This is a genomic window from Methylobacterium sp. UNCCL125, assembly GCF_900116795.1.
GTDB lineage: Bacteria > Pseudomonadota > Alphaproteobacteria > Rhizobiales > Beijerinckiaceae > Methylobacterium > Methylobacterium fujisawaense.
Map to the genome: position 1 here is coordinate 1 of NZ_FPBW01000019.1, position 54,919 is coordinate 54,919.

Sequence of the window (54,919 nt, forward strand, 5' to 3'; positions counted from 1 at the left end):
TTCGTCGGCGGGGCGTATGTCGGCATCCGGCGGGACGCCTTCGCGGAGACCGGGGGCGCGGCGGCGCTGGCGAGCGTCGCGCGGGACTACGATCTGGGCGCGGCGACCGTGGGGGTGCGGGCGCAGACGGGCCTGGAGCTGGGGTTGGGTCTTCCGGTGACGCTGCGGGGTCTGGTCGGCTACCGGCGGGCGTTCGGCGACGTGGTGCCGACGGCCCTGCTGCGGTTCGGCACGGGCCCGGCCTTCCTGAGCGCGGGCGTGCCGATCGACCGGGACGCGCTGGTGGCGCAGGTCGGGCTCGATCTGGCGGTGGCGCCGAACGCGAGCCTGGGCGTGGCCTACACGGGCCAGACCGGCGCCCGCGCCCAGGATCAGGCCGTGAAGGGCACCTTCACCCTCCGGTTCTAGCGCGCGACGCCTGCGCGCCGACGAAATCCACGAAGGCGCGCAGGGGCGCCGGCAAGAGCCGCCGGCCCGGATAGTAGAGGAACGGGCCGGAGAAGACCTGCCACCAGGGTTCCAGCACCGGCTCCAGGGCGCCGCTCGCGAGCTGCGGGCGCAGCCAGTCCTCGAACAGGTGGACGATCCCGGTACCCGCGACCGCGGCTTCCACCGCGAGGTCGCTGGCGGCGACCCGCACGATCAGCGGCCCGGACGGGTCCACCCGGACGATGTCGCCGTCGCGCTCGAACTCCCAGGGCGCCGTCAGGGCGCCGCTCGGGAACCGGCCGAGCAGGCAGGCATGGGCGAGGAGGTCGCGCGGATGCTCCGGCCGGCCGCGCCGGTCGAGATAGGCCGGGGACGCGGCGGTGGCGAAGCGCTGCCGCCGCGGGCCGATCGGCACGGCGATCATGTCCTGCTCCAGCCGCTCGTCGTAGCGGATCCCGCCGTCGCAGCCCGCCGCCAGCACGTCGACGAACCCGTCCTCGACGACCACCTCCAGGCGGATCTCCGGGTAGGCCGCCAGGAAGGGCGGCACGAGGGCCGGCAGCACGAGGCGCGCCGCGCTCAGCGGCACGTTGAGCCGCAGCGTCCCGGCCGGCCGGTCGCGGAACCCGTTCACCACGTCGAGGGCGGATTCCACCTCGGCCAAAGCCGGGCCGAGCCGCTCCAGCAGGCGCATGCCCGCCTCGGTGGGCGCGACGCTGCGGGTGGTGCGGTTCAGGAGGCGCACGCCGAGCCCCGTCTCCAGCCGGCGCACCGCCTCGCTGAGGCGCGACGCACTCCCGCCCCCGGCGCGGGCGGCCTCGCGGAAGCCGCCGGCCCGCGCCACGGTCACGAAGGCGGCGAGGTCCGTGAGATCCTGGGTCATTGTTCGAAGATCCGCACAGCCCGTGCCGATTGTCACCGCTTATCTGTCGAATCGCTGGCGTCTACATCCGGGACGCGAACAGGAGATCCGTCATGACCGACATCGCGCAGGCCGGCACGTTCCAACTCGGCGACCGCAGGGTGAAGCGGCTCGGCTACGGGGCCATGCAACTCGCCGGGCCGGGCGTGTTCGGGCCGCCCAGGGACCGCGCCGCCGCCATCGCGGTGCTGCGCGCGGCCGTCGCCGCGGGCGTCGACCACATCGACACCAGCGACTTCTACGGGCCGCACGTCACCAACCAGATCATCCGCGAGGCGCTGCACCCCTACCCGGACGACCTCGTGATCGTCACCAAGGTCGGCGCGAAGCGCGGGGCCGACGCCTCGTGGAACCCGGCCTTCTCGGCCGCGGAGCTGACGCAGGCGGTCCACGACAACCTGCGCAACCTCGGCGTCGAGGCCCTCGACGTGGTCAACCTGCGCCTGATGTTCGACGTCCACGGGCCGGCGGAGGGCCCGGTCGAGGCGCCGCTTACCGTGCTGGCCGATCTCCAGCGCCAGGGGCTGATCCGCCGGATCGGCCTGAGCAACGCCACGCCGCGTCAGGTCGCGGACGGGCGCCGGATCACCGACATCGTCTGCGTGCAGAACCAGTACAATCTCGCGCATCGGGGCGACGACGCCTTCATCGACGCCCTCGCGGCTTCCGGCACCGCCTACGTGCCGTTCTTCCCGCTGGGCGGGTTCAGCCCGCTGCAATCGGGCACCCTGTCGGAGGTGGCCGCCGGGCTCGGCGCGACGCCGATGCAGGTAGCGCTAGCGTGGCTGCTCCGCCGGTCGCCCAACATCCTGCTGATCCCGGGGACGTCGTCCCTCGGCCATCTGCGCGAGAACCTCGCGGCGGCGGAGCTCAGCCTGCCGGAGGAGGCCATGGCGGCGCTCGACCGGATCGGGGCGGCGTGAGAGGCGCTCATCCGACCCCCGCCCTCATCCTGAGGTGCTGGAGCGAAGCGGAAGCCTCGAAGGAGCCCTCCCGATACCGCCGCGATCCCTGGAGCTCTCCTTCGCGGCCGCTGCGCGGCACCTCAGGCTGAGGGGTTTGGTGGGATAGCTCGGGCCCCTACTTCGCGGTCATGCCGGCCACCATCGGGCAGCCGCCCTCGCTCATCGGGCGGAAGGCCTGCTCGGCGGGGATCGTCTCCAGCACCTTGTAGAGGTCCCACGCGCCCTTCGACTCGGAGGGCGCCTTGGCCTCGAACAGGTACATCGGGTGGATCTTGCGCCCGTCCGGCCGGATCGTCCCCTTGCCGAACAGCGGGTCGTCGGTGGGCATCTCCTTCATCTTGGCCACCACGGCGGCGCCGTCCTTGGCCGAATGCAGGGCCGCCACCGCCTTCAGGTAGTGCAGCGTGCTGGCGTAGACGCCCGCCTGGTACGAGGTCGGCTTCTTGCCGGGCATGCGCTTCTCGAACCGCTCCGCGAAGGCGCGGGTGCCGTCGTTGAGGTCCCAGTAGAACGAGGCCGTGAAGTCGAGCCCCTGCGCCACCTCCAGGCCCAGCGAGTGGATGTCGGTGATGGCGATCAGCAGGGCGGCGATCTTCTGGCCGCCCTGGCGGATGCCGAACTCGTGCGCCTGCTTGATGGCGTTGGCGGCGTCGAGGCCGGCATCGGCGAGCCCGATCACCTGCGCCCCCGAGGCCTGGGCCTGGAGGAGGAACGAGGAGAAGTCCGGGTTCGGGAAGGGCGTGCGCACGCCGCCGACGACCGTGCCGCCGTTCTTCTCCACCACGGCCTTGGTGTCGCGCTCCAGGGCGAGGCCGAAGGCGTAGTCGGCGGTGATGAAGTACCAGGTCTTGCCGCCGCGCTTGAGCATCGCCTTGCCGGTGCCGTTGGCGAGCGCCGCCGTGTCGTAGGTCCAGTGCACGGTGTTGGGCGTGCAGGCCGGGCCGGTGAGGTCGGCGGTGCCGCCCCCCGAGTTGATGAAGGCCTTGTTCTTCTCCTTGGTGATCTGCGCGATGGCGAGCGCCACCGAGGAGGTCGGCACGTCGAACACCGCGTCGACGCCGTCGCGGTCGTACCATTGCCGGGTGACGGAGGCGCCGACATCGGGCTTGTTCTGGTGGTCGGCGGAGACGACCTCGACCTTCAGCCCCTGCGCCTCCGGCTTGAAGTCCTCGACCGCCATGCGGGCGGCCACCACCGAGCCCTCGCCGGTGGAATCGAAGTAGACGCCCGAGCGGTCGTTCAGGACGCCGATCTTCACCGGGACGAGGTCGGCCGCGAAGGCGGCGCCGGCGCCGAGCGCGCACAAGCTCCCGAGCAGTCGCGCGACGTGGTGGCGGACCGTCATGTCTCTCTCCCTGTTTGTCCGAACGCGGCGGCGTTGATCGCCGCTCGGTTCTTCTCAAGGGGCAGACTATCCGGGGGGGATCGCAGTCGATACGGCAACGCGTGAGGATGCGGGCGTTCCGTCAGGGGCCGCCTTCCCCGCCCGCGACGACGCTTCGGTGATCGCGGACGGGCATTCGCTTCTCCGAGGCGCCACCCCGTCTTCGCTGCGCACGTGATGACGGGTGAGCGGCGGCGACCGGACTCTCAACCGCCCCGCGGCGCCAGCCCGAAGATCGCCCGCGCCTGATCGGGCGTGGCCGGCGCACGGTCGATATGGGCCAGCAGGCTCACGGCCTTCTCCACCAGCGCGGCGTTGCTCGGCGCGAGGGTGCCGCGGGACAGGTACAGGTTATCCTCCAGCCCGACGCGGACGTTGCCGCCCATGCCGGCGGCGACCGCGAGGATCGGGAACTCCTCCCGGCCGATGCCGAAGGCCGACCAGACCGCGTCCTCCGGCAGCCGGGCGCGCATCGCCACCAGGGCTTCCGGTGTCGCCGGCGCTCCCCAGGGGATGCCGAGGCAGATCTGGAACAGCGGCGGCCGCGCCAGATGCCCCTCGGCGATCAGGTGCCGGGCCAGCTCGATCTGGCCGAGATCGAACACCTCGATCTCCGGCTTCACCCCCGCCGCCCGGATGTGACCCGCCATCGCCCGCAGGTGGCCGGGGGTGTTGAGGAACAGGTGCTCGCCGAAATTCATCGTGGCGACGTCGAGGGTGCAGATCTCGGGTGTGAGTGCCGCCACGTGCCGGGTGCGGGCTTCCGGGCTCACGAAGGTGGTGCCCGGGCCGGCGACGGCCGGATCGGGATCGCCGGGCACGAACCGGCCCCCCGCCCCCGTGGTCAGGTTGAGGATCACGCTGTCGTTCTGGTCGCGGATCCGTTCCACCACCTCGCGGTAATGGGCCAACTCCATGCTGGGCGCGGCGGTCTCGGGATCGCGGACGTGGATGTGGACCACCGCGGCCCCGGCGGCGGCGGCCTCGAGGGCCGACTGGGCGATGGCTTTCGGGCTCACCGGCACGGCCGGGTTCTTCTTCGGCGTGTCGAAGGAGCCCGTGAGGGCACAGGTGATGACGGTGGTGCTCGACATCTTCGTCCTCCCCGGGCTCAGATCGCCCCGCCGTCGACCGTGATCGTCTCGCCGGTGATGTAAGCCGCCCCCGCCGCGAGGAAGAAGATCGTCTCGGCGATGTCCTCCGGCCGGGCCATGCGGCCGAGCATCGTGCGCTCCACCGTCGAGGCCTTGCGCGCCTCCGACCACGGCTCGGTCCAGGGCGTGGCCACGAGGCCCGGCGCCACCGCGTTGACCCGCACGTCGGGCGCCAGCGCCCGGGCGAGGCTGCGGGTCAGGTTGATCAGCCCGGCCTTGCTGGCCGCGTAGGCCACCGAGGAGCCCCGCCGCCCGAGCCCGGCCACCGAGGCGGTGTTGACGATGGCGCCCCGGCTCGCCTTGAGGGTCGCGGCCGCGGCCCGGGCGCAGCGGAACGGCCCGAGGAGGTTGGTCGCCAGGATCGTGGCCCAAAAATCCTCACTCATCGCGTCGAGATCCTCGAAGGCGATGGGCGTGGTCGTGCCCGACGTCCCGGCATTGTTGACGAGCACGTCGAGGCCGCCGAGCCGGTCGATCCCGGCCGCCACCATCGCCTCGGCCTCGCCCGCCCGCGACACATCCCCGGGCAGCGCGAGCACCGAGAGCCCCGTCCCGGCAAGTCGCGCGGCCTCGGCGGGACCGCGGGGATCGTCGGGCAGGTGGTTCAGCGCCACCGCGGCGCCGTTGCGGGCGAAGATCTCCACCGTCGCCAGCCCGATGCCCGACGAGGCTCCGGTGACGAGGACGCGCCGTCCGGACAGGTCCGCTCCGATCATGATCCCTCCATCCGGCCGATCCCGGCCATCGCCGCCTTGAGCGCCAGGAGCTTGCGGTCGCGCTCGCGGAACAGCTCCGCGGGCGCCCGGCCGCCCCAGTCGAAATAGCCGCGCCCCGCCATCACCCCGGTCCGGCCCGCGGCGCAGAGGGCGTCGAGGGTCTCGGAGCGGGTGCGCGGCGGCGGCGGCGCGTAGCTGCCGTTGGCCAGCGCGCGCTGCGTCAGTTCCAGGCCGGTGAAGTCGGCCTTGGCGAGGTGGCCGAGGATCGGGATGCGCAAGGAGAGCCCGTGGATGATCGCCTCGTCGATGTCCCGCGGCGCGGCAACGTCCTCGTCGAGGAGCCGGAACACCTCGGCGCTGATCGCCTGCTGGATGCGGTTGGCGATGTAGCCGGGGATGAAGCGCTTCAGCACGATCGGGACCTGCCCGAGGCCGCGCACGAGGTCGGCCATGGCGGCGACCACCGCCGGATCCGTGCCGGGCCCCGGGACCACGTCGACGAGGTCGACGATGTAGGGCGGCGTGTACCAGTGCAGGATCAGCGCCCGCGCCTGCCGGGCATCCGGGATCAGCGGGAACACGTCGAGATAGCTGGTGTTGCTGGCGAGGATCGCGTCGGCCGGGCAGAGCCGGTCGAGCTCGGCGAACAGGGCGCGCTTGGCCTCCGGATTCTCGGTGATCGCCTCGATGACGAGGCCGGCGCCCGCCACCGCCGCGTCCAGCGCCGCCTCGACCCGGACGGCCCGTGCCAGTCGCCCGGCATCCCAGCCCGCGGGCGCGGCCCCTGCCTCCTGCAGGGTGGCCAGCGCCGATTCCATCAGGCCGGGCACCCGCGCGCGGGTCTCCGGTGACGTGTCGGTGATCCGCACGCCGTGGCCGCCGAGCGCCAGCACCAGGGCGATGCCGTGCCCCATCACGCCGCCGCCGACGATCGCGATCTCGCCCATGCCGCACGCTCCGTCCCTGTCCCGGGCTCCTCTGGCGGGAGTCCTCGGGTCTTCACGCGAATTCAGCCGCCGCGCTGGTCCCGGCGCATCATGAAGGCCAGCTTCTCGAAGAGGCTGACATCCTGCTCGTTCTTCAGGAGCGCCCCGTGCAGGGGCGGGATCAGCTTGCGGCCGTCCTGCTCGCGCAGGGTCTCGGGGGCGATGTCCTCGGAGACGAGGAGCTTCAGCCAGTCGAGCAGTTCCGAGGTCGAAGGCTTCTTCTTCAGGCCCGGCACCTCGCGCAAGGCCAGGAAGGTCCGCAGGGCCTCCTCGACGAGGCGGTGCTTGATGCCCGGATAGTGGACGTCGACGATGCGCAGCAGCGTCTCGGCGTCGGGGAACTTGATGTAGTGGAAGAAGCAGCGGCGCAGGAAGGCGTCCGGCAGCTCCTTCTCGTTGTTCGACGTGATGATCACGATCGGCCGGCGCACGGCTTTGACGGTCTCGCCGGTCTCGTAGACGTGGAACTCCATCCGGTCGAGTTCGGTGAGGAGGTCGTTGGGGAACTCGATATCGGCCTTGTCGATCTCGTCGATCAGCAGGACCGGGCGCTCGGGCGCGGTGAACGCCTCCCAGAGCTTGCCGCGCCGGATGTAGTTCCCGATCTCCGAGACCCGGGGATCGCCGAGCTGGGAGTCGCGCAGGCGCGAGACCGCGTCGTACTCGTAGAGACCCTGCTGCGCCTTGGTGGTCGACTTGATGTTCCAGACGATCAGCGGCGCGCCGAGTCCCCTGGCGATCTCCTCGGCCAGCACCGTCTTGCCGGTGCCGGGCTCGCCCTTCACCAGAAGCGGGCGTTCCAGCACCACGGCGGCGTTGACCGCCGCGGTGAGGTCGGGGGTCGCGACGTAGGTCTCGGTTCCGGAAAAGCGCATCGCGGTCTCGGAGAGAGGGGCTTGAGCCCAGGGGTAACGCGGCGCGCGGCCGGGCCGCAAGCGCGGCGCCGGATCCGACCCGCGTCCGCATCCTGAGACGCCCGCGTCAGCGGGCCCCGCAGGAAGGCTCCAGGGAACGCGCGGCCGGATGGAGGCCTCTTTCGAGACCTCCGCTTCGCTCCGGCACCTCAGGATGAGGGTGGAGATCCGAGCTCAACCTCGGGACCTGGTCAGCCCTTCTCGTGCCAGACGCAGTTCCGGGCCAGGATCTCGAGGTTCACGTCCGACTTCTGCGGCTGCGGCAGGGTCTTGCCGTCCATGGCGAGGTCGATCTTGATCTCGACCTGCCCCTTCGCCTCGGCCGTGCGGCGGGAGAAGTAGCAATATTGCTGGTAGGGCTGGTCGGCGCTGTCCTTGAAGTTCCAGCCGGTCACGATCTGCCCGTCGAGATAGGGCACCTGCTTGAACACCGTGAAGGTGGTGTTCACCGTCGCCTTCGAGGCCGGGGCCGCGTCGCTGCCGAGCTGCGCCTTGGTGGGGGTCGGCGACGCGGATGCCTTGGGCAGGCCTTCGAGCTTCAAGACGTTGTCGGTCAGCGTGACTTCGCCCTTGGTCTTCAGGGTCACGTCCGAGAGGGCGGCCTGCATGGCGGCGGCGATCTTCTCCGCCGCGGTGTCGAACTGGTTGAGCGTCGCCCAGCCATAGGCCGCCGCCCCGATGCCGATCCCGGCGAGGCACGCGAAGGCGCCGAAACCCAGCGCCCGGAACAGGAAGGCCCGGGCGGCGACGTAGCTCGAATCCGCCCGCAGGCGGGAATTCACCTGCTGGGCGAGGGCGATGTTCTCGGGGGTCCCGCTCGCGACGTAGTTCATGCGCCGGCTCCAGCGGCAGGGAGGGTCTGGCCCGGATGGGCCTGGTTGGGCAGCGCCTGCTGGCCTTGCGCCGGGCGGTTCATCGGGATCACTGCCCCCGAGGCGTTGGCGGCCCGCGGCAGGATCGGCTCAGGGTTCGAACGCAGGGCGTCGGCGATCGCGTCGAGCATGTACGGCGCCGCTTCCGGGTTCACGGCGGCGCCGAGGTCGTCCTCGTCCATGAAGGTCCGGCGGGTCGAGACCGCGCAGAGGGCCAGGATCGTCGACGCGAAGGCGGCGCAGACCGCGGGCAGGAATACGAAGATCCGCAGGAAGGCGTGGACCTGGCTCTCGGTCACGTCGATCGGGTCGACGCCGTAGACCATGGCGGTGAAGGAATGGAGCTGCGAGCGGTTGACCGCGTTGCGGTAGCCCTGCTCGGCATCGGCCACGCGCCGGTCGGCGGCGCCGGGATCGAGGGCGGCGCGGGCCTTGCGGGCCTCCTCCAGGTCCTTGATCATCCCGGCGCGGTCGGCGGACGCCTTGGCGACACCCTGCGACAGGGCGGCGACCCGCGGATCGGCCACGCATTTCAGGTTCTGGTACTTCCGGCCCTTGCTGTTGGTGCCGAAGACCCGCTCGCAGCGCTGGGCCGGCAGGCCGGCGAGCTGCTGGGCGTTGTCGGCGGAACGCTTCTCGATCTGGTCGAGCTCGGCCGTGTACTGGGCCACGCGTTCGTCCGCCGCCTTGATGCGGTCGCCGATCGTGGCACGGTCGGCCTGGGCGTCCTTCAGGGCCGTCTTGGTCCGGGCCGCCTCCATCAGGCGGGGATGGAACATCATCTCGCCGAGCTGCGACACCGACTTGGTGGTCACGCCCGCCGCGAAGATGATGCCCAGCACCGCCAGCCCGCGCACGAAATGCGAGCGCTGGGTGCGCGCTAGGATGCCCAGCGGCACCCGGCACAGCTCCACCGCGGCGTAGACCAGGGGCGCCAGCAGCATGAAGTAGAAGGCGTGCCAGTCGCCGTCGCTGTAGACGCCGGCGAACAGCCACGCGCCCCAGAGCGAGGCGCCGATCACCATGAACTCGACGAGGTACGCGATTGCCACGTAGCCCCACTTGATGCGGTAGCCCTTCTCGACGTGGCGCTGGTGGCGCCAGCGGTCCGACTCGAGCTTCCACTCGCGCTTCTCGCGCTCGCGATCGCGGCTGGGGGGCGCTGTCGGACCGGAGAATATCGATTTGATGGAGATCATCGGCCTCGTCGCATCCATCCGGTCCAGTTCCGGGCAGGGCCCGGCCGAGCTTAACCCCCGGTTAACTCAGGCGTGTATGCGCCCATTGTGCCGATTTTGAGCCGCGTTGCACACACCCGCCGTACACATCCACCGGGTGATCGCCCGCAGCATCGCCCCGGTGGCGGAAATGTCTCACCCGATCGATGTATCCGGCTTGTGTCGGAGCGCACCTGCGCCGGCCCATTCCCGGCCTGAAAGCGGTTGCCCGCAGCACGGCGACGACCCATGATCGCGAAGCCGTGATCGGCGTCCCCCCGCAGCCCCGAGAGACGAGGTTCGATCCGCCGCCGATGCCAGAGGTCCATGCCGGCTCCTACAAGGAAGCGATCCTGTTCCTCGTCACAGCGGGCATCGTGGTGCCGCTGTTCCACCGCCTGCGGATCTCGCCGGTGCTCGGCTTCATCGGCGCCGGCGCCCTGCTCGGACCCTTCGGCCTCGGCCGGCTGGCCGACACCTATCCCTCCGTTCACCTCTTCACCATCGGCAACCGGGCCGAGATCGCGCACCTCGCTGAATTCGGCGTGATCTTCCTGATGTTCATGATCGGGATCGAGCTGTCCTGGGAGCGCCTGCGGGTGCTGCGCCGGCTGGTCTTCGGCCTCGGCTCCCTGCAGGTGGGCTGCTCCGCGCTGATCCTCGGGGCGATCCTGTACGGGCTCGGCGTGCCGCTCACCGGCGCGGCGATCGTCGGCATCGGCCTCGCCCTGTCCTCCACCGCCGTGGTGCTGCCGGTGCTGGCCGAGCAGAAGCGGCTGAACGCGCCCACCGGCCGCACCAGCTTCGCGGTCCTGCTGTTCCAGGATCTGGCGGTGGCGCCGGTCCTGTTCGCCATCGCGGTGCTCGGCCGCGACGACGGCGGCGACAAGGGCTGGGCGCTGGCCATGGCGCTCGGGCAGGCGGCGATCGCGCTGGTCCTGATCGTGGTCGCCGGCCGCCTCGCCCTGCGCCCGCTGTTCCAGCTGGTGGCGCGCACGCGCTCCACCGAGCTGTTCATGGCCGCCTGCCTGCTGGTCATCGTCGGCACGGCGCTGACCGCGGCGGCGAGCGGCCTGTCGATGACGCTCGGCGCCTTCGTGGCCGGCCTTCTGCTGGCCGAGACCGAGTACCGCCGGGCGATCGAGGCGACGATCGACCCGTTCAAGGGCCTCCTGCTCGGCGTGTTCTTCGTCTCGGTGGGCATGAACCTGGACCCGGCCCAGCTCATGGCGAGTCCCGGCGCGATCCTCGGATTGTCCCTGGCGCTGGTCCTGATCAAGGCCGCCGTGGTGATGATGGCGGCTCCGGTCCTGAAGATCCCCCGGCCCGTGGCGCTGGAGACGGCGCTGCTGCTCGGGCCGGGCGGCGAGTTCGCCTACGTGCTGATCGGCGGCGCCATGGCCACCGGGCTCGTGCCGGAGGAGGTCGGCGCGGCCGCCCTCGTGGTGACCACCGTCACCATGATCATGATCCCGGCGCTCGCCGTCGTCGGCCGGCGGCTCAAGATGCGGGCGACGGCCAGCGCCCAGGCCGCCGCCAAGGCCGAGCCGGTGCCGGAGCGGGTGGACAACCGGGTGATCGTCGCGGGCTTCGGCCGCGTCGGCCGGCAGGTCGGCGAGATGCTGGAGCGGCACCAGATCCCGTACCTCGCCCTCGATTCCGACGCCGCGCGGGTGGCCGAGCAGCGCCGCGCCGGGGCGCCGGTCTATTTCGGCGACAGCGGCAGCACCGAGATGCTGCGCCGCTGCGACATCGCCACGGCCCGGGCCCTGGTCGTCACCCTGGACAACCCGCGCGCCGTCGAGGCGGCGGTGGTGGCGGCCCGGGCCGAGCGGCCGGACCTGACCATCGTGGCCCGTGCCCGCGACGCCCGTCACGCGTCGTCCCTCTACGAACTCGGCGTCGACGACGCGGTGCCGGAGACGATCGAGGCCTCCCTGCAGCTCTCGGAGGCCGTGCTGGTCGATGTCGGCGTCCCGATGGGGCTCGTCATCGCGTCGATCCACGAGCGGCGCGACGAGTACCGGACCCTGCTGAAGAAGCGCGAGAACGAGGCGAAGCCGATCTTCCGCGCCCGCCGCACGGTGGGCAAGGCTCTGGGCAAGCCGCCGGCCAAGCGCGAGCCCGAGCGCCAGGAGGCGGCCGGCCAGGAGGCGTGACAGGAGGCGTGAGCCGCAGCCCTGCCGAACCAGCGGGGCGCCGCCGCGGTAGCGCGTCCGCTGTCCGTCTGCGGAACCGGAGAGCGTGCCGATTCCGCCGCCCGACCAAGGGCAGGATCACGACTGCCTGCTGTCCCAGGCCCGGTTGCGGGTCCTGCCGCGTCCAACCCCGGCCGCTTCCCAGCTTCAGCCAAGTCGTGCTGCGGCGGCGGCCGGCAGGCGCAGGAGACGTCGAAATCTTTCGACGCGATTGATTCGAACAGAAAACGGCGCCAAATTTTTTTCGCGTGAAGTCTGTAGTGCGTGCTGCTAGGGGTCGCGTGTTCAAATACGATATTACGGAATATTTGCCTAAGTAGTTCTTTGTTTGGCTGGCATCGATTCGATCTCTGCGACTTTTGTCTTCGCCCGCAGGTGCCTCTGAGGGCGCGGTGCGATTGCAGGTGAGATTGGCTCAAGATTTCGCCATGTAGGATTGCGGCATTCGACCGGTGCGCGTCTGATGCGAGGTGAAGCCCGTGATGGCTAAAAGCGGTCTCCTGATGTTCTGCGCGTCACGTAACGTTCAACCGGCGGCGCAAGACCGGCTCGCGATCCGGGTCTTCCCGCCGATCCGTGCGTGCGGCGTCGAGCGAGGTCGCGATGTATGAGGGGGACGGCCGATTTCCGCGGGTCGGCGGTGATCGGGACATATCAGAATACGCGACCGTGCGGATGAATACGGACGCGGTGCCGCTCCAGGCGCGTTTCGATTACTGGATTGAGGCATGCCGAACCATGTTCGGTAGTTTCGAGTTCGTGGATCTGGAGCGAAAGAACTTTCGCGCCGCGTTGAACACTCTGACCGTCGACAACCTCACGATCGCGCACTACGTCGGATCGCCCCACGCCATGGTCCGGACGCGGTCTCACATCCGATCGTCGGATAACGATTTCTATCTCGTCATCCTGGCGTCGGAGCGGACCTTCAATCTGGATCACGGTCAATACCATCGATCCAGTACCGGCGGGATCTCGCTCCTGGACAACACTCAGCCCTTCCTGGGTGCCCATCCTGAAGGCTTGGATATCATCAATGTCTTCATCCCGCGGGCCGTGCTGGAGCTGGCAATGGGGCCGGCCCGGTGCCTGACGGGATTGTCGATCGACGCGACGCAGACCAGCTTTCCTATCATCGTCTCGTACCTGTCCGCGTTGATCAAGCATGGCGCGACCCTCGATCCGGCCTGCCAGGCGCGCGTGGCTGCGATTGCCGTCCAACTCATCGCGGCCGGCTTTGCGGAGAAAGTGGAGTCCGACGCGCCCCGGTCCCTGGGCGGCGCCGCGATCCTGAGCCGGGCGCGGGCTTTCATCATCGACCATATCGGTGTCGAGGGCCTGTCGATCAACGATGTCGCGGCCGCGCTCAATATCTCGGTCCGCCGGCTTCAGGAGGTGGCCAGCGCGGAGAATATCGCACTGATGGACTGGATGTGGGAGCGCCGTCTGCAATTGGCGCACGCGAAGCTGGCCGATCCGGTCAACGGCGTCGTGCCGGTCGGCCTGATCGCGTATCAATGCGGGTTCGCCAGCCAGGCGCACTTCTCCCGCCGCTTCAAGGAGCGCTTCGGGCAGACGCCGACGGAGTACAAGGTTGCGTCCGGACTCACGCGGGCGGCACGCGCCGCCGCGGCGGCCGGCATGGCCTGAAGCGGGCCGGTGCGCGCAAGCCGCCGATGCCGTCAGATCAGGGCGGGCTGCGCGTCCTCGTGCTTGGGCCGCCGCGTCACGCGGCTGCGCGGCGCCGGCTCGAACCCGTCGGCGAAGCTGCACCGGTAGACCAACTCGTCCGCCGGCCCGAGGCCGGTGACCAGGGGCACCGTCACGGTGTCGCCGGAGAAGCGCCAGCCGCGGGCGCCCTTGTCCCAGTAGAGCCAGACCGTCCCGGGATAGCCGCGCAGGGTGAAGACCGCCGCCTTGCGCGACAGGGCCTGCACCGCCCGAGGGGCATACATGCCCTTGTCGCGATACGCGTCCCGGGTCGCCTCCGGCTGGCGATCCATGAAGGTGTTGCGCACCAGCTGAATCGTCGCCCCCGGCTTCCCGAGAAACCGCTTGAATTCCGTCAGATTCCGCAGGATGACCGCCATCGCAGGTCTCCTCGCCAGTCCGGTCCGGACCGCGTCGCCGCGTCCGCACACACTCGATGCCCCGAGTTGAGCGATTCCCATGACCGATTGAGTGACCGGGCGAGGCTTGTCCGGGCACATATCAACAGATTCGACAACTTATACCCAGGTTATGAGTCCCATCGGCCCGGAGAGACTCGCTTCGGCCCGAGATCCGGCCGCGTCGACGACGATAAATCTTGTCGACCATCGCCGAAGACTCGAAATCCGGCCCAGAAAGTCCTGCGCCGCCCGGCGCGGCCTTGGCCGATTCGCGCGGGCTTGACCCGGGCGCCCGGCTGGCGCGTTCTCCCGGGATGCTGCTGCAGTTCTTCACGGCCCTCCGGGACGCCAAGGTCCCCGTCTCCCTGAAGGAGTACCTCATCCTGCTCGGCGCCCTGGACCGGGGCCTCGCCGGGCACGATGTCGAGGCGTTCTACTTCCTGTCGCGGACGGCGCTCGTGAAGGACGAGGCGCATCTCGACCGGTTCGACAGGGTGTTCGGCACGGTGTTCAAGGGGCTTCAGACCCTCGGCGAGGCGGTCGAGCCCGCGGCGATCCCCGAGGAGTGGCTGCGCAAGCTCACCGAGAAGTACCTGACCGAGGCCGAGAAGGCGGAGTTGAAGGCGCTCGGCTGGGACACGCTGTTCGAGACCCTGAAGCAGCGGCTCGCCGAGCAGAAGGGGCGCCACCAGGGCGGCTCGAAATGGATCGGCACCGGCGGGACCTCGCCCTTCGGCGCCTACGGCTACAACCCCGAGGGGATCCGGATCGGCCAGGACGGGAACCGCAACTTCCGGGCGGTGAAGGTCTGGGACAAGCGGGAATTCAAGGATCTCGACGACGACCGCGAGATCGGCGCGCGCAACCTACGCCTCGCCCTCCGGCGCCTGCGCCGCTTCGCCCGGACGGGGGCGGCCGAGGAACTCGACCTCGACGGCACGATCCGGGCGAGCGCCCGCCAGGGCTATATCGACGTGAAGCTGCGGCCGGAGCGGCGCAATGCCGTGAAGGTGCTGCTGTTCCTCGATGTCGGCGGCTCGATGGACTGGCACATCGAGCAGGCGGAGGCGCTGTTCTCGGCGGCGCGCTCGGAGTTCAAGCACCTCGCGCATTACTACTTCCACAACTGCCCCTACGAGGCGGTCTGGACCGAGAACCGGCGGCGGCACGAGGCGCAGACGCCGCTGCTCGACGTGATCCGCACCTATGGCAGCGACTACCGGCTCGTCTTCGTGGGCGACGCCTCGATGAGCCCCTACGAGATCGCGACGCCGGGCGGCTCGGTGGAGCACTGGAACGCGGAGGCCGGCGCCGTCTGGATGCAGCGGCTCCTCGACCATTTCCCGAAGGCGGCGTGGCTGAACCCGGTGCCCGAGACGCACTGGGGCTACACCCAGTCGATCGGCATGATGCAGCGGCTGATCGCCGGCCGGATGTTCCCCCTCACCCTGGACGGGCTCGACGCGGCGGCCCGGGCGCTGGTGCGGTGAGGCTCGGTATGCCCCGGCTTCGTCGCGCCGATCCGCGGCCTCATCCTGAGGTGCCCGCGTCTGCGGGCCTTGAAGGCGGGCGCGAGGGATCGCGGCGCTGACTGGAGGGCTCCTGCGAGGCCTCCGCTGCGCTCCGGCGCCTCAGGATGAGGGTGCGGGGATCGGGACGCTCCGCGACATCGTGGCCCGGCCGCTCCGCGATCGGAGGGCCTGTCAGCCCTGCTGGGACGGCGTCGTCACCACGAGTCCGTCGAGCGCCGGGGTGATCTTGATCTGGCAGGACAGGCGGGAATTCTCGCGGACGTCGCTGGCGAAGTCGAGCATGTCCTGCTCCATGTCCTGGGCCTTGCCGACCACCTCGATCCACGCGTCGGCGACGTACACGTGGCAGGTGGCGCAGGCGCAGGCGCCGCCGCACTCCGCGTCGATGCCCGGCACGTTGTTGCGCAGAGCCGTCTCCATCACGGTCGCGCCGACGCTGCCTTCGACGGTCCGCTCCGTCCCGGCGTGGTCGACGTAGGTGATCTTGGGCATGCTGGGGGCTCCGGGCTCGCGTCGAGCGCACTCTGTCCGACGGGCGGCGTGCCTGCTTGGCGGCTGGAAACGCGGAATGCAAGCGCGGCATTAGACACCGGTCCCGGATCGATCGCCGCATTGCGGCGACCCCGTCAGGCCCGGGCCTCCGCGATCTCCGCCAGCGCCTGCGCGACCGCGTCCGCGAGGTCGTCGACCGGCACGGGCCCGGTGCCGTCCCGCAGGCGCGCCTCCGCGGCATCCGCCAGGGCCCGCACGCGCACGGCCCCGACGCCGGCGGCCGAGCCCTTCAGGGTATGGGCGAGGTCAGCGCGCGCGTCCCGCGGCACGGCCGGGTCGGCGAGGCGCGGCAGGATCGACCGGCACTGGCCGGCGAACAGATCCAGGACCTCACGGGCCAGCTCGGCGTCGCCACCGGTCTGGGCGTCCAGTTCCGCGGGGTCGATGGCCTGCATGCTCGGGCTCCCGGCATCCGGATTCGTCGGGGATTGCGGATCTGATCCACACAATTCACCCCCTGATTCGCCGGGTGGGGATCGCGCCGGACCCCTCCCCTGCGGCAGGATGGTGGACGCGGTGAGCGACGGGCGCGGTAACCATTCGGTTAACGTTTTCTGGGGCCAGTCGAGGGCTCGGGTATCGGCAGTCGCTGCCTGAGTTTAGTCTTGTAATGGTAAACGGGGCGTTGCGTCTCCGGCATCAGCCTTCCCCAAGGCGTCGGTGAACCCGTGTAACGAGGCGTTGAATGGCGACCGAGAAGAAGCTGAAGGACCCGGCCGAGGCCGCGCTCTCTGCGATCGAGCAGGCGCTGAACCTCGACGCCCTGACGCCGAACGGCACCGATGGCCGCGCCGAGCCGCGCCTGCCCGATGTGGGTGACGCCGAGCCGCTGCTCGACAGCGGCCTCGATGCCGCCGGGCGGACCATGCCGCCGCGCCTCGATCTCGACCCGCCGCTCGCCTCCGACCTGCCGCCGCCGGGCCTGGACCGCCCGCGCCGCGAGGGCGGGCTCCTGCCCCCCGACCGCTCGCTGGTGGCCAACGACGACCGGCGCAACATCGGCATCCTGCAGCAGACCCTGCGGGTGCGCTCCTCGCCCAAGCCCTACCTGCTCGCGCTCGCCGCCGGCGCCGTCTGGATCGGCGCCCTGGTGCTGATCGCGTGGTCGAAGTCCGAGGGCGACCTGCGCGCCGTCGTGTCGGGGCTCTCCGCCCTGCAGGCGAGCGTCGGCGCCGCGGCGCTGTTCGGCCCGGTGGTGCTGTTCGTGATCGCCGCCATGCTGGCGGTGCGCGCCCAGGAGATGCGCCTCGTCGCCCGTGCGGTGGGCGAGGTCGCGGTGCGTTTGGCCGAGCCCGAGAGCTTCTCCACCGACGCCGTCCTGACCATGTCGCAGACCGTGCGCCGCGAGGTGGCGGCGGTGGGCGACGGCGTCGAGCGGGCGCTCGCCCGGGCCGGCGAGCTGGAGACCCTGGTCCGGGGCGAGATCGCCACCCTGGAGCGGGCCTATTCCGACAACGAGATCCGCATCCGCTCCCTCGTGGACGAGCTGGTGGCCCAGCGCGAGGCGATCGTCACCAACGCCGACCGGGTGCGCAGCGCCATTGCCGGCTCCCACCAGAGCCTGAGCCAGGACCTGGAAGGCGCCTCGGACCGGATCGTGTCGGCCGTGACCGGCGCGGGCGAGCGGGTGACCGGCGCCCTGGAGACCCGCGGCGCCGCGATCACCGCCTCCCTGGGCGAGGCCGGCGACCGGGTGGTCAACCTCATGACCGCCCGCGGCAGCGACCTCGTCGACACCCTCGCGGCCACCAGCCAGGAGGTGCGCGGCGCCATCCAGGAGGTCGGCGAGACCCTGACCCGCAGCTTCGAGGATCGCGCCGGCGCGGCGACCGGCGCCTTCCAGGCCGCCGGCACCACCCTGGCCGATCGCCTGTCCGAGAATGCCGGCGCCCTCACCCGGACCCTGGAGGAGACCGGCAGCCGCGTCAGCGACGCGCTGGAGCGCCAGGCCGGCACCGTGCGCGAGAGCTTCGAGCGGTCCGTGACGGGGCTGGAATCCGTCTTCCTGTCCCGGGGTTCGGAGCTGACCGAGCGCTTCGGCGCGATGGGCGCCGACATCACCGCCCGCTTCGCCGAGACCGGCTCGGCCCTCACCCAGGACATCGCCGGCCGCGGCCTCGCGCTGCGCGCCGAGATCGAGAGCGCCGGCCTGTCGGTCGCCGAGACGATCGAGGGCCGCGGGCGTGATGCCCAGGCTGCCCTGGCGCTGGCGGCCAGCGGCGCCGGCGAGACCCTGACGGCCCGTGCCGGCGCCGTGCGCGACGACCTCGTCGGCACCGCCGAGCGGATCGCCGAAGGGCTGTCGGAGCGCGGAAGCGCCCTCGCCGAGCGGATGGACGGCATCGCGGCGCGCCTCGACGAGACCGTGACGGTTCGGGCCGCGGACCTGGAGCACCGGGTCGCAGCCGCGGCCGAGCAGGCCGGCGGCAGCATCGCGCACCGGACCGAGACGGTGGCGGCGCGCCTGGAGGCCGCCTTCGCGGCCCTGGGCCAGGGCTTCGAGGCGGGGGCCTCCTCGGCGGTCCAATCCCTGCGGGGCACCGTCGAGAGCCTGTCGGGCGAGATCGACGGCCGCACCGCCGAGGCGGTCGCGGCGCTCCAGCGCGGGGCCGAGGCGGCCACCAGCGCCCTGCGCGGCACGACCGACGAGGCCACCGGCGCGGTCGAGGCCCGGACCCTGGAGGCCGTGCGGGTGTTCGAGCGCCGGGTCGCGGATTCCGCCACCACCCTGTCGGCGCGCACCGAGGAGGCCGCCGCGGCGCTGCGCGCCGCCGCCGATCAGGCCGGCCAGGCCGCCGAGACGCAGACGCGGGATGCCGCCGCCCGGCTCACCGCGGCCCTGGAGACCCTGCGCACCGCCTCCGGCGAGGTCACCGGCGCCGTGGAGGCCGAGACCGCGATCCTCACCGCCCGGTTCCGCGACGCCGCCGACCGCGCCGGCACGGAACTCGGCGAGCGCGGCACGGCCGCCGTCTCGGCCGTCCGCGCCGCGCTCGACGACCTCAACCGCGAACTCGCCGCCCGGACCGGCGACGCCACCGGCAGCCTCGCCGAGGCCGCCCGCGCCATCTCGGCCGACCTCGCCGCCCGGATCGGCGAGATGGAAGCGGCCTTCGGCGCGCATGGCCGCGGCGTCGCCGAGCTGCTCGCCAGCCATGCCGACGAGACCCAGGCCCGGATCAGCGGCACCGGCCGCGACATCGTGCTCGCCGTGGCGAGCCAGGGCGCCCGCATCGCCGACACCCTCAGCCAGACCGGTGCGAGCTTCGCCGAGACCGCCGACGGCCGGGTCCGGGCGATCGACGAGACGCTGGGCAGCCGCCTCGCCGCCCTGCAGGAGACCATCGCCCGCGGCGACATCCTGGCCGACCGGATCGGCCGCGACACCGCCGCCCTCGGCGAGACCGTCGGCGCCCGTCTGGAGGAGATGGACCGGCTCCTCACCGGCAAGGGCGAGGCCGTGGCCGAGACGATCACGGCCCGGGCCCGCGAGGCCGGCAGCCTGATCGAGACCCATCTCGGGGGCCTGGAGACGCGCTCCGCGGAGCGGGCCGCCGCGATCGCCGCCACCGTGGCCGACCTCGTCGGCCAGATCGACGGTCATCTCGGCAGCCGCACCAGCGCGGCGGACGAGGCGCTGCGCGCCCGGACCGACGAGATGGCGCGGGTCATGGCCGAGGGCCATCGCGGCCTGATGGAGATGTTGGAGGGCCGCACCAACGGCCTCGGCCAGGACATCGCCCGGCACACGGGCGAGATCGCCCGCCGGATCGAGGAGAGCGCCGGCCATTTCGACACCGGCGTCATCGGCCGCCTGCAGGCGATCGCCGAGACCCTGGACGAGCGTGCCCGCCTCGTCGACGAGAGCTTCGGCGTGCAGGCCTTCGAGGCGATCCGCCTCATCGAGGCGCGCACCCGCGCGGTGGACGAGGAGCTGGCCGGCCGGACCCGCGACCTCGTGGCGATGATCGCCGACCGGACCGGCGGCCTCGACGGCGCCATGGCCGAGCGCGTCCGCGCCCTCACCGGCACCATCGAGGAGGCCACCCGCGGCCTCGAGTCCGCGCTGGCGAACCGTGCGGAGTCGATGGTCCGGCTGGTGGACGAGCGCACCGAGAGCGCCGACGCGGCTTTGACCGCCCGCACCGAGGCCGTGCACGCCGCCTTCGCCGAGCGCGCCGACCTCCTCGGCCGTCTCATCGACGAGCGCATCGCCGCCATGTCGGGCGAGCTCGACGAGAAGGGCCGCGCCGTGTTCGGGGCGATCGGCGGCCGGATCACCGAGCTGGCCCGCCTGCTCGACCGCGGCGGCACCTCCCTCGCCGAGCTGATCGACCAGCGCGGCGACAGCGTGCTCGCCAAGCTCCAGCAGACCATCGCGGATGCCGAGCGGATGCTCGATGCCGGCGAGGGCCGCCTGGGCCACACCCTGTCGAGCCGCACCGCCGACATCAGTGGCCTGCTCGACGAGGGCGTGCGCTCGGTCCACACCCTGCTGGACGACCGGACCAACCAGATCCGCGTCATGCTGGACGACCACGCCGGCACCCTGGCCGCCACCCTCGACGGCCGCATGGGCCCGATCCACGCCGCGCTGGACGGCCGCGGGCAGGCGCTGGTCACCGCCCTGGAGGGCGCGTTCGGCTCCGCCAGCGGCGCCCTGGACGAACGGACCCGCCAGCTCGGCAGCCTGTTCGACGAGCGGCTCGGCCATCTCGAGAGCCTGGTCGACGGCCGCGGCAACCGCCTCGCCGACACCCTCACCGCCCGGGCCCAGGCCCTGCGCACCCTGTTCGAGGAGGCCCAGGCGGCCCTCGACGGCGTGGTCGAGGGCGGCGGCGGCCGCTTCGCGGCCACGGTCGATGCCCGCATCCAATCCCTGCGCGCGGTGCTGGAGGAGGCGCCCGCCGCCGTCTCGGCGCTGGTCGAGACCCGCGAGCGTCAGCTCGCCGCCACCCTCGACGCGCGCACGCAGCGCCTGCAGACCCTCTTCGAGGAGGCTCAGGCCGGCCTGCGCGACCTCGTGGACGGACGCGGCCAGGACGTCGCCGACGCCATCGCGGCCCGGACCGAGGGCCTGCGCGCGACCCTCGACGCGGCACCCGCCCAGATGGCGGACCTGCTGGATTCCCGCCTCTCGGACCTTCAGGGCCTGTTCGAGCGGGCGCAGGGCGAGATCGACCGCCTCGTGGACAACCGCGGCCGCCAGATCGCCGGGACCATCGAGCACCGCACCCAGGCGCTCCAGGCGACCATCGAGGGGGTGAACCCGGCCATCGCCGGCCTGCTCGAGGAGCGCGAGAACCGGCTCGCCGAGACTCTCAAGGAGCGGACGGGCGAGCTGCAGACCCTGTTCGATCGGGTGCAGAACCGCCTCGGCGCGCTGGTCGAAGGTACCGGCCGCGACGTGTCCGAGCGGGTCGACGCGCGCATCGAGACCCTGCGGTCGACCTTCGAGCAGGCGCGCGCGTCCATCGAGGGGCTTCTGGAGGACCGCAGCCAGGCCCTGGTGGCGGCGGCCGAGGGCCGTACCGGCGCCCTCGTGGAGGTCTTCGACACCCGGCTGCGGGATCTCGACGGCGTCGTCGAAGGTCGCACCGGCGCCCTGGTTCAGACCTTCGACGCCCGGCTGCGCGACCTCGACGGCGTCGTCCGAGGCCGTACCGGCGCTCTGGTCGAGACGTTCGACACCCGGCTGCGCGATTTCGACGGCGTCGTCGAGGGTCGTACCGGCGCCCTGGTCGAGGCCTTCGACACCCGGCTGCGGGATCTCGACGGCATCGTCGAGGGCCGCACCGCGGCCCTGGCGCAGGCCGTGGAGGCGCAGAGCGAGGCCCTGGCCCGTGGCGTCGACGCCCGCGCCGATGCCTTCACCCAGCGCATCGACAGCCGCATGCGGCTGTTCGCGACCCTGGTGGCGCAGCGCGCCGACACCCTGGCCACCGCCTTCGACGACCGCCACGAGGCCTTCGCGGGCCTGATGGACGAGCGCACGGCGTCCCTGGTCGCCGCCCTCGACGAGCGGGCGCGGGCCCATGCCGAGCAGGTCGACGCCCACAACGCGGCGCTGGCCGAGACCCTTAGCCGCCGCGAGGCCGCGCTCGCCGGCCTGATCGACGCCCGCACCGAGGCCCTCGGGGCCGGGTTCGAGCGCCGTGCCACGGCGCTCGGCGCCCTGGTGGATGCCCGCGGCGAGGCCCTGTCCCGCCGCCTCGCCGAGAGCGCAGAGACCCTGGTGCGCGCCATCGAGGAGCGCGGCGGCGCGCTCGTCGCCAGCGTCGAGGGCAGCGGCCGCGCGGTCGGCGACAGCCTGGAGGGCCATGTCGAGCGCCTGCGCGGCGCCATCGACGGGCCGATGATGGACCTGTCCCGGGCGCTCGCGGACCGGGCCGAGGCGATCGAGCGGGCGCTCGCCGAGACCGGCGTGCCCCTGGCCGAGAGCCTGCGGGCGCGGACCGAGGAACTGGCCGTGCAGTCGCGGGCCTCGGCCGAGCTGCTGCGCGCCGCCGTCGAGGACGGCGCGGGCCGCACCCTCTCGGAGCTGTTCGAGACCAACGACCGGATGGGTCGCGAACTCGGCAGCCTGCTGCAGCGGATCGAGGCCGCCAACACCGCGCTCACCGACCTCGTGGCCGGGGCCGACACCAACCTCGGCGCGATCGAGCGGGGTCTCGCCGGCCGGATCGAGCAGGTCCAGGGGGCCCTGGAGCGCATCGCCGCCGAGACCGGTCGCGCCAGCGCCGGCGTCTCGGCCCAGGTCGAGGCCCTGCGCGGCGCCGCCGACGGGGCGCTCAGCGAGGCCTCGCGCCTCGCCGAGACCCTCGACGGCCGCGGCCGCTCCCTCGGCGAGCAGACCGTCGCGCACGTGGCGGCCCTCGACCGGGCCGCGGCCTCCCTGGCGGCCATCGAGGAACGCCTGGACTCGGCCCTGTCGGGCCGCGAGACCAAGCTCACCGAGGCGCTGGCCACCTTCGAGGCCCGGGCCGCCGCCCTGGAGCAGAACGGCAACGCCCTGGCGCAGACCATCGAGCAGACCCTGCGCGCCGCCGAGGAGCGGGCCCGCAGCGTCGGCGAGTCCCTGGCCCAGTCGGCCCAGGGCGCCGGGGCCTCGGTGACGAGCGCCTTCGCCGACCTGAAGGACAGCGCCAGCGCCGAGGGCGAGAAGGCCGCCCAGGGCGTCCGGCAGGTCATCGAGGAGGCGGCCCGCGAGATGCGCAGCGGCTTCCAGGAGGCCCAGGCCAGCTTCGGCGATTCCTTCTCGGCTCTGCGCGAGATGGCGGGCTCGATCCGCGGCGAACTCGACGCGACCCGCGCCGAACTCGCCAAGGGCGTCCTCGAGCTGCCGCGCGAGACGCAGGATGCCACCGGCGAGATGCGCCGGGTGGTGGCGGACCAGATCAAGGCGCTCAACGAGCTGTCGTCCCTGGTCTCCCGCTCCGGTCGCTCGGTCGACGTCGCCCAGCCGCAGGCCCAGCCCCAGCGCCGGGTCGCGGAAGGCGGGGGCCGCGCCGTCGCAGCCGCGTCCGCCGCGGCCCCCGCGGCCCCCGCGGCCGCGCCTTCGGCCGCACCGGCAGCCTCCGCCGCCCCGGCGCTCCCGGCCCCCGCGGCGGCGCCGCGCGCCGCCCCGGCCCGGATCGAGGCGCCCCGCCCCTCCGCGACCGCCCGCCCGGCACAGGCCGGCGACAAGCGCGGCTGGTTGTCCGACCTGCTGACCCGCGCCTCGCTGGACGACGACGAGGAGGAGGTTCCCGCTGCCGAAGCGCCGGCCCCCGCACAGCCGGCCCGCCGGCCCGCGGTGGCGGCCGCCGAGACCGGGCGGATCGCCCTCGACACGATCTCGACCGACATCGCCAAGATGATCGAGCATCGGACCGCGGTCGACCTGTGGGAGCGGTACCGCCGGGGCGAGCCGAACCTGTTCGACCCGCGGATCTACACGCCGCAGGGCCGGGCGACCTTCGCGGAGATCCAGCGCCGGTACCGGTCGGATGCGGAGTTCCGCCGCAGCGTCGACCGCTACGTCAGCGAGTTCGAGCGCCTGCTCGGCGACGTGGTCAAGAACGACAGCGACGCCAAGCGCACCGATGCCTACCTGACCTCCGAGACCGGCAAGGTCTACACGATGCTGGCCCATGCCAGCGGGCGCTTCGACGGGGCGTAGGACGGATCCCGCCGGGGCCGAGATGGCTCCGGCGGGTTCGCAGGCCGGAGTGAGAGCTGTCCCACCCTCCCCCTCACCTGAGGGGCCCGCGGCAGCAGGCCTCGCGGGGATGCAGGGATCGCGGCGCCGTCTGGAGGGCTTCCTTCGCGGCCACCGCCGTGCGCCGGCGCCTCAGGAGGGCGTGCGGGGGACTGAGCGGTGGGGGGCGCTACATCCTCACAGCAGGCCGAGGCCGACCAGCTCGCGCCGCAGGGCCTCGGGCATCTCGGCGAGGTCCCCCGACGCCTCGGCGCCGAGGTCGGCCGGCGCGTCGCGCGCCGTGAGGTAGCGCCAGCCCTGGAAGGGCCGGCAGGGCCGGGGCGCCACCGGGACGAGGCGCGGATCGAAGACCAACCGGCAGCGCGGGATGCCGTCCTCGCCGGTCAGTGGTTCGATCGCGCTGATCGCCTGCCGGCAGGACAGAGTCCCCCGGATCACCCAGTAGATCGAACCGCGCCCGGTGATCTCCCGGTGGCGCTTGGGCAGGGTGCGGGTGACGTGGAACGGGGCCGCGGGCCGGCCGTCCCGGAGCGCCTCCTCCCGGAACCGGGCCTGCCGGGCCTCGAGGTCGGCGATGGTGGCGGGGCCGACGCAGAGCTTGATCAGGTGCAGGGCCACGGACGTGCTTGCTCGGGATTGCCGGGGGCGGCCCTGATAGCAGGGTCCGCGTCGGGACGCGCCTGCCGAACCGCCTCAGGCAGATGCGGCGGCGCGGTCTTCCGTGCGCGCGGATGGCCGGCGCCGCGTCGGCCTCGCTCGGAAGCCGTCAGGCGAACAGGGCGAGCCGCTGCTCCGGCGTCAGCGCCGCGATCTCGGCGAAGCTCAGGGCCGGATCCTCCGGCGGCATGGCCGGCTCGGGGGCTGCCGCGACGGCCTCGCCCCAGGCCAGATCGGCCATATCCGCTCCGAGCGGGGCGTGGGGCTCCGGCGCGGCGTCGGGCTCCGGCGCGGCCTCGGCGAAGGTGCCGGTGTCAGGGGGCGAGACAGTCTCGGGCTCGTCGGCAAACCCGGGAACGGTGTCCAGGTCGGCCACCAAGTCGGCCACCAGGTCGGCCACCATATCGATCTCGTCGACCGGCGCCGCGACGGCCTCCGGCTCGGAATCCGCGACCCGCTCCGGTGCTTCCGCATCCGGCTCGGCCTCCGCCGAGACCGGGAGGAACACCAGATCCTCGTGGAGCGCCGGGCTGCCGGGGCGCGCCACGAGGGCGGCCACCGTGATGGCCGGTACGTCCATGGCGATGTAGCGGTCGACGTCGCTCTGGTTCAGATCGGCCGGCTCGCCGGCCGGCCGCGCGCTCCGGTGGGGCGGCACCCGCACCGCGTCCTCGCCCCAGATGGCGATCATCGCGGAGACCCGGTCCTCCAGGTAGCGCAGGGTGTAGACGATCCGGGCGGTGCGCTGCGCGGTCAGGTCCTGGAAGGAGCAGGCGGTGTAGATCGCGGTGGCGTGGCGGTCGAGGGCGTCGCAGGCCTGCGCGTCGGCCCCATGCTCGCGGAGGGTCCAGGCCGCCTCCTGGATCGACTCGGCGGCGCTGAGGATGTCGGAGGTGGCCTGCTCGGTCTCGCGCACGATGGCGTCGAGGGCGAGCGACGCCTGCGTCAGCCGGGTCTCGTCGCTGTTCGGGGCGTTGAGCGCCGCGATCTCGCCCTTGGTCCGGCTGATCGCGTCGGCCATGTCGAGAAGGTTGCCGCGCAGGTGGCCGAAAGCCTCCTGCCCGCGGTCGGCGGTGACGCTCCGCTCCAGCCGTGCGATCGCTCCGAGCAGCACCTCGGTTTCGGGGCCCCGGTTGCGCCGGGCGTATTCGGCGAGGAACCAGCGGCCGCGCTCGCTGGCGCTGATCGTCGCCTCGATCGCCTCGTACTCGGCCGACGCATGCGCGCTCGGAGTCACGGAACCGAACATGGGCCTCTCTGGACGCTGGCGGCGGGCGCGGTAGCGGCCCGCCCAGGTGCGCGCCAATCCCCGGGAATTTGACAGACTCCCTTTAACGGGCGCTTACGGACGGACTACGCCCCCCGCCCCTCCCGTCGAGACCCGCCTTGCCCCGCCCGTCCGGCCCGGCGCGCCTGTCGCTGCTCTACGCCGTGGTGTTCACCGAGATCGGCATCGCGATGCCGTTCATGCCCCTGTGGCTCGACGCCCTGGGCCTCGATGCAAGGGTGATCGGCCTCCTGCTCGCGCTGCCGATCGCCACGCGAATCGCCGCCACGGCCCCGCTCATGAGCCTGCTCGACCGGGGCCTGGGCCCGCGCCGGCTGATCCTGCTCGGCAGCCTCGCGCTCAGCCTGACCTACGCGTTGATGCCCGCCGCAGCCGGGATCGCCTGGCCGTGGCTCGCCGCGCTCATCGTGCTCAACGCGGTCGCCGGCGCGCCCCTCGTGCCCTGCATCGACTACCTGACGCTCGCGGCCGTGCGCGGGGATTCCCGCCTCGCCTATTCGCGGATCCGGATGGCGGGCTCCGTCGCGTTCCTGCTGGCGAACCTCGCGGGCGGAGTGCTTCTGACGGCGCTGGGCGGGCGGCTCGCCGTGCCGCTTCTGCTGACCGGCCTCGCCCTCGGCGCGGCGCTGGTGGCGTGGCGCAGCCGCGCGGTGGCGGCCCTGCCGCCGTCCGCGGCGGGAACCGGCCGGCCGCGGCTGCCTCTGAAGCTGTGGCTGTGCATCGGCGCGGCGGCCGCGATCCAGGCGAGCCACGGGGCGATCTACGGGTTCGGCAGCATCTACTGGACCAGCCAGGGGATCCCGGCGGCCTGGGTCGGCTCGCTCTGGGCGACCGGGGTGCTCGCCGAGATCGCCCTGTTCGCCGCTCTGCCCGCCCTGCCCGCCGCCTGGCGCAGCCCGGTGCGGCTCCTCGGTGCCGGGGCCGTCGCGGCGATCCTGCGGGCGGTCGGCATGTTCCTCCTCGGCGACCATCTCGCCGCGCTGGTGCCGCTGCAATGCCTCCACGGCCTGACCTTCGGGGCGACGCAGCTCGGCGCCATGGCGGCGGTCTCGGCCTACGCCCCGGACGGCGCCCGGGGCCGGGCGCAGGGCACGCTCAGCGCGGTCAATGCCGGGATCTCGGTGGTCGCGACCCTGGGCAGCGGCGTCGCCTACCGGGCCGGCGGCCCCCTCGCCTTCCTGCTCATGGCGCCGCTCGCCGCCGCGGGCCTGGGGCTCGCCCTGGCCTCACGCCGCGCTTCAGGGGTGAGGTTGGAGACGGATCGTCAACCGTAATGTCGTCATAACCGCCGGGCAGGGTGGTGCCTCGATCGAGGAGTATGGGTGTTGCTGAGCGAGGGCACTGTTCCCGGCGCCTTGGCCGGCGCCGCGCTGCGGGACCGGACGGCCGACGGCCGTCTGACGCTCGACGGCCGCTGGACCGCCGACCAGGGCCCGGCCGTCGAGGCCGCGGCCGCGGGCATCGCGGCGGCCGGCCGCGCCGGGCCGGTGGCGGTCGACCTGTCGGCCATCGAGCGCCTCGACACCCTCGGTGCCTGGGTTCTGGAGCGGACCCGCGCCGAGATCGAGCAGGCGGGGGGCGCCCTCACCTATCTCAACGCACGGCCGGAGCACCGCACCCTTCTGGGGGAGGTTCGCCTGCGCGAGCCGGACGCGCCGCCGCCCCGGCGGCACGGCCCGGTCGTCGGCCTGCTCGATGCCACCGGGCGCCAGACGGTACAGGGCGGCCATGAATTCGTCACCGCCCTCGCCTTCCTCGGCGAGCTGATCGCCGCCTGCGGACGCGTCGCCCTGCGGCCCGGCACGTTCCGCGGCAACGCCCTGATCAACCAGATCCAGCAGGTGGCGCTCAACGGCACGCCGATCATCGTGCTGATCTCGTTCCTGGTGGGCGGCATCGTCGCCCAGCAGGGGATCTTCCAGCTCCAGCGCTTCGGCGCCCAGACCTTCGTGGTCAACCTGATCGGCCTGCTGATCCTGCGCGAGATGGGCGTGCTGCTCACCTCGATCATGGTCGCCGGCCGCTCCGGCTCGGCGATCACCGCCGAGATCGGCTCCATGCGCATGCGCGAGGAGGTGGACGCGCTCCGGGTCATGGGCCTCGACCCCGTCGAGATCCTGATCGTGCCCCGGGTGCTCGCCCTGATGATCGGCCTGCCGATGCTGACGCTGATCGGCGACCTCGCGGCGCTCGCCGGCGGCGGGCTCACCGCGATGCTCTACGGCGGCCTGACCCTCGACCAGTTCCTGGTCCGCCTCCAGGCGGCGGTGGGCGTCCACCACGTCATGGTCGGCCTGATCAAGGCGCCGTTCATGGCGCTGACCATTGGGGTGATCGCCACGATCGAGGGTTTCGCGGTCGAAGGCTCGGCGGAATCGCTCGGCCGCCACGTCACCGCGTCGGTGGTGAAGTCCATCTTCATGGTCATCGTCCTCGATGGCCTGTTCGCGGTGTTCTTCGCCGCGATCGACTTCTGAGGCCGACCCGATGACCGCCCCCGCCCCGATCATCCGCGTGCGCGACCTCGTGGTCGGATTCCGCGACCGCAACATCCTGAAGGGTCTGAGCCTCGACATCCGCGCCGGTGAGATCCTCGGCTTCGTCGGGCCCTCGGGCCAGGGCAAGTCGGTGCTCACCCGGACGATCCTCGGCCTCAACCCCAAGCGGGCCGGCACGATCGAGGTATTCGGCCGGGACGTCGACGAGCTCACCTACGCGGAGCGGCGCCGGATGGAGCAGCGCTGGGGCGTGCTGTTCCAGCAGGGCGCCCTGTTCTCGGCGCTGACCGTCAAGCAGAACATCCAGGTGCCGATGCGCGAGCACCTGAACCTGTCCGAACGCCTCCTCGACGAGTTCGCCCGGCTCAAGATCGAGATGGTCGGCCTGAAGCCCGACGCCGCCGACAAGCTGCCCTCGGAGCTGTCGGGCGGCATGATCAAGCGCGCGGCGCTCGCCCGCTCCCTGGCCCTCGACCCCGAGATCCTGTTCCTCGACGAGCCGACCTCGGGCCTCGACCCGATCGGTGCCGGCGAGTTCGACGACCTCGTCTCGACCCTCAAGGAAACGCTGGGCCTGACCGTCTTCATGGTCACCCACGACCTCGACAGCCTCTACACCGCCTGCGACCGCATCGCGGCGCTCGGCGACGGCCAGATCATCGCCGCCGGCACGATCGACGAGATGCTGGCGAGCGACCATCCCTGGCTGCGCTCCTACTTCCACGGCAAGCGTGCCCGGACCATCGCGACGGGCGGCGCATCGGCTCATGCCTGACCCGATGCCTGATCACCGTCCCACCCAGATCCCGCCCTGCTCCCCTCCGGGGGCCGGGGCCACAGGCCCGGCCGCATCCCCGCCGGCCAGAACCGCAGGTTGAGCGCATGGAAACCCGCGCGAACTACGCCCTCATCGGGGCCTTCACCATCGCCGTCATCCTGGCGGGCTTCGGCACCGTGCTGTGGCTCTCCGGCGGCTCGTCGCGGCAGGTCAGCCAGATCGTCCGCATCGTCTTCTCCGGCTCGGTCGGGGGGCTCTCGCGCGGATCGAGCGTGAACTTCAACGGCATCAAGGTCGGCGAGGTCACCGATATCCGCCTCGCTCCGCAGGATCCCCGCCGGGTGCTCGCCACGATCAAGGTCGATCCCGCGACCCCACTCCGGGCCGACACCCGCGCCCGCCTCGACTCGGCGATGCTCACCGGCGTCTCGGTGATCTCCCTGTCGGGCGGCAACGCCGACGCGCCGGTGCTGACCCCGATGGCCAACGGCGAGCCGCCGACCATCTTCGCCGATTCCTCCGACATGCAGGACATGATGGCGCTGGCCCGTCAGGTGGCGCAGCGGGCCGACGACATGCTCGCTCGCCTGGACAGGCTCGTCTCCGCCAACGAGGGGGCGATCAACCGGTCGCTGTCCAATGTCGAGACCTTCTCCAAGACGCTCGCCGATGCCGGCCCCAACATCTCCGCCCTGGTCAAGGCGGTGGACGGTGCGAAGCTCGGCCGCGTGATCGACAACGCCGACCGCTTCTCGGCGGCCCTGTCCAAGGCCAGCCCCGACATCGAGGCGGGCCTGCACGACGCCCGGCTGCTCGCCGGCAAGCTCAGCGCCTCGGCCGACAAGATCGACGCGGTGCTCAACGGCGCCGAGAGCTTCCTGGGCTCGGCCTCCGGCCAGGAGGGCTCCAGCACCTTCGCGGAGATCCGCGCGGCGGCGATCTCGGTGCGCGACGCCGGCAAGGCGTTCCGGACCATGTCGGAAAACCTCGACAAGCGCACCGCCAGCATCGCGACCAGTTTCGGACGGCTCAGCGGCACCGGCCGCCGGGAGGTGGAGGCCCTGTCGGGGGACGGGCAGCGGACCCTGAGCACCCTCAACCGCACGGTGCGCAGCCTGGAGCGCGACCCGAGCCAGGTGATCTTCGGCGGCAAGCCATCGTTGCCCGAATACAACGGTGGGCGCTGAAAGCGCGCGGCGCCGGACGGATGTGTCCCGGCGCACGGCACGGATGCCGCAGCGGATTAGTTTTAACCGCATAGCTTTTACAGCTTCGCTGCTCGCCGGCGGAGTTTCTCAGGTCATGTGTATGGTCCGCTCGTCCCACATCCTCGCCGCCGCGCTGTTCGCCGCCCTCCTGGGCGGCTGCGGCGGCGGTGTGGCGCCCCTCACCTTCGACCTCGCGGCGCTGCCCCCCGCGGGCCGGCCGATCGCGGCCGGCCGTTCGATCGTGGTGTCGGAGCCGGTTGGGATCCAGCCCTTCGAGGCCGACCGGATCATCGTGCGCGAGAACGGCGGGGCGCTGTCCTTCCTGGGCGGCGGCCAATGGGCCGACCGGCTGCCGCGCCTGATCCAGACGCGGCTCATCCAGAGCCTGGAGAATTCCGGCCGGCTCCGCTCGGTGAGTCGACCCGGCGACAAGGTCGTGGCCGACTACCAGCTGATCAGCGAGATCCGCGCCTTCGATGTCCAGGCCGCGACCGGCGAGGCGGTGGTCGACCTGTCGCTGAAGCTCGTAGCCGACGGCACCGGCAAGGTCGCCGCCGCGCGGATCTTCACGGCCCGGGTCCCGGTGTCCAAGATCGATGCCGGAAACGGCGCCCGCGCCCTCGATCAGGCGCTGGTGACCGTGCTCGCCGACGTGGTGCGGTGGGTGAACAGCGGGCGGTGAAACCGCCTCACTCCATCACGGCGGCCTTCATGATCACCACCATGGTGGCCCGGGCCGGGCCGTCCGTGCAGCGGATGAGGTGGGGCCGGTCGCAGCGGTAGCGCAGGGTCTCGCCGGCCCGCGCGCGCTGCACGCTGCCGCCGATCTCGACCTCGAACGCGCCCTCGGCGACCGACAGCGATTCCACCGAGCCGCGCTGGTGCGGGTCCGAGTCGAGGACGCCGCCGAGATCCGCCGTGACCTCGTACCATTGCAGCCACTCGATCGTCTTGAGCCAGCCGATGATCGCGAGCCGCACCTTCCCGTCCTCGGAGACGAGGATCGGCGTGTCGGCCCGGGAGGTCTTCTCGATGAAGGGCTCCTCGTCGCCCGCCGCCAGCACCCGCTCGATGGACACGTCCAGCGCCTGCGACAGGCGCCAGATGGTCGCGAGGGTCGGATTGGTCTCGTTGCGCTCGATCTGGCTGATGATCGATTTGGCCACACCGGACTGCTCGGCGAGTTCCGAGAGCGACAGGTTGTAGGCCTTGCGCAGCCGCTGGATGGTCTTGCCGAGCTGCCCGGAGAGCGCCTGCGCGCCGGTCAGCAGGTCGCGCCCGCGCCCCCGGTCGGGCCGTTCCGCCTGATCCTGCATCGTCACCGGTCCGCCTGTACCGTTCCGTTATCCGAACGATCGTGCGCTTCTTCAAACGCAATCGCCGCCCGGTTGCAAGGCAGCGGGCGGCAGGGGCGCTGGAAAGTGCCGGCTCGGGCGTGGCCTACGACCAGAGAGCGTGGAAGTGATGAACCGGCCCGTGGCCCGTCCCGACCGCGAGCTGGTCGGCGGCGGCGAGGGCGGCCGTGAGGTAAGCCTTGGCGGCCGCCACCGCCTCAGGCAGATCCAGGCCCTGGGCGAGTCCCGCCGCCACCGCGGCCGAGAGCGTGCAGCCGGTGCCGTGGGTGTTGGCCGTCGCGATTCGCGGCGCCGAGAGGGTCCGCAGGGTGCCGTCCGCCGTGACGAGGTGGTCGATGCTCTCGCGCCCCACGCCGTGGCCGCCCTTGATCAGCACCGCCCGGGCGCCCAGCCCCACGAGCCGCCGGCCCTGGGCCACGATCGTCGCCGCGTCCGTGGCGACGGCCTCGCCGAGGAGCACCGCCGCCTCCGGCAGGTTGGGGGTGATCAGATCGGCCCGCGGCAGCAGCCGCTCGCGGAGCGTCGCCACGGCCGCGTCCGCGATCAGCCGGTCGCCGCTCGTGGCGACCATCACGGGATCGAGGACGACCGGGATCGCCCCGGCGTGGCGCGCCAGCCCCTCGGCCACGGCGGCGATCACCGCCACCTGCGACAGCATGCCGATCTTCACGGCCTTCACGGCGAGGTCGGAGAACACGCTGTCGATCTGCCGGGTGACGAAGTCCGGCGGCACGTCGTGGATGCCCTGGACCCCCTTCGTGTTCTGCGCGGTCAGCGCCGTGATCACGCTGGCCCCGTAGACGCCGAGCGCCGAGAAGGTCTTGAGGTCCGCTTGGATGCCGGCGCCCCCGCCGGAATCCGAGCCCGCGATCGTCACCGCGATGGGCGCGGGGTCGCTCATCGCGAGGCCGCCCGCTCCGCCAGGGCGGCGTCGATCCGCGCGCGCAGGTCGCGGGCGCGCTGGCGCACCGAGTCCGCGCCGAACAGGGCGGTGATCACCGCGACGCCGTCCGCCCCCGCGGCGATCACCGCGGCGGCGTTGTCCAGGCCGATCCCCGCGATGGCGCCGAGCGGCAGGTCCGCCCCGCGGGCGAGGCGGGCGCGGAAGGCGATGCTGGCAAAGCCGTCGAGGCCCACGGGCGGGTCGGGATTGTCCTTGCTGGTGGTGGCGAACACGCCGCCGATGCAGGCGTAGTCGACGGGAAGCCGGTACAGCTCGTCCGCCTGGGCGGCCTTCTTGAGGGTGAGACCGATGATCGCGCCCTCCCCCAGGAGGCGGCGGGCATCCGCCGGATGGAGGTCGCTCTGGCCGAGATGCACCCCGTCCGCGCCTGCGGCGAGGGCGAGGTCGACGCGGTCGTTGACGAGGACCGGGACCCGGCCGCCCACGGCTTCCAGGATCGCCCGGATCCGCCCCAGGGCGGCGCGGGCATCGGCGATGTCCTTCTCGCGGTACTGGAGCAGGGTGCAGCCCCCGGCCACCGCTTCGGCGCCGAGTTCAGCCAGCCGCGCCCCGTCGGCGCCGCAGGCGCCGACGTCGAGGAGGCCGTAGAGTCGCAGGTCGACCGCCTGTCTCCCGGTCGATGCGGCGCTGGCGCTGGCTGGCATCGCTGTCGCTGTATCCTCGTTCCGGCAGAACCGCCCCGGCGGCGTCCGCGCCGGTCCCTCCCTGTTTGGGCAGGCATCGGCGCGTTGGCAAGCGCACGGGGCCGCTCCGTCCGACAGCGGCGTTGACGCGCGGCGATCCTGTCCCCCTATAGGTGGGATCCGCTCCGGCGCGTCCCGGGGGAGAGGCGGTCGAGGAACGATGAAGGGTGCCGCGGCGCAGACGGATGCGCGGGGGGCGCAGGCCTCGCCGGAGCGCTCCTCCGTAGGCCTCGTCGCGGTGATCGTCGCCGCGACCAAGGGGGAGCCGCGCGCCCTGACGATCCGCGTGCCCGACCAGGCACCGGGCCGGGGCGACGGCCTGCCGGCCGGCCCGCTGGTCCCCGAACACGCGACCCTGGAACGGGGCCTGCGCGCCTGGGTGGAGCGGCAGACGCACCAGCGTCTGGGCTACGTGGAGCAGCTCTATACCTTCGGCGATCGGGACCGCTCCGGCACGGCGAACCTGTCCGGCGTGCATTCGCTCTCGGTGGCCTATCTGGCGCTCGTTCGCGAGGAGCGGCCGGCCGGCTTGGCCGAGGCCGCGTGGCAGAACTGGTACCGCTACCTGCCCTACGAGGATTTCCGCCAGGGGCGCCCCCGCCAGCTCGACGCCATCGAGGCGCGGCTCGCCGCCTGGGCGTCCGAGCCCGAGGAATGTGCTACCCGGACCCGCCGCCTGGACCGCCTCGGCCTGACCTTCGGCATGAACGGCGGCACGTGGAACGAAGAGCGTGTCCTGGAGCGCTACGAGTTGCTGTTCGAGGCCGGTCTGATCCCGGAGGCGAAGGGCAATCCCGGTCCGGCCCTCCCGAACGACCCAACCGGCGTGCCCATGGCCTTCGACCACCGGCGGGTGCTCGCCACCGCGATCGGCCGGCTCCGGGGCAAGATCAAGTATCGCCCGGTGGTGTTCGAGCTGATGCCGCCGGAATTCACCCTGCTCCAGCTCCAGCGCACCGTGGAGGCCCTGTCGGGGACGCAGCTGCACAAGCAGAATTTCCGCCGTCTCGTGGCGCAGCAGGGACTGGTGGAGGAGACCGAGAGCGTCACCAGCGGCGCCGCCGGCCGGCCGGCGCGGCTCGTGCGCTTCCGCCGGGAGGTGCTGCTGGAGCGGCCCGCCCCGGGGTTGCGGCTGCCGTCGCGGCGGGTGGGCTGACGAACGGGATCGATCTTTCCGTCGCGCCAGGATGCCGAGGCCCAGGCCGGCGGTGCGCCGTAGGCCGCCCCCCCCCAGGCCTTCAGCCTGTCCTGGCCGGCCCGGCCGTCGAAGACGCGGTCGGCGAAGCTGTCGGTGCGCCCCTCCGGCAGGCCGGACGGGATGGCGTTCGTCAGGACGAGGGTGTGGAAACCGGCCTCCGGATGGAGCGACACGAGGATCTGCGCGCCGGTGCTGAAGGCGCCGGCATGGCTCCAGGCGAGGCCGTGGCGACCGTACGCGCTGGTCCAGCGTTGGTCGCCCCGTGTCGGATTCTCACCGCAGGTGTGGTCGTCGGCCGGTACAGACCGCGCCCGCGCCGGCCGTCACGGCATCCTCGAACGGGCGCGGCGCGTTCGGGATTCGCATGCGCCCGCGCGTGGCCGGGCTATCGGAACGGGTTGTCGTCGGCCGGGGGCTTCACGCCATGGAGCATCCGGTAGAGCGTCCATTCCTCGACGATCTTGTTGCCCGGCAGGGAGCAGAGCCCGATCGCGCCCCCATCCGGCAGCTTCGCGATGATCGACCGTCCCCCCATCGTTGCGCAGAAGGCGGAGGCCGGGTTTTCCAGCGCCTGCGCCGGTCCCGGTCGGGCGATGGCGGCGCACAGCGCGAAGGCGATGACGAGCCTCTCGGCGCGACCGCCCGACGGCAGGATCGGAGGGGACATCGGCCGCCCCTGCCCTACCCGTAGGTGTGGTCGTCGGCCGGGAACCGCCCGGCCCGGACCTCCTCCGCGTAGGCTTTCACGGCCTCCTCGATATGGTTGCGCAGGCTGCCGAACTGGCGCACGAATTTCGGCGTCCGCTCGGACAGGCCGAGCATGTCCTCCAGCACGAGGATCTGGCCGTCGCAGACCGCGGAGGCGCCGATGCCGATCGTGGCGGCCGTCACCCGGGGCGAGGTCGCGATGGCGCGAGCCACCGGCTCGACGATGCCCTCCAGCACGATCGCGAAGGCGCCGGCCTCGGAGATGGCGCGGGCATCCTCCAGAAGGCGGCGCTCGTCGTCGGGCCCCCGGCCCTGGACCTTGAAGCCGCCCATCGTGTTCACAGCCTGCGGGGTGAGGCCGATATGCCCCATCACCGGTACGCCGCGCTGGACCAGGAACGCCACCGTCTCGGCGAAATGGGCTCCGCCCTCCATCTTGATCGCGCCCGCGCCCGTCTCTTTCAGCACCCGGGACGCGTTGAGGAACGCCTGTTCCCGGCTGGCCTCGTAGGAGCCGAACGGCATGTCGACCACGACGAGCGCCTTCTCGGTGCCGCGGATCACCGCCTGAGCCTGGAGGATCATCATCTCCAGGGTCACGGGGATCGTCGATTCCATCCCGTGCATGACCATGCCGAGGGAATCGCCCACGAGGATGAAGTCGCAATAGGGATCGACGATGCCGGCCGTGTGGGCGTGGTAGGCGGTCAGCGCGGTGATCTTGCGCCCCTCGGCCTTGCGCTTGCCGATATCGATCGCCCGGAGCCGTCGGGACTGCACGACCTGCGACATGATTCAGATCCCTTCCGGCACCGAGGGCAAGCGCCTGTCCCCCTCCCGTGCGGGAGTGGGACAGGATGAGGGGGTGACTCGTCCGGAAAGACCTGTTCCCTCACCCCAACCCTCTCCCGCTCGGGAGAGGGGGCGCGTCCCGTTTCATGCGTCCCTCTTACACCGCCCGGCGCCGCCGGTCAGCGCCCCGCCTGTGGCTCGGCGCCCGCCTTCCAGGCCGGATCGACCTGCAGGTTCGCGGTCTCGTGCGTCTCCTGCCAGCCCTCGACGCCCTGGGGGAACCAGCGCACGCCGGTATAGCCCTTCAGGATGAGGCGCTTGGCGGCGTTCCAGCTGCCCCAGCACTCCACGTGGCAGAACACCACCACCGGGCGGGCCTTGTCGCCGCCCGTCAGCGCGGCGACCCGGTCGTAGAACAGCGCCTCGCGCGCGGGCGCCAGGGGTTCGGCGCCGGCCTCCGGCATCCAGACGGCCCCCGGAATCGAGGGATGCACCGGAAGCCACAACCGTCCCTCCGGGAAGTTCGACGGTTTGCGGTCCGGGGCAGCCACGTCGATCAGCACCGGCTTGTCGGGGCCCGCCATCAGGGCCGCGACGGCGTCGGCATCGACCACCGTCGCCCCTTTCAGGGTCTGTGGCGTGTAGCCCTTCGGCGGGCCGGCATAGAGCCCCTCCGGCTCGGGGACGTTGACCGGCGAATCGGCCGGCGCGGCGGCGAGGCAGAGGAGTGCGGCACAGGCCGCAGCGGCCCGGCCGGTCAGGAGGAGGCGCCGCATGGTCAGTTCGTCGGGCCCGGCGGGGTGAAGCTGTGCTGCCAGCGCCCGCCCTGGTTGTCGGAAGCCGCCACCTGGATCGGCTTGCCGTCCGGCTTGAAGGCGAAGTTGATCACCGGGTTCGAGGCGATGGAGATGTCGCCCGTCATGGTGAAGACCGTCCGGTCGCCCGCCGAGACGGTGAGCTTGTCGATGTAGCGCGCCGGCGTGTAGTCGCGGGTCACCTGGTTCATCTGCATGCCCGAGAAATTCGGGTGGCGGATCATCAGCGTCGCCTCCACGGGCTTGCCGGGCTGGGTCTCGGCGAACTTCATGCGCATGTCGCCCATGCCCTTCATGGCCTCCTCGTCGCTCATGCCCATCGGGGCCGAACAGCCGCCGGACGCCTTCACGAACTGCTTGGCCTCGTAGAGCTTGCCGTCCTGCGTCTCCACCACGGCGTGCATGTCGGTGTAGTTGTTGACCCGCACGCGCAGCTTCAACTCGGCCGGGTCGGCGGCCGGTCCGAACTCGAACTTGGCCGCGTAGGGCGCCGGGTTGTCGTCGATGATCAGCGAGACCGCCTTGATCTGCCCGTCGTTGGGCATGGTCAGGGTGATCGGCACCAGGGCGGCGTCGAGCGCCCGGGCGGGGGCGTCGATCTTCACGAGGCTGTCGGTCTGGGCGATCTGGCGGTCGCCGAAGATCGACTTGGCGATCTCCTGCCAGCGGGCCGCCCGCTCCTGATCGGTATCGGAGGCGCCCGCCGCCTGCGCAGCGTGGACGAGGGGGCCGGACAGGGCGGTCGCCGCCAGGGCGGCGCTGAGGGCGAGGGTGGAGAGGGTCTTTCCGATCCGGTGGGTCATGGCGTGCCTCCCGTTGTCATCCGATATGGGGAACCGAAAATCCTATTCCCACTCGAGTTCCTGATAGGCCACGGTGACGTTGCGGCCGTTGTAGGTCTCGAACAGCGCCCACTGGTCCCGCTGGTCCGCGGCGACGCGCGTCACCGCCTTCTCGATGGGGACGTCCTTGGCGATCGCAGCCCGGGTCCCGTCGCGGAGGGCGGTCAGGTAGCCGGTAAGGTCGGACAGCGCCGGGGCGAGATCCACCGCGACGGGGCCGTGGCCCGGCACCGCCCGTGAGGCACCCATGGCCTTCAGGCGCTCGATCTCGCTCAGCCAGCCCTTGAGGCTGCCGTCGAGGGACGGGATCCGGTTCACGAACAGCAGGTCGGCGGGGAACAGCAGGCCGCTGCCGGAATCGATCATCGACAGGTCCGAGGTGGTGTGCGCCGGCCCGTGCGCCGTGAAGGTCAGGCGCCGGTCGCCGAGGTCGATCTCGGCCGTGTCGGCCACGCTCATCGTCGGGTAGACCACCGGCCCGGTCCGGTCCTCGCCCAGGAGATCGATCAGGCGCTTGCGGTAGAACTCGCCGCGGGCCGAGAGCGCCTCGGTGAGCTTGGCGTGGCCGATGAAGACCGGCTTGTCCTGGACGAACGCCCCCGCGCCGAAGACGTGGTCGGGATGGACATGGGTCAGCACGACGTGGGTGATCGGCTTCTGCGTGCGCTTGACGATCTCGGCGCGCAGCCACTGGCCGTCCGCGAGGCTGCCGCCGGATTCCGTCACCAGCACGCCGCTCTTGCCGATGAGGAAGCCGATATTCGCGATGGCGTCCGCATTGTCGGAGGTTGCGTCGGCGATCAGGCCCTTGCGCACGAACACGCCCGGACCGACCTCCTCCATCGTGAAGCTCTCGGCGGCGCGGCCCAGCGTCGGCAGGCAGCACAGGCAGAGCCCCGCGAAGAGCGCGTGCCGCCGCGTCAGCCCGGCGCCGGCGGCGAACGTCCTCGGATGGACGGCGGATGCCGTCATGCCGAAACCTCCCGATCTTGATTGTCTACCATTAAGTAGGTAGATTGCTCCTCCGTCAAGGGGTGCGCCGCGATCGGGATCGCGGCCGGCCCCACATTCGCGTGAGCCGGAGCGACGATCGCCGCGATGAGGGATACCCGCGCCGAGCTGCTGATGCAGGCCGAGACCCTGGTGCGGGGACGCGGCTATGCCGGCTTCAGCTACGCCGACCTCGCGGCGGCGGTGGGCATCCGCAAGGCGAGCATCCACCACCACTTCCCCACCAAGATCGATCTCGGCGCCGCCCTGGTGGCGGCCTATGCGGCGCGCTACGCCGCCGCCCTGGAGGCGATCCGCCGGGACGTCCCGGACGGGCCGGGCCGGGTCGAGGCCTATGGCCGGCTCTATCTCGGCGGTGTCGAGCAGGGGCTCGGCTGCCTGTGCGCGGCGCTCGCCATCGAGGGCGAGGCCCTGCCCGAGCGCCTGCGCCGGGACATTGCGGCCTTCTTCGCGGATCACCTCGCGTGGCTGGAGGCGATCCTGCGGGAGGGGCAGGCGGACGGGAGCGTCCGCGGCGGCGCGGATCCGGCGGCGCTCGCCCGCTACGTCGTCGCCACCCTGGAGGGGGCGCTGCTGATGGAGCGCCTGTTCGCGAGCCCGGCGGCCTTCCGGGGGACGCTGGCGGTCCTGGTGGACGGGCTCAGGCCGCAGTGAACCGCGCGTAGCCGTCCGCCCGGAGGCGGCAGGCCGGGCAGGTCCCGCAGCCGTAGCCCCAGGGATGCCGCTGCCCGCGCTCGCCGAGGTAGCAGGTGTGGCTCTCCTCGACGATCAGGTCGACCAGCGCTCGGCCCCCCAACGTCTCGGCCAGTTCCCAGGTCTGCGCCTTGTCGAGCCACATCAGCGGCGTGTGCAGGACGAAGCGCCGCTCCATGCCGAGGTTGAGCGCCACCTGCAGGGCCTTGATCGTGTCGTCGCGGCAGTCCGGGTAGCCGGAATAGTCGGTCTCGCACATCCCGCCGACCACGTGCCGGAGGCCCCGCCGGTAGGCGAGCGCCGCCGCGAAGGTCAGGAAGACGAGGTTGCGGCCGGGCACGAAGGTGTTGGGCAGGCCCGACGCCTCGTAGCCGATCGCGGCCTCCCGGGTGAGTGCCGTCTCGGACACCTGCCCGAGGGCGTCGAGGGCGAGCGTGTGGTCCGCCCCGAGGCGGGGCGCCCAGTCGGGATTGAGGTCCGTCGTGCCCGCCCGCAGGGCGGCGCGGCGGTCGAGCTCGACCCGGTGGCGCTGTCCGTAATCGAAGCCGAGGGTCTCGACATGGTCGAACCGGTCCAGCGCCCAGGCGAGGCAGGTGGCCGAATCCTGGCCGCCGGAGAACAGCACCAGCGCGGCGCGGTCCCCCGAAGGCGCGGCCTCACTCGCCATCGTACTCGGCCCAGGACATCGGGGTCTCGGCGACCCGCACCAGCGCGAGGCCCGGCAGGTCCGGCCGGAGGCGCTGCCAGATCCACGCCGCGATGTTCTCGGCGGTCGGGTTCTCCAGCCCCTCGATCTCGTTGAGGCAATGGTGGTCGAGCCGGGCGAGCAGCGGCCCGAAGATCGACTCGATGTCGTAGAAGTCGATCACCCAGCCGGTGTGGGCATCGACCGGACCGGCCACCGTCAGCTCGACCCGGTAGGAATGCCCGTGCATCCGGTGGCAGCGGTGGGTCTCGGGCACGTTCGGCAGCCGGTGGGCCGCCTCGAAGGTGAAGGCTTGGGTGATCTTCATGGGCGGGGTTCGCGGGCTGGGACCGATCTCGCACCCGCAATAGCGCCGACGGACCGTTTCGCGCAAAGGCTGGCTGTTCCGGGGCGTGCCGCCCGCCCCTCCCCCGATGGCCGAGGAGGGCCGCCCCGGTGCAGGGTCAGGCCCGGGGGCGGTCCTCCGCGGCCTCTTCCGACCACCGGGCGTACCAGGCCTTGAACAGGCGCAGCTGCGTCTCCGCGTAGTGGCGCTGGCCGGCGCTCAGCGCGTCGGTGGCGTTGAAGTGGAGGGCGTATTCCGGGTTTCCTTCCAGCACCATCAGGTGCTTGTAGTACAGGACGAGGTCCGGCCCCTCGTCGAAGCTCGACAGGATCGCCAGTGCGGCGTCGAGCTCCTCCGCCCGGCGGCGGGCCTGGACGTCGCCCGCGGCGGCCTTCTCGCACAGGGCGACGAGGTGGAGGACCTCCCGCGGCAGGACGTTGCCGATGCCCGTGATGGCGCCCCGGGCGCCGCAATTGACGTAGCCGTGCACCACCTGCGTATCCACCCCGACCATCAGGGTGATGTCGGGCGACTGGCCGGTGATGTGCTCGGCCGCGTAGGTGAGCGAGGCCGCGCCGCCGAACTCCTTGAAGCCGACGAGGTGCGGATACCGGGTGCGCAGGCGGAAGAACAGGTCCGCCCGGGTCTCGAACCCGTAATAGGGGCTGTTGTAGATCACCGACGGCAGGTCGACCGCCGCCTCGAGGATGCCGGAGAAATGGGCTTCCTGCGCCGCGGCCGCGCTCCCCCGCGACAGGACCCGCGGGATGATCATCAGGCCCTGGGCGCCGGCCGCCTTGGCGTGGGCGGCGAGCGCCGCCGCCCGCTTCGGGTTCTGGGCCCCGGTCCCGACGATGACCGGGACGCCGGCCGCCAGCAGCCGCTCGACGCCCGCCATCCGCTCCTCGTCGGTGAGCAGCGGCCAGTCACCCATCGAGCCGCAATAGACCACCGCCGACATCCCCGCGGCGACGAGGTCCTTCCCCTTCCGCGCCAGGGCGTCGAGATCGGGTGTCCGGTCCGGCCGGCAGGGGGTCATCAGGGCCGGGATCGTGCCGGAGAAGATGTGTCGGTCGAAGGCCATCGCCGGCTCGTCTGCTGGGAGGAGAATCGCCCCGGCCGGCCTGTCGGGCCTCGCGGGTTGGCGCCCCTCTTCATGGCAGCGACGCGCGATTCTGGCAAGAATTTTATACAATCTCGCGCTTGGTGGGGGTCGCCGAGGCGTCGCCCAGGAAGGCCATCAGCGCGGACGCGACGTGGTCGATATGGTCGGTCAGGAGGGCGCAGGCCGCCGAGACGTGGCCGTTGCGGCAGAGCCGGACGATCTCGCGGTGCTCGCGGTCGGCCCGTTCCAGCTCGGCATTGTCCGTCGAGAGCTGCAGGCGCGTGTAGCGGTCGCACTCGGCCAGGAGGGAGCCGACGAGAGCGAGGGCGCGGGGCCGCTCGGCCCGGCTGTAGAGGAGGAGGTGCAGCTCCGTGTTGAGGGCGCCCCAGAGCGCCGTCGCGCCGTCGCGCAACGCCGCGGCGTAATCCTCCAGCAGGGCGTCGGCCCGGGCGTAATCGTCGGCGGTCAGGTTGGGCGCCGACAGGGACAGGAGGCGGGGCTCGAGGGCGCCCCGGAGTTCCAGGGCCTCGGCCGCGTCCGCCGGCGAGAGCGGCGCCACCATGGCGCCGCGATGGGGCAGGATCCGCACGAGGCCCTCGGCCTCGAGCTGGAACAGGGCTTCCCGCACCGGGATCCGGCTGGCCCCGAACTCCGCCGCGAGCCCGTCCTGGCGGAGCTGCGAGCCGGCCGGATAGCGCCCGTCGAGGATGCGTCGCCGGATCTCGGTCCCGATCGAACCCGCGATGGTCCGGTTCTTCATCGTCTCGCTCCCGGTCGCCCCCGGGAGCTCCGCAGGACCCTTGACGGCGGAGCTCCGGTGTTGAAATTGTATAAAATCAATCGGGCAACGGGCTCGATCAGGACAAGGGTGCCCGCGATGAAGCTCTCCCGTCGCCAGCTTCTGGCCGGAACCGCAGGCGCGGCCGCCGGCCTCGGCCTCCCGCACCTGGTCCGGGCCCAGCCCGGCGGCGGCAGCGTGCTGCGCTTCATCCCGTCGACGCCCCTGCCGTCCCTCGATCCGATCGTCGCCACGAGCTACGTCATCCGCAACCACGGCTATCTCGTCTACGACACGCTGTTCGCCACCGACGAGAATTTCCGGATCCAGCCGCAGATGGTCCGCGAGTGGCAGACCGCGCCCGACGGCCTGCGCTGGACCTTCCATCTCCGCGACGGTCTCACCTTCCATGACGGCTCCCCCGTCGAGGCCAAGGACTGCATCGCGTCCATCGCGCGCTGGTCCAAGCGCGACGCCTTCGGTCAGACCCTGGCGGGATTCGTGGCGGAATACGGCCAGGAGGACGCCCGGACCTTCACGATCAGCCTGAAGCAGCCCTTCCCCCTGCTCCCGGCGGCGTTGGGCAAGCTGTCCTCCAACGTGCCCTTCATCATGCCGGAGCGCATCGCCCTTCAGGACGCGTCCAAGCCGATCGCCGTCGCCATGGGGTCCGGGCCCTGGCGGTTCGAGGCGCGGGAATGGATTCCCGGCCAGAACGCGATCTACACCCGCCACGCCGGCTACCGGCCCCGCGAGGAGGCGCCCTCCTGGGCGGCCGGCGGCAAGGTCGCCAAGGTCGACCGGATCGAGTGGCTGGCCATCACCGAGGCCTCGGCGGCGGTGGGCGCGATGATCCAGGGGGCGGTGGACTGGTACGAGCAGCCGGCGATCGACCTGATCCCCGTCCTGAAGGGCAAGCCCGGGATCGAGATCCGCAACGTCCCGCTCGGGCTGATCCTGCTGATGCGGTTCAACCACACGCAGCCGCCGTTCAACAATCCCGAGATCCGCCGGGCCGTGATGATGGCCATGCAGCAGGACGACTACATGCAGGCGGTGGTCGGCAGCCCCGAATACTACCGGGAGGCCAAGACCTTCTTCACGCCGGGCTCGCCGATGTCGACCGGTGCCGGCGGGGCCGCCGCCATGCAGGGGGACCTCGCCAAGGCCAAGGCGATGCTGGCCAAGGCCGGCTACAAGGGCGAGCGCGTGGTGCTGCTGGCCCCGGCCGACCAGCCGATCGCCTACAACCAGTCGCTCGTGACCCAGGATCTGCTCAAGCAGCTCGGGATGACTGTCGATCTGGTCTCCACCGACTGGGGCAGCTTCATCGCCCGCCGCGGCAACCGCGGGCCGGTCGATGCCGGCGGCTGGTCGCTGTTCCACACGCTCTGGTCGGGGGCCGACGTCCTGAACCCGGCGCTCCACCCGCTGATCCGGGCCAACGGTCAGGCCGCGTGGTTCGGCTGGCCGGACGACCCGACGCTCGAGACCCTGCGCAGCGAGTGGATCGCCACGAGCGACGAGGCGCAGCAGAAGGCGCTGGCCGCCCGCATCGAGGAGCGCGCCTTCGCGGTCGTGCCCTACGCCCCTGCGGGCCTCGTGCAGCAGCCGATGGCCGTGAGTTCGAAGCTCAAGGGCATGGTGATGGCGCCCGTGCAGTTCTTCTGGAACATCGAGAAGACCGCCTGAGCCTGGAGGGTCGGAGCGCCCGCGGCGGTCCTAGCCCGCCCCTTTCTCGGACACACCGGCCTGCGCGAAGGTCGCCATGCCGGTGTGGCAGGCGAGCGCGCCCTTCAGCAGGCCCATCGCCATGCCGGCGCCCGAGGCCTCGCCGAGGCGCATGCCGAGCGCCAACAGCGGCACCAGACCGAGCCGCTCCAGCACCTCGGCGTGGACGCCCTCCGCCGAGACGTGGCCGGCGAGGCAATGGTCGAGGGCGCTCGGGTCGGCGGCGTGGAGCACGGCCGCCGCGGCGGTGGCCACGTAGCCGTCGATCACCACCGGGATGCGCTGGAGCCTGGCGGCCAGGATCGCCCCCGCCATGGCGGCGATCTCCCGGCCGCCGAGGCGCGCCAGGACCTGGAGCGGGTCGTCGAGATGGCCGGCATGGTGGGCGAGCGCCGCCTCCACGGCCGCGACCTTCCGGGACAGGCCGTCCCGGTCGACGCCGGTGCCGCGCCCGACCCAGTGGGCGGGATCGCCGCCGAACAGGGCGGCGTAGAGGGCGGCCGCCACGGTGGTGTTGCCGATGCCCATCTCGCCGATGCCGAGGCAGTCGGTACCGGCGGCCACCGCCTCCATGCCGAACGCCATGGTGGCCACCGTGGCGCGCTCGTCGAGGGCCGGCGCTTCCGTGATGTCGCCGGTGGGCATGTCGAGGGCGAGGTCGAACACCTTGAAGCCGAGGCCGTAGGCCGCGCAGATCTGGTTGATCGCCCCGCCCCCGGCGGCGAAATTGTCGAGCATCTGCCGGTTGACCGCGTCCGGGAAGGCCGAGACGCCGCGGCGGGTGACCCCGTGGCTGCCGGCGAAGACGCAGACCAGCGGCCGGTCGAAGCTCGGGGGCGCCTTACCCTGCCATGCCGCCAGCCACGTCACGAGGCTCTCCAGCCGCCCCAGCGAGCCCGCGGGCTTCGTCAGGGTCGCGTCCCGGGCGGCGACCGCGGCCTTCGCCTCCGCGTCGGGGCCCGGCATCGCCTTCAGCAGGTTGCGGATGTCGTCGAAGGGACCGGGTTCGGGAGCGGTCATCGGGTCGGTCATGGCGGCGATGATTTCCTGTGGGCGCCCCCGGACGGGGAGACTATAATGGACCGGCGCGCGGTGGCGGGCGGATGCGAGAGACCGCGATGAACAGGCAGACCGGCGGGGAGGCCGACTGGCCCGGGCGCGGCGCCCTCTACGACCTCGCCGGGTGCCTGCGCTTCTACTCCCGCCTGCCGGTGCCGCAACTGCCCGGCGAGCCGGACCCGCATCGCAGCCCCGACTTCACCACCCTGCCCCGGATGCTGCCGCTGGCCGGCCTGATCCTGGCCCTGCCCGCGGCCCTGGTCCTGGCCGGCGGCTGGTGGATCGGGCTCGGGCCGTTCCTGGCCGCGACGCTCGCCATCGCCGTACTGGTGGTGGCCACGGGCGCCCTGCACGAGGACGGGCTCGCCGACGTCGCCGACGGGTTCGGCGGCGGCACCACCCGGGAGCGCCGCCTGGAGATCATGCGCGACAGCCGGATCGGCGCCTACGGGGGCGCGGCCCTGGTCCTGGCCCTGGCCCTGCGGATCGGCGCCCTGGCCACGCTCCTCGACCGGACCGGGTACGCCGCCGTCACCGGCCTGATCCTGGCCGCCGCCCTGTCGCGGGTCGCCGCCCTCGCCCCGATGGTGCTGCTGGAGCCGGCCCGGCCCGGCGGGCTCGCCGCCGCGGTGGGCCGCCCGGACCGGGCGAGCCTCGCCACCGCCCTCGGCCTCGGTGCGGTGCTGGCCCTCGGCGCCGTGCCGCTCGGCCTGCCGTTCGGCGGGGTCGTGTCGATGATCCTGTGCGCCGGCCTCGCGGCTTTGGCCCTGACCCGGCTCGCCCGCGCCAGGATCGGGGGGCAGACCGGGGACGTGATCGGCGCCTGCCAGCAGGTCGCGGAGATCGCCGCGCTGCTGGCCCTGGTGGCGGCTTGGGCGGAGTGAGGAAGCCAACGCGTCTTGACCCGGCCACGATCCCCCGCCCAAGGTTTCCCGATGCCGCCCGCGCCAAAACCCTCCTCGCCCTGCACCAAGGTCTGCGTGCTCGACGCCCCGACCGGATTGTGCTGCGGCTGCGGGCGGACCCGCGACGAGATCGCCGCCTGGGGGGCGCTGTCGGAGATGCAGCGCCGCACCGTCATGGCGGGGCTCGAAGCCCGGATGCGGGCCGCCGGCCTCACGCCTCTGGAAGCGCCGCTGCCGTCATGATCTATCTCGGCCTCGCCGCCCTCGCCCTGGTGGCCGTCGCCCTGGTCCTCAGCGACGGCAGCGACAGCGTCGGCGGCGTGATCGGGCCCGATCAGCTCGCCAACCTCGCCTGGACCGGCACGATCCTGCTCCTGGTGGTGGCCGGATTCTGGCGGCAATTCACGGCGCGGCTCGGCGCGAACCTGCAGGCGCTCCTGGCCTGGGGGCTGATCGGCCTCGCCCTCGTGATCGGCTACAGCTACCGCGACCGGATCCAGGATGTCGGCGCCCGGGTGCTCGGCGATCTCCGGCCGGGGAGTGCGACCCCGGGCGCCGACGGGGCCGTCACCGTCACCCGGCGGGCGGACGGCGATTTCCGCGTCGATGCCGAGGTGAACGGCCGGGTGCAGCCCTTCCTGTTCGACACCGGGGCGAGCAGCGTCGTGCTCACCGCCGAGAACGCCGCCGCCCTCGGCCTCACCCCCGCGCCCGCCGATTTCACCGCCCGCGTCTCCACCGCCAACGGCATCACCTACGCGGCGCCGACCCAGCTCGACTCGCTCAGCGTCGGCACGATCACCGAGCGGCGGGTCAACGCCATGGTGGCCAAGCCCGGCGCGCTCTCCGCGAACCTCCTCGGCCAGACCTTCCTGTCGCGGCTGTCCGGCTACGAGGTGCGGGGCGACCGCCTGATCCTGCGGCGTCCCTAACCGGGCCGCCGCTCAGGCCGCGCGGGCTTCTTCGGGCGCCGCGCGGGAGACCAGCGCCACCGCCTCCCGCAGGGTCGCGAGGTCCGCCTCCGGGCGCATGCCGTGGGTCGAGAGATGGCGTCGGTAGGCCCGCGCCCCCGGCCGGCCGTTGAACAGACCGAGCATGTGCCGCGTCACCGCGTGCAGCCGCTCGCCTCGGGCCAGGGTCGCTGCGATATAGGGCTCGAATGTCGCGATCGCCGCGAAAGCGTCGGGGGCCGGTGCCGGCACGCCGAACAGGTCGGGATCGACACCGAGCAGCAGCGCCGGCTCGGTATAGGCGGCGCGGCCGACCATCACGCCGTCGACCTCGGCGAGCCGCGCCCGCGCGGCGTCCAGGTCGCGCAGGCCGCCATTGACCGCGATCGGCAGGCCGGGCAGCCGCTGCTTCAGCCGGGCCGCGCGTCCGTAATCGAGAGGCGGCACGTCCCGGTTCTCCTTGGGCGAGAGCCCCTGGAGCCAAGCCTTGCGCGCATGGACGATCAGCCCGTCGACGCCCGCCGCCATCACGGCGTCGGCCAGGGTGTCGAGCGCGGCCTCGGGATCCTGGTCGTCGACGCCGATCCGGCACTTCACCGTGACCGGCACGGAGACCGCCGCCTTCAGGGCGGCGACGCAGTCGCCCACAAGGGCCGGCTCGCGCATCAGGCAGGCGCCGAAGCGGCCCTCCTGCACCCGGTCCGAGGGGCAGCCGACATTGAGATTGACCTCGTCGTAGCCGAAATCCGCGGCGATCCGCGCGGCCTGCGCCAAGTCCGCCGGATCCGAGCCGCCGAGCTGGACCGCCACCGGGTGCTCGACATCCGCGAAGCCGAGCAGGCGCTCCCGCGGCCCGTGCAGCACTGCGCCGGTGGTCACCATCTCGGTGTAGAGCCGGGCGCGCGCCGAGAGGGACCGGTGGAAGGCCCGGCAATGCCGGTCCGTCCAGTCCATCATCGGGGCGACGGAAAACCGCCATCCCGCCAGTGCGCCGCGTTCGTCAGCCGCCGTCACGTTCCCTGATCCGTGCTGTGACCCGTATCCCGCCCGCCATGCGTCCCGCCGGAGGCCGCGCGTCCGGGGTCCGGCCGATGGCGCGGGAGGGCGCCGGATACCACGGGAGGCCGCCCGGCGAAACGCCGTGCGGTGCCGGTCAGTCCGTCGCCGGCGTCGCGGCTGGCCTTTGGCTCGGTGAGGCGCGGGCTCGGTCAGGCGCGTGGTCCGGCCGGCCAGTAAATCCCTCGGCGATCGCACCATGTCGGTGAAAACCGGGCTGCAGCATGGCTCCCATGTGCGGCCGGCATGGAATCATTCCAATGTAAAGAAGATGATGGGCCGGTGCGGTGCCGTGGAGCATTTGATTCTGTCTCGCGCAGGTGCGTATTTTACCAATTTATATTGGGAATTAACAGAAATGACTATCGGGAAAAAGGTCTTCTATATTATAGGCGGGATAATGTTGGCATTCATATCGATCGTGGGTGTGCAGGTCTCCTCCATCGGCGGAGTGATGATGGACGGCCGCAAGGCCGCCATCCGCGCCCAGGTCGAGTCGGCCCACAGCATCGTGGCGACGTTTGCCAAGCAGGCGGAGGCCGGCGCGATGACGGCCGACGAGGCGCGGCGGCGCGCTGCCGACGCGCTGCGGGCGATGCGCTACAACGGTGGCGACTACGTCTTCGTCTATAGCTCGACCCCGGGCGATATCGGCCGCAACGTCGTGCATCCCGATCCCAAGATCGAGGGCACGCGGTCCCGCGACGACGCGGCGATGAAGAAGACCTTCGTCTGGACGATGATCCGGCACGCTCAGGAGGGCGGCGGCTTCACCGAGTACCGTTGGGCCCGCCTCGGTGAGACCGAGCCCGCGCCGAAGGTCGCCTACTCGCTCGCCTACGAGCCCTGGCAATGGGTCATCAACTCCGCCCTGTACGTGGACGACATCCACGCCTTGGACCGGGCACGGATCGTCACCACCCTGCTCTGGCTGGTCCCGCTCGCCATCGGGGTCGGGGTGGTCGGGTTTCTGCTGGCACGCAGCATCACGCGCCCCCTGAGCGCGTTCACGGCCGCCCTGCGGCGGCTCGCAGGCGGCGAGATGGATGTCGCCATCCCGGGGCGCGGCCGGCGCGATGAGATCGGCCAGATGGCCGAGGCCGCCGGCGTGTTCCGGGACAGCATGATCCAGGCCCAGACTCTATCGGCCGAGCAGCGGGCCGAGCAGGAGCGGCGGCAGGAGCGCGCCCACTGGGTGGAGGCGGTGACCCGCAGCTTCGATGCCGAGGCGAGCCAGTTGCTGGCGCGGGTCGACACCGCGGCGGCCGGGATGCGGGAAGCCTGCCGGGCGATGTCGGAGATCGCCGCGGAGGCGGCGCAGCAGGCCGGCTCGGCGGCCGGGTCTGCGCAGCAGGCGGCGGCCAACGTGCAGACGGTGGCGGCCGCCACCGAGGAGCTGTCCGCCTCGATCGGGGAGATCAGCGGCCAGGTCGCCAAGTCGGCCGAGATCGCCGGTCAGGCGGTGACGGAGGCGGAGCGGACCGACCGGCAGATCCGCGGGCTCGCCGGGGCCGCGGAGAAGATCGGGGAGGTCGTGCGGATCATCTCGGCGATCGCCGAGCAGACGAACCTCCTGGCGCTCAACGCGACCATCGAGGCGGCGCGGGCCGGCGAGTCGGGGCGGGGTTTCGCGGTGGTCGCCGCCGAGGTGAAGGGGCTGGCCGGACAGACCGCGAAGGCCACCGAGGAGATCACCGCGCAGATCGCCGCGATCCAGGGCGAGACCATGGAGGCCGTCAACGCGGTGCACGCCATCGGCGGCACGGTCGACACGATGAACGCCATCGCCAGCGCGATCGCGGCGGCGGTCGAGCAGCAGCGGGTCGCCACGGGGCACATCTCGCAGAACATCGACCAGGCTGCCCAGGGCACCGATTCGGTGAGCCAGAACGTGGTCTCGGCCTCATCGGCCGCGGAGGCGACGCAGCGCGTGGCCGGGGAGGTCGGCGCGGCGGCCGGCGACGTCTGCCGCAGCGCCGAGGCCCTGCGGTCCGAGGTCATGCGCTTCCTCGCCGAGATGCGGGCCGCCTGAGTGCGCGGTCGCGTCGGATGGGCACCACCGTGGCGGATGCCCGTCCGACGCGGCGCGTCAGAGTACCGGCATGGCTCCCGCCACCGTGACGAGCGCACCCGACGTGTAGCTGCTCTCCTCCGAGGCCAGCATCACGTAGGCCGAGGCGAGTTCGGCCGGTTGTCCGGGGCGGCCGAACGGCACTTGGCTGCCGAAGGATTTCACCGAATCCTGGCTCATCCCGGAGGGAATGAACGGCGTCCAGATCGGCCCGGGCAGCACGCCGTTCACGCGCACGCCCTTTTCCGCGAGCAGCTGGGCGAGGCTCAGCACCATGTTGCTCAGCGCACCCTTGGTGGCGCTGTAGGCGAGGAGCGACGGCATCGGATGCTTGGAATTCACTGAGGAGGTGAAGATCACCGAGGCGCCGGGCTTCAGATGGGCGAGGGCCGCCTTGGTCACGTAGAACGCCCCGAACACGTTGGTGCGGAAATGATCCTCGAACACGGCATCGTCGATTCCGGCGAGGTCCGCGTTCGGCTGCTGGAACGCGCCGTTGTTGACCAGCACGTCGAGGCGCCCGAACGTCTCCACCGTGCGGGCGACGATCTGGCGCCCGTAGGCGGCGTCCTTGAGGTCGCCCGGCAGGAGCAGCGCGCGCCGTCCCGCCTTCTCGATCCACTGGGCGACCGCCTCCGCGTCGGCCTGCTCGTCCGGCAGGTAGGAGATGGCGACGTCCGCACCCTCCCGGGCGAAGGCGATGGCGACCGCGCGGCCGATGCCGGAATCGCCGCCGGTGATCAGCGCCGCCTGGCCGGTCAGCTTGCCCGAGCCCTTGTAGCTCGTCTCGCCATGGTCGGGTTCCGGCTCCATGCGCCCGGTCTTGCCGGGGAAGCTCTGGGGCTGCGCCGCGAAGGGCGGGCGGGGATACTTGTGCAGCGGATTCGTGGTCACGCGTCGTCTCCGGTGGGGGTGCCGGTCCAACCGCACGGCCTCCCGGGTGTTCCGGCGCCGCGGCGCCGCGCCCCCGTCCGGCACCGTCCGGCCCCGCCCGCCGGGACAACACGAGTCCGTCTGCCCGCGATGGGCCGACACAGCTCAGCAACAGGCGTTCGTCAATCTCGCTGCGAGGAGGTCCCGCCATGATCGAGGTTCAGCCGGAGGATCGGGTCGCCCGCATGATCGATCGCGTCCTGCTCTACGCAGCGATGCTCTCGCTCACCTTCGGCTTGGCCACGGGCCTGTGGGGCCTGCTGCAGTGAGCCCGCCCCGGGACGGGGACCCGGGACAGGGATCCAAGGGGCGGATCACGGTCCGGCCCGGCCGCACATCCCTGCGGCGGTCCGGACGCGACTACACCGCCGTGGCGCTGATCGGGGCGGGGCTGACGGTGCTCGTGCTCGCGCTGCTGCTGGTCGGGATCCCGTGAGCGGACGCCGGCGATGCTGCTGAACCGCGCCGTCGTCGCGGCGCTGATCGTCGCGGTCGCGGCCTTCCTGCTATACCTCGCGGCGCTCGCCCGCGCGGCGCTGTCGCCCAACGAGCCCTACGCGGCCAGCATCGGCCTCACCCTCGACCAGTGCGTGGCCGCCCAGGACGGCCTGTCCGCCGAGGCGGCGCGCCTGTACTGCCGCAGGCCCGTGCCGAAACGCCTGTGACCGGCAGGAATCCCGGCCTCCCGGAGGCCCGCGTGAGTTTTCCTGACACGCTGCGTGACGACTTGGCGATTGTTCGCCCGGCGCCCGAAACCTAGACTTCGGGGCGCCGACCGGATCTGTCGCCGAGCCGGATCGCAGGAAATCGCACGGAAGGCCCAGCACCATGGCGGACGATGCGACGATCCGGTCCGGCCGCTGCCATTGCGGGGCCGTTCGCTTCGAGGCGGCCCTCGATGACGATCTCGCGTCGATCCGCCGGTGCACCTGCTCCTACTGCCGCATGCGCGGCGCCGTCGTCGCCATGGCGCGGCCGGGCGGGGTGAGGATCCTGCAGGGTGCGGAGGCGCTAACGACCTACCGGTTCCATACCGGGGCGGCGCAGCATTTCTTCTGTTCCCGCTGCGGCGTCTACACGCATCATCAGCGGCGGTCGGACCCGAACGTCCACGCGGTCAACGTGGCCTGCCTGGACGGGGTCAGCCCCTTCGACTTTCCGGAGGTCCCGGTGATGGACGGCGTCAATCACACGAACGACACCGGCCAGCCCACGCGGCGCGCCGGCACGCTGCGCTTCGTCCCGGCGGAGTGACGGCGGCGGGCCGTCCGCGTTCCGGCGCCGGCGCAGGATGCCTGACCGGTCCTGCCTGACCGGCCCGGCCCCCGAGCGCCGCTCCGAGCCGGGCCAGGCCAGGCTCAAACGCTAGTGATCGTGGCCGCAGCCGCAGCCAGGACCATGCACGTGGCCGTGATCGTGGGCATGATCATGGCCGTGCTTCTGGTGCCCGTGCTCGTGATCGTGGCTGTGATCGTGGCTGTGGCCATGGTCGTGCGCGTGATCGTGATCATGCCCGTGACCGTGATCGTGATGATCATGGTCGTGATGAGCGTGGGCATGATGATCGTGCCCGTGATCGTGCCCGCAGGTGCTGTGATCGTGGGCGGCGTGCTCGGGCCGGAAGGCGCGGGAGACCGGGGTCGCGACGCAGCCCTGCCCGCGGACCAGCTCGGCCGCGGCGGGTGTCGCCGGAACGTAGAGCACGTCCGCGCCGATCTCGGCATCCACGTGGCTGCCGCCGAGCTGCCAGGCCAGGCGCAGCAGGCGGGCCGGATTCTCGGCGCGCACCTCCAGGAGATCCTCGGCGGCCGCCCGCACCGCGACGAGCCGGCCGTCGTCGAGGCGCAGGGCGTCGCCGTCCTCGAGCGCCGCCACCTTGGTGAGTGCGACGTCGAAGCCGAGACCGCCCTCGGCGACCAGGGGTCCCGTGACGGCATCCCGGGCCGCGCGGTCGAGGGTCACCGTGTCGGCGACGCGGTCGGCGCGCACCGCGGCCCGGCGGACGATCGTGGTGGCTGTCGGCATGGGACCCTCGGACATGGTGCCGGACTGATGCCGGACGTGGTGCCGGATAGGGGGCTACGGCATCCCGGCCGGAGCACCGCCTCGGAACCGTGGCATAGGGCGAGACGGGAACCCGACGCAACTCGTCTCGCGGCCGATGGAACCTTAGCCGTATGGCCGGCATTCCTTTCCTGCTAAGCTCGACGCGATCCGCAACGATCACGGCCACCGGCCGGACCGGATTCACAAAGGGAGTTCTGGGGACCATGAAGAAGCTGACGGCAGCCGCCCTCGCCACCATCGCCGCCCTCTCGCTCGCCGGCTGCAACACCCCGGAAGACCGGGCTCTGGGCGGTGCGGGCCTCGGCGCCCTGACCGGTGCGGCGATCGGTGCGGCGGCCACCGGCCGCGCGGGCGGTGCCCTGGCGGGTGCCGCGATCGGCGGCGCCGGCGGCGCCATCGTGGGCGCCTCGACCGCGCCGCGCTGCCCCTACGGCACCTATCGCGACGCCTACGGCAACGTCTACTGCCGCTAAGCGAGACTGAGCTGGGCGGGCCGGGCGCGTCCCGGCCCTTCCTCGCGGCGTGCGGAGGGTCTATCCCGTCGCTCGGCCGGGCCTGTCCCGGTGCCGGAACCCCGCCGCCCCGATGACAGAGCCGAGCCGAGGATCAGCGCCGAGACCGGGCCGCCCATGAGCCAGGCGACCAAGTCCCAGGGCGTCTGGGGGAAGCTCGGCGGTGCCGGCATCGGCCTCGCGATCGGCGGTCCGCTCGGGGCCCTGATCGGAGGGGTCGCGGGCCATTTCCTGCTGGACCGGGTCGGCGCACCCTTCGGGCGGACGCCGCGCGACGTCGTGTTCACGACCGGACTCGTGGCGCTCGCCGCCAAGATGGCGAAATCCGACGGCGTCGTGCTGCCGTCTGAGGTCGAGGCCTTCGGCCGGGTGATTCAGGTGGAGCCGTCCGCGCGGGCGGGCGTGGAGCGCCTGTTCGATCTCGCCAAGAAGACCACGAACGGCTTCGAGGCCTACGCGCACCAGCTGGCGACCACCTTCGGCGACGAGCCGGCGCTGCTGGAGGACGTGCTCGACGGCCTGTTCCAGATCGCCGGCGCCGACGGGGCCCTCCACGAGGCCGAGGAGCGCTACCTGCGCGCGGTCTCGGGGATCTTCGGCTTCGATGAGGTGGCGTTCCGGCGCATCGCCGCCCGGCACGTGCGGCTCCCGGACGATCCCTACGGCGTCCTCGGGCTGGACCGGGAGGCGGACGATGCCGCCGTGAAGGCGCGCCACCGCGCGCTGGTCGCCGAGCATCACCCGGATCGGGCGCTCGCCCGCGGCCTGCCGACGGAGGCGGTGGCCATCGCCACGCGGCGCCTCGCCGCGATCAACGCAGCCTACGACCGGATCGCGCAGGAGCGCGGGCTGCGGTGAGCCTCATCCCCGATACGCCCCTCGCCCGCCGCGTCGCGCCCTCGCCGAACCACGGAGCCCGGCGCGCGGGGCCGCTCGACATGCTGGTCCTGCATTACACCGGCATGGACAGCGGGGCCGCCGCGCTGGCGCGGCTGCGCGACCCGCTGAGCGAGGTCTCGGCCCACTATCTCGTGTTCGAAGATGGCGCCATCGTCCAGATGGTGCCGGAGGCCCGCCGG

At 72.1% G+C, this 54,919-nt stretch carries 53 protein-coding genes (1 of these 53 cut by a window edge); 24 read left to right on the forward strand and 29 right to left on the reverse strand.

Annotated features, from left to right (window positions below; translation table 11 throughout):
• Nucleotides 1–408 (forward strand): autotransporter outer membrane beta-barrel domain-containing protein (locus BM396_RS19410; RefSeq protein ID WP_139239520.1); only part of this gene is annotated, 408 nt, incomplete at its 5' end.
• On the opposite strand, the gene BM396_RS19415 is transcribed toward BM396_RS19410, so the two are convergent.
• Nucleotides 392–1,312: a LysR family transcriptional regulator gene (locus BM396_RS19415; protein ID WP_043382030.1), complete on the reverse strand. Its 921-nt coding sequence runs from the start codon at nt 1,310–1,312 to the stop codon at nt 392–394. The genes BM396_RS19410 and BM396_RS19415 overlap by 17 nt on opposite strands.
• A 92-nt stretch (nt 1,313–1,404) precedes the next feature.
• Here BM396_RS19415 and BM396_RS19420 point away from each other — a divergent pair, with 92 nt between their 5' ends.
• Nucleotides 1,405–2,274, forward strand: coding sequence for an aldo/keto reductase family oxidoreductase (locus BM396_RS19420; RefSeq protein ID WP_043382027.1), 870 nt, complete (start codon nt 1,405–1,407; stop codon nt 2,272–2,274).
• Nucleotides 2,275–2,431: 157 nt separating this feature from the next.
• Here the strand turns inward: BM396_RS19420 and BM396_RS19425 are convergent, their stop codons facing one another.
• The 7 genes from BM396_RS19425 to BM396_RS19455 form a co-directional block, all read right to left on the reverse strand.
• Entirely contained in the window at nt 2,432–3,661 is a 1,230-nt protein-coding gene (locus tag BM396_RS19425) for an ABC transporter substrate-binding protein (protein WP_043347444.1), read from the reverse strand.
• Nucleotides 3,662–3,906: 245 nt separating this feature from the next.
• On the reverse strand, nt 3,907–4,794 hold the full coding sequence (locus BM396_RS19430; RefSeq protein ID WP_043382024.1) for a beta-keto acid cleavage family enzyme: 888 nt from the start codon (nt 4,792–4,794) through the stop codon (nt 3,907–3,909).
• Nucleotides 4,795–4,811: 17 nt separating this feature from the next.
• Nucleotides 4,812–5,570: an SDR family NAD(P)-dependent oxidoreductase gene (locus tag BM396_RS19435; RefSeq protein ID WP_043347437.1), complete on the reverse strand. Its 759-nt coding sequence runs from the start codon at nt 5,568–5,570 to the stop codon at nt 4,812–4,814.
• Nucleotides 5,567–6,517: a 3-hydroxyacyl-CoA dehydrogenase family protein gene (locus BM396_RS19440; RefSeq protein WP_043382022.1), complete on the reverse strand. Its 951-nt coding sequence runs from the start codon at nt 6,515–6,517 to the stop codon at nt 5,567–5,569. Before BM396_RS19440 ends, BM396_RS19435 begins: the two co-directional genes overlap by 4 nt.
• 62 nt (nt 6,518–6,579) lie before the next feature.
• Entirely contained in the window at nt 6,580–7,431 is an 852-nt protein-coding gene (locus BM396_RS19445) for an AAA family ATPase (protein ID WP_043382019.1), read from the reverse strand.
• A gap of 230 nt (nt 7,432–7,661) precedes the next feature.
• A complete protein-coding gene (locus BM396_RS19450; protein ID WP_043347422.1) occupies nt 7,662–8,303 on the reverse strand; it encodes a hypothetical protein in 642 nt (213 codons plus the stop codon).
• Nucleotides 8,300–9,559 (reverse strand): hypothetical protein, encoded by a 1,260-nt coding sequence (locus BM396_RS19455; RefSeq protein ID WP_043347420.1) that lies wholly within the window; start codon nt 9,557–9,559, stop codon nt 8,300–8,302. Before BM396_RS19455 ends, BM396_RS19450 begins: the two co-directional genes overlap by 4 nt.
• 314 nt (nt 9,560–9,873) lie before the next feature.
• Between BM396_RS19455 and BM396_RS19460 the strand changes: the two genes are divergently transcribed.
• Both BM396_RS19460 and BM396_RS19465 read left to right on the forward strand, forming a co-directional pair.
• Nucleotides 9,874–11,718 (forward strand): cation:proton antiporter domain-containing protein, encoded by a 1,845-nt coding sequence (locus tag BM396_RS19460; RefSeq protein WP_043382066.1) that lies wholly within the window; start codon nt 9,874–9,876, stop codon nt 11,716–11,718.
• Nucleotides 11,719–12,360: 642 nt separating this feature from the next.
• Nucleotides 12,361–13,407 carry a helix-turn-helix domain-containing protein gene (locus tag BM396_RS19465; protein WP_078946966.1) on the forward strand — a complete coding sequence of 349 codons (1,047 nt, stop codon included), beginning with the start codon at nt 12,361–12,363 and terminating at the stop codon, nt 13,405–13,407.
• Nucleotides 13,408–13,439: 32 nt separating this feature from the next.
• Here BM396_RS19465 and BM396_RS19470 read toward each other — a convergent pair whose 3' ends face one another.
• The gene (locus tag BM396_RS19470; RefSeq protein WP_043347415.1) at nt 13,440–13,847 is read right to left on the reverse strand and encodes a hypothetical protein; all 408 of its coding nucleotides are present in this window, start codon (nt 13,845–13,847) and stop codon (nt 13,440–13,442) included.
• Between the two features lie 335 nt (nt 13,848–14,182).
• Between BM396_RS19470 and BM396_RS19475 the strand changes: the two genes are divergently transcribed.
• Nucleotides 14,183–15,358, forward strand: a complete 1,176-nt coding sequence (locus tag BM396_RS19475) for a vWA domain-containing protein (RefSeq protein WP_043347412.1) — start codon at nt 14,183–14,185, stop codon at nt 15,356–15,358.
• Nucleotides 15,359–15,571: 213 nt separating this feature from the next.
• Here BM396_RS19475 and BM396_RS19480 read toward each other — a convergent pair whose 3' ends face one another.
• Together BM396_RS19480 and BM396_RS19485 are read right to left on the reverse strand one after the other, a co-directional pair.
• Nucleotides 15,572–15,892 carry a 2Fe-2S iron-sulfur cluster-binding protein gene (locus BM396_RS19480; protein ID WP_043347410.1) on the reverse strand — a complete coding sequence of 107 codons (321 nt, stop codon included), beginning with the start codon at nt 15,890–15,892 and terminating at the stop codon, nt 15,572–15,574.
• 134 nt (nt 15,893–16,026) lie between these two features.
• Entirely contained in the window at nt 16,027–16,347 is a 321-nt protein-coding gene (locus BM396_RS19485) for an Hpt domain-containing protein (protein ID WP_043347408.1), read from the reverse strand.
• Nucleotides 16,348–16,637: 290 nt separating this feature from the next.
• Here BM396_RS19485 and BM396_RS19490 point away from each other — a divergent pair, with 290 nt between their 5' ends.
• Nucleotides 16,638–24,113, forward strand: coding sequence for an apolipoprotein A-IV repeat region-like domain-containing protein (locus BM396_RS19490; protein ID WP_043382017.1), 7,476 nt, complete (start codon nt 16,638–16,640; stop codon nt 24,111–24,113).
• 216 nt (nt 24,114–24,329) lie between these two features.
• On the opposite strand, the gene BM396_RS19495 is transcribed toward BM396_RS19490, so the two are convergent.
• Nucleotides 24,330–24,770, reverse strand: coding sequence for a DUF1489 family protein (locus BM396_RS19495; protein WP_043382013.1), 441 nt, complete (start codon nt 24,768–24,770; stop codon nt 24,330–24,332).
• 148 nt (nt 24,771–24,918) lie between these two features.
• A complete protein-coding gene (locus tag BM396_RS19500; RefSeq protein WP_043382010.1) occupies nt 24,919–26,058 on the reverse strand; it encodes a hypothetical protein in 1,140 nt (379 codons plus the stop codon).
• 137 nt (nt 26,059–26,195) lie between these two features.
• On the opposite strand from BM396_RS19500, the gene BM396_RS19505 reads away from it, so the two are divergent.
• The 5 genes from BM396_RS19505 to BM396_RS19525 all read left to right on the forward strand — a co-directional run bounded on the left by BM396_RS19505 (nt 26,196) and on the right by BM396_RS19525 (nt 31,263).
• Nucleotides 26,196–27,371, forward strand: coding sequence for an MFS transporter (locus BM396_RS19505; protein WP_043382005.1), 1,176 nt, complete (start codon nt 26,196–26,198; stop codon nt 27,369–27,371).
• 51 nt (nt 27,372–27,422) lie between these two features.
• Complete coding sequence (locus BM396_RS19510; protein WP_170861811.1) at nt 27,423–28,574, forward strand: ABC transporter permease; 1,152 nt, start codon at nt 27,423–27,425, stop codon at nt 28,572–28,574.
• Between the two features lie 10 nt (nt 28,575–28,584).
• On the forward strand, nt 28,585–29,370 hold the full coding sequence (locus tag BM396_RS19515; protein ID WP_170861809.1) for an ABC transporter ATP-binding protein: 786 nt from the start codon (nt 28,585–28,587) through the stop codon (nt 29,368–29,370).
• Between the two features lie 107 nt (nt 29,371–29,477).
• On the forward strand, nt 29,478–30,560 hold the full coding sequence (locus BM396_RS19520; protein ID WP_043355838.1) for an MlaD family protein: 1,083 nt from the start codon (nt 29,478–29,480) through the stop codon (nt 30,558–30,560).
• A gap of 121 nt (nt 30,561–30,681) precedes the next feature.
• Nucleotides 30,682–31,263: an ABC-type transport auxiliary lipoprotein family protein gene (locus BM396_RS19525; RefSeq protein ID WP_043382003.1), complete on the forward strand. Its 582-nt coding sequence runs from the start codon at nt 30,682–30,684 to the stop codon at nt 31,261–31,263.
• A 7-nt stretch (nt 31,264–31,270) separates the two neighbouring features.
• Here BM396_RS19525 and BM396_RS19530 read toward each other — a convergent pair whose 3' ends face one another.
• From BM396_RS19530 to thiE, 3 genes are all read right to left on the reverse strand, one after another.
• Nucleotides 31,271–31,897, reverse strand: a complete 627-nt coding sequence (locus BM396_RS19530; protein ID WP_043355842.1) for a helix-turn-helix domain-containing protein — start codon at nt 31,895–31,897, stop codon at nt 31,271–31,273.
• A gap of 124 nt (nt 31,898–32,021) precedes the next feature.
• Nucleotides 32,022–32,837, reverse strand: coding sequence for a bifunctional hydroxymethylpyrimidine kinase/phosphomethylpyrimidine kinase (gene thiD / locus BM396_RS19535; protein WP_043382000.1), 816 nt, complete (start codon nt 32,835–32,837; stop codon nt 32,022–32,024).
• A complete protein-coding gene (gene thiE / locus BM396_RS19540) occupies nt 32,834–33,544 on the reverse strand; it encodes a thiamine phosphate synthase (RefSeq protein WP_043381996.1) in 711 nt (236 codons plus the stop codon). Before thiE ends, thiD begins: the two co-directional genes overlap by 4 nt.
• A 199-nt stretch (nt 33,545–33,743) precedes the next feature.
• On the opposite strand from thiE, the gene BM396_RS19545 reads away from it, so the two are divergent.
• Entirely contained in the window at nt 33,744–34,739 is a 996-nt protein-coding gene (locus tag BM396_RS19545; RefSeq protein ID WP_043355850.1) for an NUDIX hydrolase, read from the forward strand.
• A 427-nt stretch (nt 34,740–35,166) separates the two neighbouring features.
• Here the strand turns inward: BM396_RS19545 and BM396_RS19555 are convergent, their stop codons facing one another.
• The 5 genes from BM396_RS19555 to BM396_RS19575 form a co-directional block, all read right to left on the reverse strand.
• The gene (locus BM396_RS19555; RefSeq protein WP_051976039.1) at nt 35,167–35,448 is read right to left on the reverse strand and encodes a DUF333 domain-containing protein; all 282 of its coding nucleotides are present in this window, start codon (nt 35,446–35,448) and stop codon (nt 35,167–35,169) included.
• Nucleotides 35,449–35,462: 14 nt separating this feature from the next.
• Nucleotides 35,463–36,281, reverse strand: coding sequence for a 3-methyl-2-oxobutanoate hydroxymethyltransferase (panB, locus tag BM396_RS19560; RefSeq protein WP_043355852.1), 819 nt, complete (start codon nt 36,279–36,281; stop codon nt 35,463–35,465).
• A 179-nt stretch (nt 36,282–36,460) separates the two neighbouring features.
• The gene (locus BM396_RS19565) at nt 36,461–37,057 is read right to left on the reverse strand and encodes a rhodanese-like domain-containing protein (RefSeq protein ID WP_043355854.1); all 597 of its coding nucleotides are present in this window, start codon (nt 37,055–37,057) and stop codon (nt 36,461–36,463) included.
• 2 nt (nt 37,058–37,059) lie between these two features.
• Entirely contained in the window at nt 37,060–37,899 is an 840-nt protein-coding gene (locus BM396_RS19570) for a quinoprotein dehydrogenase-associated SoxYZ-like carrier (RefSeq protein WP_051976038.1), read from the reverse strand.
• A 42-nt stretch (nt 37,900–37,941) separates the two neighbouring features.
• Nucleotides 37,942–38,910, reverse strand: coding sequence for a quinoprotein relay system zinc metallohydrolase 2 (locus BM396_RS19575; protein WP_051976037.1), 969 nt, complete (start codon nt 38,908–38,910; stop codon nt 37,942–37,944).
• A 126-nt stretch (nt 38,911–39,036) separates the two neighbouring features.
• On the opposite strand from BM396_RS19575, the gene BM396_RS19580 reads away from it, so the two are divergent.
• The gene (locus BM396_RS19580; protein ID WP_043381993.1) at nt 39,037–39,603 is read left to right on the forward strand and encodes a TetR/AcrR family transcriptional regulator; all 567 of its coding nucleotides are present in this window, start codon (nt 39,037–39,039) and stop codon (nt 39,601–39,603) included.
• On the opposite strand, the gene queC is transcribed toward BM396_RS19580, so the two are convergent.
• The 4 genes from queC to BM396_RS19600 form a co-directional block, all read right to left on the reverse strand.
• Nucleotides 39,590–40,309, reverse strand: coding sequence for a 7-cyano-7-deazaguanine synthase QueC (gene queC, locus BM396_RS19585; protein WP_043355856.1), 720 nt, complete (start codon nt 40,307–40,309; stop codon nt 39,590–39,592). The genes BM396_RS19580 and queC overlap by 14 nt on opposite strands.
• A complete protein-coding gene (gene queD / locus BM396_RS19590; protein ID WP_043381990.1) occupies nt 40,299–40,655 on the reverse strand; it encodes a 6-carboxytetrahydropterin synthase QueD in 357 nt (118 codons plus the stop codon). The genes queC and queD overlap by 11 nt, the downstream gene beginning before the upstream one ends.
• A 136-nt stretch (nt 40,656–40,791) precedes the next feature.
• Nucleotides 40,792–41,757 (reverse strand): dihydrodipicolinate synthase family protein, encoded by a 966-nt coding sequence (locus tag BM396_RS19595; RefSeq protein WP_043355863.1) that lies wholly within the window; start codon nt 41,755–41,757, stop codon nt 40,792–40,794.
• A 103-nt stretch (nt 41,758–41,860) separates the two neighbouring features.
• Entirely contained in the window at nt 41,861–42,538 is a 678-nt protein-coding gene (locus BM396_RS19600; protein ID WP_043381987.1) for a GntR family transcriptional regulator, read from the reverse strand.
• 117 nt (nt 42,539–42,655) lie between these two features.
• On the opposite strand from BM396_RS19600, the gene BM396_RS19605 reads away from it, so the two are divergent.
• A complete protein-coding gene (locus tag BM396_RS19605) occupies nt 42,656–44,248 on the forward strand; it encodes an ABC transporter substrate-binding protein (RefSeq protein WP_043381983.1) in 1,593 nt (530 codons plus the stop codon).
• 30 nt (nt 44,249–44,278) lie between these two features.
• Here BM396_RS19605 and cobT read toward each other — a convergent pair whose 3' ends face one another.
• Nucleotides 44,279–45,319, reverse strand: a complete 1,041-nt coding sequence (cobT, locus tag BM396_RS19610) for a nicotinate-nucleotide--dimethylbenzimidazole phosphoribosyltransferase (RefSeq protein ID WP_170861808.1) — start codon at nt 45,317–45,319, stop codon at nt 44,279–44,281.
• A gap of 86 nt (nt 45,320–45,405) precedes the next feature.
• On the opposite strand from cobT, the gene cobS reads away from it, so the two are divergent.
• Genes cobS through BM396_RS19625 form a run of 3 tightly spaced genes read left to right on the forward strand, consistent with a single transcriptional unit; the run spans nt 45,406 to nt 47,183 of the window.
• Entirely contained in the window at nt 45,406–46,230 is an 825-nt protein-coding gene (cobS, locus tag BM396_RS19615; RefSeq protein ID WP_043355872.1) for an adenosylcobinamide-GDP ribazoletransferase, read from the forward strand.
• A 51-nt stretch (nt 46,231–46,281) separates the two neighbouring features.
• Nucleotides 46,282–46,494: a DUF1289 domain-containing protein gene (locus BM396_RS19620; protein ID WP_043381978.1), complete on the forward strand. Its 213-nt coding sequence runs from the start codon at nt 46,282–46,284 to the stop codon at nt 46,492–46,494.
• Nucleotides 46,491–47,183: a retropepsin-like aspartic protease family protein gene (locus tag BM396_RS19625; protein ID WP_043381975.1), complete on the forward strand. Its 693-nt coding sequence runs from the start codon at nt 46,491–46,493 to the stop codon at nt 47,181–47,183. Before BM396_RS19620 ends, BM396_RS19625 begins: the two co-directional genes overlap by 4 nt.
• A 12-nt stretch (nt 47,184–47,195) precedes the next feature.
• On the opposite strand, the gene dusA is transcribed toward BM396_RS19625, so the two are convergent.
• Complete coding sequence (gene dusA, locus BM396_RS19630) at nt 47,196–48,215, reverse strand: tRNA dihydrouridine(20/20a) synthase DusA (protein ID WP_081948644.1); 1,020 nt, start codon at nt 48,213–48,215, stop codon at nt 47,196–47,198.
• Nucleotides 48,216–48,657: 442 nt separating this feature from the next.
• On the opposite strand from dusA, the gene BM396_RS19635 reads away from it, so the two are divergent.
• Entirely contained in the window at nt 48,658–50,289 is a 1,632-nt protein-coding gene (locus tag BM396_RS19635; RefSeq protein WP_199807246.1) for a methyl-accepting chemotaxis protein, read from the forward strand.
• Nucleotides 50,290–50,346: 57 nt separating this feature from the next.
• Here BM396_RS19635 and BM396_RS19640 read toward each other — a convergent pair whose 3' ends face one another.
• Nucleotides 50,347–51,222 carry an SDR family oxidoreductase gene (locus BM396_RS19640; protein ID WP_043381967.1) on the reverse strand — a complete coding sequence of 292 codons (876 nt, stop codon included), beginning with the start codon at nt 51,220–51,222 and terminating at the stop codon, nt 50,347–50,349.
• 304 nt (nt 51,223–51,526) lie between these two features.
• Between BM396_RS19640 and BM396_RS32860 the strand changes: the two genes are divergently transcribed.
• From BM396_RS32860 to BM396_RS19650, 3 genes are all read left to right on the forward strand, one after another.
• On the forward strand, nt 51,527–51,697 hold the full coding sequence (locus BM396_RS32860; protein WP_158498450.1) for a hypothetical protein: 171 nt from the start codon (nt 51,527–51,529) through the stop codon (nt 51,695–51,697).
• Nucleotides 51,698–51,710: 13 nt separating this feature from the next.
• On the forward strand, nt 51,711–51,926 hold the full coding sequence (locus BM396_RS19645) for a hypothetical protein (protein ID WP_043381965.1): 216 nt from the start codon (nt 51,711–51,713) through the stop codon (nt 51,924–51,926).
• 163 nt (nt 51,927–52,089) lie between these two features.
• Nucleotides 52,090–52,515 carry a GFA family protein gene (locus BM396_RS19650; RefSeq protein ID WP_043381962.1) on the forward strand — a complete coding sequence of 142 codons (426 nt, stop codon included), beginning with the start codon at nt 52,090–52,092 and terminating at the stop codon, nt 52,513–52,515.
• A gap of 111 nt (nt 52,516–52,626) precedes the next feature.
• Here BM396_RS19650 and BM396_RS19655 read toward each other — a convergent pair whose 3' ends face one another.
• Nucleotides 52,627–53,286, reverse strand: a complete 660-nt coding sequence (locus tag BM396_RS19655; RefSeq protein WP_043381960.1) for an urease accessory protein UreE — start codon at nt 53,284–53,286, stop codon at nt 52,627–52,629.
• Nucleotides 53,287–53,531: 245 nt separating this feature from the next.
• On the opposite strand from BM396_RS19655, the gene BM396_RS19660 reads away from it, so the two are divergent.
• The 3 genes from BM396_RS19660 to BM396_RS19670 all read left to right on the forward strand — a co-directional run.
• Nucleotides 53,532–53,801 carry a hypothetical protein gene (locus BM396_RS19660; RefSeq protein ID WP_043347377.1) on the forward strand — a complete coding sequence of 90 codons (270 nt, stop codon included), beginning with the start codon at nt 53,532–53,534 and terminating at the stop codon, nt 53,799–53,801.
• Between the two features lie 156 nt (nt 53,802–53,957).
• A complete protein-coding gene (locus tag BM396_RS19665) occupies nt 53,958–54,698 on the forward strand; it encodes a TerB family tellurite resistance protein (protein WP_043381957.1) in 741 nt (246 codons plus the stop codon).
• On the forward strand, nt 54,695–54,919 hold the beginning of the coding sequence (locus tag BM396_RS19670; RefSeq protein WP_043381954.1) for an N-acetylmuramoyl-L-alanine amidase. It continues 531 nt past the right edge of the window; only the first 225 of its 756 coding nucleotides appear in the window; the start codon lies at nt 54,695–54,697; its stop codon lies off the right edge, out of view. The genes BM396_RS19665 and BM396_RS19670 overlap by 4 nt, the downstream gene beginning before the upstream one ends.

Excerpts from the sequence above, each read along its gene's own strand:
- BM396_RS19415 (WP_043382030.1), bottom strand. The coding sequence starts at position 1,312 with ATGACCCAGGATCTCACGGACCTCGCCGCCTTCGTGACCGTGGCGCGG.
- BM396_RS19420 (WP_043382027.1), top strand. The coding sequence starts at position 1,405 with ATGACCGACATCGCGCAGGCCGGCACGTTCCAACTCGGCGACCGCAGG.
- BM396_RS19425 (WP_043347444.1), bottom strand. The coding sequence starts at position 3,661 with ATGACGGTCCGCCACCACGTCGCGCGACTGCTCGGGAGCTTGTGCGCG.
- BM396_RS19430 (WP_043382024.1), bottom strand. The coding sequence starts at position 4,794 with ATGTCGAGCACCACCGTCATCACCTGTGCCCTCACGGGCTCCTTCGAC.
- BM396_RS19435 (WP_043347437.1), bottom strand. The coding sequence starts at position 5,570 with ATGATCGGAGCGGACCTGTCCGGACGGCGCGTCCTCGTCACCGGAGCC.
- BM396_RS19440 (WP_043382022.1), bottom strand. The coding sequence starts at position 6,517 with ATGGGCGAGATCGCGATCGTCGGCGGCGGCGTGATGGGGCACGGCATC.
- BM396_RS19445 (WP_043382019.1), bottom strand. The coding sequence starts at position 7,431 with ATGCGCTTTTCCGGAACCGAGACCTACGTCGCGACCCCCGACCTCACC.
- BM396_RS19450 (WP_043347422.1), bottom strand. The coding sequence starts at position 8,303 with ATGAACTACGTCGCGAGCGGGACCCCCGAGAACATCGCCCTCGCCCAG.
- BM396_RS19455 (WP_043347420.1), bottom strand. The coding sequence starts at position 9,559 with ATGGATGCGACGAGGCCGATGATCTCCATCAAATCGATATTCTCCGGT.
- BM396_RS19460 (WP_043382066.1), top strand. The coding sequence starts at position 9,874 with ATGCCAGAGGTCCATGCCGGCTCCTACAAGGAAGCGATCCTGTTCCTC.
- BM396_RS19465 (WP_078946966.1), top strand. The coding sequence starts at position 12,361 with ATGTATGAGGGGGACGGCCGATTTCCGCGGGTCGGCGGTGATCGGGAC.
- BM396_RS19470 (WP_043347415.1), bottom strand. The coding sequence starts at position 13,847 with ATGGCGGTCATCCTGCGGAATCTGACGGAATTCAAGCGGTTTCTCGGG.
- BM396_RS19475 (WP_043347412.1), top strand. The coding sequence starts at position 14,183 with ATGCTGCTGCAGTTCTTCACGGCCCTCCGGGACGCCAAGGTCCCCGTC.
- BM396_RS19480 (WP_043347410.1), bottom strand. The coding sequence starts at position 15,892 with ATGCCCAAGATCACCTACGTCGACCACGCCGGGACGGAGCGGACCGTC.
- BM396_RS19485 (WP_043347408.1), bottom strand. The coding sequence starts at position 16,347 with ATGCAGGCCATCGACCCCGCGGAACTGGACGCCCAGACCGGTGGCGAC.
- BM396_RS19490 (WP_043382017.1), top strand. The coding sequence starts at position 16,638 with ATGGCGACCGAGAAGAAGCTGAAGGACCCGGCCGAGGCCGCGCTCTCT.
- BM396_RS19500 (WP_043382010.1), bottom strand. The coding sequence starts at position 26,058 with ATGTTCGGTTCCGTGACTCCGAGCGCGCATGCGTCGGCCGAGTACGAG.
- BM396_RS19515 (WP_170861809.1), top strand. The coding sequence starts at position 28,585 with ATGACCGCCCCCGCCCCGATCATCCGCGTGCGCGACCTCGTGGTCGGA.
- BM396_RS19520 (WP_043355838.1), top strand. The coding sequence starts at position 29,478 with ATGGAAACCCGCGCGAACTACGCCCTCATCGGGGCCTTCACCATCGCC.
- BM396_RS19525 (WP_043382003.1), top strand. The coding sequence starts at position 30,682 with ATGGTCCGCTCGTCCCACATCCTCGCCGCCGCGCTGTTCGCCGCCCTC.
- BM396_RS19530 (WP_043355842.1), bottom strand. The coding sequence starts at position 31,897 with ATGCAGGATCAGGCGGAACGGCCCGACCGGGGGCGCGGGCGCGACCTG.
- thiD (WP_043382000.1), bottom strand. The coding sequence starts at position 32,837 with ATGAGCGACCCCGCGCCCATCGCGGTGACGATCGCGGGCTCGGATTCC.
- thiE (WP_043381996.1), bottom strand. The coding sequence starts at position 33,544 with ATGCCAGCCAGCGCCAGCGCCGCATCGACCGGGAGACAGGCGGTCGAC.
- BM396_RS19545 (WP_043355850.1), top strand. The coding sequence starts at position 33,744 with ATGAAGGGTGCCGCGGCGCAGACGGATGCGCGGGGGGCGCAGGCCTCG.
- BM396_RS19555 (WP_051976039.1), bottom strand. The coding sequence starts at position 35,448 with ATGTCCCCTCCGATCCTGCCGTCGGGCGGTCGCGCCGAGAGGCTCGTC.
- panB (WP_043355852.1), bottom strand. The coding sequence starts at position 36,281 with ATGTCGCAGGTCGTGCAGTCCCGACGGCTCCGGGCGATCGATATCGGC.
- BM396_RS19565 (WP_043355854.1), bottom strand. The coding sequence starts at position 37,057 with ATGCGGCGCCTCCTCCTGACCGGCCGGGCCGCTGCGGCCTGTGCCGCA.
- BM396_RS19570 (WP_051976038.1), bottom strand. The coding sequence starts at position 37,899 with ATGACCCACCGGATCGGAAAGACCCTCTCCACCCTCGCCCTCAGCGCC.
- BM396_RS19575 (WP_051976037.1), bottom strand. The coding sequence starts at position 38,910 with ATGACGGCATCCGCCGTCCATCCGAGGACGTTCGCCGCCGGCGCCGGG.
- BM396_RS19580 (WP_043381993.1), top strand. The coding sequence starts at position 39,037 with ATGAGGGATACCCGCGCCGAGCTGCTGATGCAGGCCGAGACCCTGGTG.
- queC (WP_043355856.1), bottom strand. The coding sequence starts at position 40,309 with ATGGCGAGTGAGGCCGCGCCTTCGGGGGACCGCGCCGCGCTGGTGCTG.
- queD (WP_043381990.1), bottom strand. The coding sequence starts at position 40,655 with ATGAAGATCACCCAAGCCTTCACCTTCGAGGCGGCCCACCGGCTGCCG.
- BM396_RS19595 (WP_043355863.1), bottom strand. The coding sequence starts at position 41,757 with ATGGCCTTCGACCGACACATCTTCTCCGGCACGATCCCGGCCCTGATG.
- BM396_RS19600 (WP_043381987.1), bottom strand. The coding sequence starts at position 42,538 with ATGAAGAACCGGACCATCGCGGGTTCGATCGGGACCGAGATCCGGCGA.
- BM396_RS19605 (WP_043381983.1), top strand. The coding sequence starts at position 42,656 with ATGAAGCTCTCCCGTCGCCAGCTTCTGGCCGGAACCGCAGGCGCGGCC.
- cobT (WP_170861808.1), bottom strand. The coding sequence starts at position 45,319 with ATGACCGACCCGATGACCGCTCCCGAACCCGGTCCCTTCGACGACATC.
- cobS (WP_043355872.1), top strand. The coding sequence starts at position 45,406 with ATGAACAGGCAGACCGGCGGGGAGGCCGACTGGCCCGGGCGCGGCGCC.
- BM396_RS19620 (WP_043381978.1), top strand. The coding sequence starts at position 46,282 with ATGCCGCCCGCGCCAAAACCCTCCTCGCCCTGCACCAAGGTCTGCGTG.
- BM396_RS19625 (WP_043381975.1), top strand. The coding sequence starts at position 46,491 with ATGATCTATCTCGGCCTCGCCGCCCTCGCCCTGGTGGCCGTCGCCCTG.
- BM396_RS19635 (WP_199807246.1), top strand. The coding sequence starts at position 48,658 with ATGTTGGCATTCATATCGATCGTGGGTGTGCAGGTCTCCTCCATCGGC.
- BM396_RS19645 (WP_043381965.1), top strand. The coding sequence starts at position 51,711 with ATGCTGCTGAACCGCGCCGTCGTCGCGGCGCTGATCGTCGCGGTCGCG.
- BM396_RS19650 (WP_043381962.1), top strand. The coding sequence starts at position 52,090 with ATGGCGGACGATGCGACGATCCGGTCCGGCCGCTGCCATTGCGGGGCC.
- BM396_RS19655 (WP_043381960.1), bottom strand. The coding sequence starts at position 53,286 with ATGCCGACAGCCACCACGATCGTCCGCCGGGCCGCGGTGCGCGCCGAC.
- BM396_RS19660 (WP_043347377.1), top strand. The coding sequence starts at position 53,532 with ATGAAGAAGCTGACGGCAGCCGCCCTCGCCACCATCGCCGCCCTCTCG.
- BM396_RS19665 (WP_043381957.1), top strand. The coding sequence starts at position 53,958 with ATGAGCCAGGCGACCAAGTCCCAGGGCGTCTGGGGGAAGCTCGGCGGT.